The 57254-nt window shown below is 55.4% G+C and carries 53 protein-coding genes, 2 tRNA genes, 1 other RNA gene, 4 pseudogenes and 1 other annotated feature (1 of these 61 running past the window's edge); of the genes and pseudogenes, 40 read left to right on the top strand and 20 right to left on the bottom strand.

What is annotated here, in order from left to right; genetic code table 11:
- The 11 genes and pseudogenes from rplT to GS12_RS13320 form a co-directional block, all read left to right on the top strand.
- On the top strand, window positions 1–207 hold the 3' portion of the coding sequence (gene rplT, locus GS12_RS13365; RefSeq protein WP_016169860.1) for a 50S ribosomal protein L20. The gene continues 150 nt to the left of window position 1, outside the view; 207 of the gene's 357 nt are visible here — the last part of the coding sequence; the start codon falls outside the window, past its left edge; its stop codon occupies window positions 205–207.
- Between the two features lie 69 nt (window positions 208–276).
- Window positions 277–402: a sequence feature (Phe leader region), on the top strand.
- Window positions 286–327, top strand: a pseudogene (locus GS12_RS24825) (hypothetical protein). Its footprint overlaps the feature before it by 42 nt.
- A gap of 79 nt (window positions 403–481) precedes the next feature.
- Entirely contained in the window at window positions 482–1465 is a 984-nt protein-coding gene (gene pheS / locus GS12_RS13360; protein ID WP_034914465.1) for a phenylalanine--tRNA ligase subunit alpha, read from the top strand.
- A 15-nt stretch (window positions 1466–1480) separates the two neighbouring features.
- Window positions 1481–3868, top strand: coding sequence for a phenylalanine--tRNA ligase subunit beta (gene pheT / locus GS12_RS13355; RefSeq protein WP_034947848.1), 2388 nt, complete (start codon window positions 1481–1483; stop codon window positions 3866–3868).
- A gap of 4 nt (window positions 3869–3872) precedes the next feature.
- Window positions 3873–4172, top strand: a complete 300-nt coding sequence (gene ihfA / locus GS12_RS13350; RefSeq protein WP_017802142.1) for an integration host factor subunit alpha — start codon at window positions 3873–3875, stop codon at window positions 4170–4172.
- A gap of 77 nt (window positions 4173–4249) precedes the next feature.
- Window positions 4250–5222, top strand: a pseudogene (btuC, locus tag GS12_RS13345) (vitamin B12 ABC transporter permease BtuC).
- A gap of 26 nt (window positions 5223–5248) precedes the next feature.
- A complete protein-coding gene (locus tag GS12_RS13340; RefSeq protein WP_034914473.1) occupies window positions 5249–5794 on the top strand; it encodes a glutathione peroxidase in 546 nt (181 codons plus the stop codon).
- Window positions 5794–6536 (top strand): annotated as a pseudogene (gene btuD, locus GS12_RS13335) (vitamin B12 ABC transporter ATP-binding protein BtuD). Before GS12_RS13340 ends, btuD begins: the two are co-directional and overlap by 1 nt.
- 64 nt (window positions 6537–6600) lie before the next feature.
- Window positions 6601–7059, top strand: coding sequence for an NlpC/P60 family protein (locus tag GS12_RS13330; RefSeq protein ID WP_034914478.1), 459 nt, complete (start codon window positions 6601–6603; stop codon window positions 7057–7059).
- A 173-nt stretch (window positions 7060–7232) separates the two neighbouring features.
- Window positions 7233–7976 (top strand): EAL domain-containing protein, encoded by a 744-nt coding sequence (locus GS12_RS13325; protein WP_034947845.1) that lies wholly within the window; start codon window positions 7233–7235, stop codon window positions 7974–7976.
- A gap of 81 nt (window positions 7977–8057) precedes the next feature.
- Window positions 8058–9494 carry a protein adenylyltransferase SelO gene (locus tag GS12_RS13320; RefSeq protein ID WP_034947842.1) on the top strand — a complete coding sequence of 479 codons (1437 nt, stop codon included), beginning with the start codon at window positions 8058–8060 and terminating at the stop codon, window positions 9492–9494.
- A gap of 32 nt (window positions 9495–9526) precedes the next feature.
- Here the strand turns inward: GS12_RS13320 and GS12_RS13315 are convergent, their stop codons facing one another.
- Together GS12_RS13315 and ppsR are read right to left on the bottom strand one after the other, a co-directional pair.
- Window positions 9527–10573 (bottom strand): 3-deoxy-7-phosphoheptulonate synthase, encoded by a 1047-nt coding sequence (locus GS12_RS13315; RefSeq protein WP_034947839.1) that lies wholly within the window; start codon window positions 10571–10573, stop codon window positions 9527–9529.
- A gap of 145 nt (window positions 10574–10718) precedes the next feature.
- Window positions 10719–11552: a posphoenolpyruvate synthetase regulatory kinase/phosphorylase PpsR gene (gene ppsR / locus GS12_RS13310; RefSeq protein WP_034914493.1), complete on the bottom strand. Its 834-nt coding sequence runs from the start codon at window positions 11550–11552 to the stop codon at window positions 10719–10721.
- A gap of 437 nt (window positions 11553–11989) precedes the next feature.
- Between ppsR and ppsA the strand changes: the two genes are divergently transcribed.
- Window positions 11990–14371, top strand: coding sequence for a phosphoenolpyruvate synthase (gene ppsA, locus GS12_RS13305; RefSeq protein ID WP_034947837.1), 2382 nt, complete (start codon window positions 11990–11992; stop codon window positions 14369–14371).
- Window positions 14372–14434: 63 nt separating this feature from the next.
- Here ppsA and rprA read toward each other — a convergent pair.
- Both rprA and ydiK read right to left on the bottom strand, forming a co-directional pair.
- An RNA gene (gene rprA, locus GS12_RS23365) (antisense sRNA RprA) lies at window positions 14435–14545 on the bottom strand.
- Between the two features lie 258 nt (window positions 14546–14803).
- Window positions 14804–15916, bottom strand: a complete 1113-nt coding sequence (gene ydiK, locus GS12_RS13300; protein ID WP_034914499.1) for an AI-2E family transporter YdiK — start codon at window positions 15914–15916, stop codon at window positions 14804–14806.
- A 215-nt stretch (window positions 15917–16131) separates the two neighbouring features.
- On the opposite strand from ydiK, the gene ydiJ reads away from it, so the two are divergent.
- Window positions 16132–19185 (top strand): D-2-hydroxyglutarate dehydrogenase YdiJ, encoded by a 3054-nt coding sequence (gene ydiJ, locus GS12_RS13295; protein WP_034947834.1) that lies wholly within the window; start codon window positions 16132–16134, stop codon window positions 19183–19185.
- Window positions 19185–19616, top strand: coding sequence for a hotdog fold thioesterase (locus GS12_RS13290; RefSeq protein WP_034947831.1), 432 nt, complete (start codon window positions 19185–19187; stop codon window positions 19614–19616). Before ydiJ ends, GS12_RS13290 begins: the two co-directional genes overlap by 1 nt.
- A gap of 26 nt (window positions 19617–19642) precedes the next feature.
- On the opposite strand, the gene GS12_RS13285 is transcribed toward GS12_RS13290, so the two are convergent.
- Window positions 19643–20047: a hypothetical protein gene (locus tag GS12_RS13285; protein ID WP_034947828.1), complete on the bottom strand. Its 405-nt coding sequence runs from the start codon at window positions 20045–20047 to the stop codon at window positions 19643–19645.
- A 390-nt stretch (window positions 20048–20437) separates the two neighbouring features.
- On the opposite strand from GS12_RS13285, the gene sufA reads away from it, so the two are divergent.
- The 7 genes from sufA (at window position 20438) to GS12_RS13250 (ending at window position 27104) form a co-directional block, all read left to right on the top strand.
- Window positions 20438–20812: a Fe-S cluster assembly scaffold SufA gene (gene sufA, locus GS12_RS13280; protein WP_034914511.1), complete on the top strand. Its 375-nt coding sequence runs from the start codon at window positions 20438–20440 to the stop codon at window positions 20810–20812.
- Window positions 20813–20817: 5 nt separating this feature from the next.
- Window positions 20818–22308: a Fe-S cluster assembly protein SufB gene (gene sufB, locus GS12_RS13275; RefSeq protein ID WP_034914514.1), complete on the top strand. Its 1491-nt coding sequence runs from the start codon at window positions 20818–20820 to the stop codon at window positions 22306–22308.
- A gap of 56 nt (window positions 22309–22364) precedes the next feature.
- On the top strand, window positions 22365–23111 hold the full coding sequence (gene sufC, locus GS12_RS13270; protein WP_034914516.1) for a Fe-S cluster assembly ATPase SufC: 747 nt from the start codon (window positions 22365–22367) through the stop codon (window positions 23109–23111).
- A complete protein-coding gene (sufD, locus tag GS12_RS13265; RefSeq protein ID WP_034947826.1) occupies window positions 23086–24369 on the top strand; it encodes a Fe-S cluster assembly protein SufD in 1284 nt (427 codons plus the stop codon). The genes sufC and sufD overlap by 26 nt, the downstream gene beginning before the upstream one ends.
- The gene (sufS, locus tag GS12_RS13260) at window positions 24366–25589 is read left to right on the top strand and encodes a cysteine desulfurase SufS (protein WP_034947823.1); all 1224 of its coding nucleotides are present in this window, start codon (window positions 24366–24368) and stop codon (window positions 25587–25589) included. Before sufD ends, sufS begins: the two co-directional genes overlap by 4 nt.
- Before the next feature lie 27 nt (window positions 25590–25616).
- Window positions 25617–26033 carry a cysteine desulfuration protein SufE gene (gene sufE / locus GS12_RS13255; protein WP_034947820.1) on the top strand — a complete coding sequence of 139 codons (417 nt, stop codon included), beginning with the start codon at window positions 25617–25619 and terminating at the stop codon, window positions 26031–26033.
- A gap of 75 nt (window positions 26034–26108) precedes the next feature.
- Window positions 26109–27104 (top strand): L,D-transpeptidase family protein, encoded by a 996-nt coding sequence (locus tag GS12_RS13250; RefSeq protein ID WP_034947817.1) that lies wholly within the window; start codon window positions 26109–26111, stop codon window positions 27102–27104.
- Window positions 27105–27236: 132 nt separating this feature from the next.
- On the opposite strand, the gene GS12_RS13245 is transcribed toward GS12_RS13250, so the two are convergent.
- The 5 genes from GS12_RS13245 to GS12_RS13225 all read right to left on the bottom strand — a co-directional run bounded on the left by GS12_RS13245 (window position 27237) and on the right by GS12_RS13225 (window position 31561).
- Window positions 27237–27473 (bottom strand): major outer membrane lipoprotein, encoded by a 237-nt coding sequence (locus tag GS12_RS13245; RefSeq protein WP_007374746.1) that lies wholly within the window; start codon window positions 27471–27473, stop codon window positions 27237–27239.
- Window positions 27474–27761: 288 nt separating this feature from the next.
- Window positions 27762–29174, bottom strand: coding sequence for a pyruvate kinase PykF (gene pykF, locus GS12_RS13240; RefSeq protein WP_034914528.1), 1413 nt, complete (start codon window positions 29172–29174; stop codon window positions 27762–27764).
- Window positions 29175–29578: 404 nt separating this feature from the next.
- A tRNA-Val gene (locus GS12_RS13235) sits at window positions 29579–29655 on the bottom strand.
- A 2-nt stretch (window positions 29656–29657) separates the two neighbouring features.
- Window positions 29658–29734: transfer RNA gene (locus tag GS12_RS13230), tRNA-Val, on the bottom strand.
- A gap of 453 nt (window positions 29735–30187) precedes the next feature.
- Window positions 30188–31561 (bottom strand): MATE family efflux transporter, encoded by a 1374-nt coding sequence (locus GS12_RS13225; RefSeq protein WP_034947814.1) that lies wholly within the window; start codon window positions 31559–31561, stop codon window positions 30188–30190.
- Window positions 31562–31782: 221 nt separating this feature from the next.
- Between GS12_RS13225 and GS12_RS13220 the strand changes: the two genes are divergently transcribed.
- A complete protein-coding gene (locus tag GS12_RS13220) occupies window positions 31783–32430 on the top strand; it encodes a riboflavin synthase (RefSeq protein WP_034947811.1) in 648 nt (215 codons plus the stop codon).
- A gap of 37 nt (window positions 32431–32467) precedes the next feature.
- On the opposite strand, the gene cfa is transcribed toward GS12_RS13220, so the two are convergent.
- Entirely contained in the window at window positions 32468–33616 is a 1149-nt protein-coding gene (gene cfa / locus GS12_RS13215) for a cyclopropane fatty acyl phospholipid synthase (RefSeq protein WP_034947808.1), read from the bottom strand.
- A 258-nt stretch (window positions 33617–33874) separates the two neighbouring features.
- A complete protein-coding gene (gene punC, locus GS12_RS13210) occupies window positions 33875–35062 on the bottom strand; it encodes a purine nucleoside transporter PunC (RefSeq protein WP_034947805.1) in 1188 nt (395 codons plus the stop codon).
- A 112-nt stretch (window positions 35063–35174) separates the two neighbouring features.
- Here punC and punR point away from each other — a divergent pair, with 112 nt between their 5' ends.
- Window positions 35175–36089, top strand: a complete 915-nt coding sequence (punR, locus tag GS12_RS13205) for a DNA-binding transcriptional activator PunR (protein WP_034947803.1) — start codon at window positions 35175–35177, stop codon at window positions 36087–36089.
- Here the strand turns inward: punR and purR are convergent.
- Window positions 36086–37111 carry an HTH-type transcriptional repressor PurR gene (gene purR, locus GS12_RS13200; RefSeq protein ID WP_034947800.1) on the bottom strand — a complete coding sequence of 342 codons (1026 nt, stop codon included), beginning with the start codon at window positions 37109–37111 and terminating at the stop codon, window positions 36086–36088. The two genes, punR and purR, sit on opposite strands and share 4 nt — an antisense overlap.
- Window positions 37112–37394: 283 nt before the next feature.
- Here purR and cydH point away from each other — a divergent pair, with 283 nt between their 5' ends.
- Window positions 37395–37484, top strand: a complete 90-nt coding sequence (cydH, locus tag GS12_RS24335; protein WP_152601410.1) for a cytochrome bd-I oxidase subunit CydH — start codon at window positions 37395–37397, stop codon at window positions 37482–37484.
- A gap of 43 nt (window positions 37485–37527) precedes the next feature.
- On the opposite strand, the gene GS12_RS13195 is transcribed toward cydH, so the two are convergent.
- Window positions 37528–38343, bottom strand: coding sequence for a C40 family peptidase (locus tag GS12_RS13195; RefSeq protein WP_034914545.1), 816 nt, complete (start codon window positions 38341–38343; stop codon window positions 37528–37530).
- A 316-nt stretch (window positions 38344–38659) separates the two neighbouring features.
- Here GS12_RS13195 and GS12_RS13190 point away from each other — a divergent pair, with 316 nt between their 5' ends.
- Window positions 38660–38998, top strand: a complete 339-nt coding sequence (locus GS12_RS13190) for a Grx4 family monothiol glutaredoxin (protein ID WP_034914546.1) — start codon at window positions 38660–38662, stop codon at window positions 38996–38998.
- 46 nt (window positions 38999–39044) lie between these two features.
- On the opposite strand, the gene rnt is transcribed toward GS12_RS13190, so the two are convergent.
- The 4 genes from rnt to GS12_RS13170 all read right to left on the bottom strand — a co-directional run bounded on the left by rnt (window position 39045) and on the right by GS12_RS13170 (window position 42021).
- On the bottom strand, window positions 39045–39695 hold the full coding sequence (rnt, locus tag GS12_RS13185) for a ribonuclease T (protein WP_034914548.1): 651 nt from the start codon (window positions 39693–39695) through the stop codon (window positions 39045–39047).
- A 95-nt stretch (window positions 39696–39790) separates the two neighbouring features.
- The gene (gloA, locus tag GS12_RS13180) at window positions 39791–40198 is read right to left on the bottom strand and encodes a lactoylglutathione lyase (protein WP_034914551.1); all 408 of its coding nucleotides are present in this window, start codon (window positions 40196–40198) and stop codon (window positions 39791–39793) included.
- Between the two features lie 94 nt (window positions 40199–40292).
- Entirely contained in the window at window positions 40293–41396 is a 1104-nt protein-coding gene (gene nemA / locus GS12_RS13175; RefSeq protein ID WP_034947796.1) for an alkene reductase, read from the bottom strand.
- A gap of 31 nt (window positions 41397–41427) precedes the next feature.
- A complete protein-coding gene (locus GS12_RS13170) occupies window positions 41428–42021 on the bottom strand; it encodes a TetR/AcrR family transcriptional regulator (RefSeq protein WP_034947794.1) in 594 nt (197 codons plus the stop codon).
- Between the two features lie 162 nt (window positions 42022–42183).
- On the opposite strand from GS12_RS13170, the gene GS12_RS23360 reads away from it, so the two are divergent.
- The 3 genes from GS12_RS23360 (at window position 42184) to slyA (ending at window position 43663) form a co-directional block, all read left to right on the top strand.
- Window positions 42184–42423, top strand: coding sequence for a DUF1289 domain-containing protein (locus tag GS12_RS23360; RefSeq protein WP_072016890.1), 240 nt, complete (start codon window positions 42184–42186; stop codon window positions 42421–42423).
- Between the two features lie 125 nt (window positions 42424–42548).
- Window positions 42549–43067 carry a superoxide dismutase family protein gene (gene sodC / locus GS12_RS13160; protein ID WP_034947788.1) on the top strand — a complete coding sequence of 173 codons (519 nt, stop codon included), beginning with the start codon at window positions 42549–42551 and terminating at the stop codon, window positions 43065–43067.
- A 158-nt stretch (window positions 43068–43225) separates the two neighbouring features.
- Entirely contained in the window at window positions 43226–43663 is a 438-nt protein-coding gene (slyA, locus tag GS12_RS13155) for a transcriptional regulator SlyA (RefSeq protein ID WP_034947785.1), read from the top strand.
- Between the two features lie 33 nt (window positions 43664–43696).
- Here the strand turns inward: slyA and slyB are convergent, their stop codons facing one another.
- Window positions 43697–44164, bottom strand: coding sequence for an outer membrane lipoprotein SlyB (slyB, locus tag GS12_RS13150; RefSeq protein WP_034914565.1), 468 nt, complete (start codon window positions 44162–44164; stop codon window positions 43697–43699).
- Window positions 44165–44441: 277 nt separating this feature from the next.
- Here slyB and anmK point away from each other — a divergent pair, with 277 nt between their 5' ends.
- The 5 genes from anmK (at window position 44442) to pdxY (ending at window position 48916) form a co-directional block, all read left to right on the top strand.
- Window positions 44442–45557: an anhydro-N-acetylmuramic acid kinase gene (gene anmK, locus GS12_RS13145; protein ID WP_034947783.1), complete on the top strand. Its 1116-nt coding sequence runs from the start codon at window positions 44442–44444 to the stop codon at window positions 45555–45557.
- A 66-nt stretch (window positions 45558–45623) separates the two neighbouring features.
- Window positions 45624–45926, top strand: coding sequence for an MliC family protein (locus tag GS12_RS13140; protein WP_034947865.1), 303 nt, complete (start codon window positions 45624–45626; stop codon window positions 45924–45926).
- A 23-nt stretch (window positions 45927–45949) separates the two neighbouring features.
- Entirely contained in the window at window positions 45950–46606 is a 657-nt protein-coding gene (gene pdxH, locus GS12_RS13135) for a pyridoxamine 5'-phosphate oxidase (protein WP_034947781.1), read from the top strand.
- 112 nt (window positions 46607–46718) lie between these two features.
- Window positions 46719–47993 carry a tyrosine--tRNA ligase gene (gene tyrS, locus GS12_RS13130; protein WP_034947778.1) on the top strand — a complete coding sequence of 425 codons (1275 nt, stop codon included), beginning with the start codon at window positions 46719–46721 and terminating at the stop codon, window positions 47991–47993.
- 62 nt (window positions 47994–48055) lie between these two features.
- Window positions 48056–48916 (top strand): pyridoxal kinase PdxY, encoded by an 861-nt coding sequence (gene pdxY / locus GS12_RS13125; protein WP_034947775.1) that lies wholly within the window; start codon window positions 48056–48058, stop codon window positions 48914–48916.
- A 54-nt stretch (window positions 48917–48970) separates the two neighbouring features.
- Here the strand turns inward: pdxY and dtpA are convergent, their stop codons facing one another.
- Window positions 48971–50434: a dipeptide/tripeptide permease DtpA gene (gene dtpA, locus GS12_RS13120; protein WP_034947862.1), complete on the bottom strand. Its 1464-nt coding sequence runs from the start codon at window positions 50432–50434 to the stop codon at window positions 48971–48973.
- Between the two features lie 466 nt (window positions 50435–50900).
- Here dtpA and GS12_RS13115 point away from each other — a divergent pair, with 466 nt between their 5' ends.
- The 7 genes and pseudogenes from GS12_RS13115 to GS12_RS13085 form a co-directional block, all read left to right on the top strand.
- Entirely contained in the window at window positions 50901–51920 is a 1020-nt protein-coding gene (locus GS12_RS13115) for a methionine ABC transporter ATP-binding protein (protein ID WP_034947770.1), read from the top strand.
- Complete coding sequence (locus tag GS12_RS13110; protein WP_034947768.1) at window positions 51913–52581, top strand: methionine ABC transporter permease; 669 nt, start codon at window positions 51913–51915, stop codon at window positions 52579–52581. The genes GS12_RS13115 and GS12_RS13110 overlap by 8 nt, the downstream gene beginning before the upstream one ends.
- Window positions 52582–52599: 18 nt before the next feature.
- Window positions 52600–53403: a MetQ/NlpA family ABC transporter substrate-binding protein gene (locus GS12_RS13105; RefSeq protein WP_034947765.1), complete on the top strand. Its 804-nt coding sequence runs from the start codon at window positions 52600–52602 to the stop codon at window positions 53401–53403.
- Window positions 53404–53849: 446 nt separating this feature from the next.
- Window positions 53850–54863 (top strand): quinone oxidoreductase family protein, encoded by a 1014-nt coding sequence (locus GS12_RS13100; protein WP_034914592.1) that lies wholly within the window; start codon window positions 53850–53852, stop codon window positions 54861–54863.
- Entirely contained in the window at window positions 54860–55297 is a 438-nt protein-coding gene (locus tag GS12_RS13095) for a PaaI family thioesterase (RefSeq protein WP_034947762.1), read from the top strand. The genes GS12_RS13100 and GS12_RS13095 overlap by 4 nt, the downstream gene beginning before the upstream one ends.
- Entirely contained in the window at window positions 55294–56934 is a 1641-nt protein-coding gene (locus tag GS12_RS13090) for an ABC transporter substrate-binding protein (protein ID WP_034947758.1), read from the top strand. The genes GS12_RS13095 and GS12_RS13090 overlap by 4 nt, the downstream gene beginning before the upstream one ends.
- Before the next feature lie 2 nt (window positions 56935–56936).
- Window positions 56937–57254, top strand: a pseudogene (locus GS12_RS13085) (ABC transporter permease); the annotation flags it as partial.

Below are 57254 nucleotides of genomic sequence, written 5' to 3'. Positions count from 1 at the left end.
CGTCAACGTAAGCGTCAGTTCCGTCAGCTGTGGATCGCGCGTATCAACGCAGCGGCCCGCACTAACGGTATCTCTTACAGCCGTTTCATTAATGGCCTGAAAAAGGCGTCAATTGAAATCGACCGTAAGATTCTGGCTGACATCGCCGTATTCGACAAAGTGGCATTCACTGCACTGGTAGAAAAAGCGAAATCAGCGCTGGCGTAAGCCAGTTGAAAGAGGGAGCTTGTCTCCCTCTTTTATTATCTGTAGTCTGCACAAATGCCTATCGAAGGTCACAACATTATGAACGCTGCTTTTCGCTTCTTTTTTTACTTTACCACCTGAATCAGGGTGGCTTAAGCGCAAAGAAAAGAAACGAAAAATCGCGCTGAAAGCCTCCCTTGTGGAGGCTTTTTTGTTTTTGGCGCCGTGTAAATTGGACGAGCACTCGTCTCTGGAAAAAACAGACCGGCCATCGCGGCTGGAAGAAGAGGAAAGCATGTCACAGCTTGCAGAACTGGTGGCGAACGCGACAGCGGCCATAAACAACGCTCCGGACGTTGCCGCGTTAGATGCGGTTCGCGTTGAATATCTTGGGAAAAAAGGACACCTCACGCTGCAAATGACCACGCTGCGTGAACTGCCCGCTGAGGAGCGTCCGGCGGCTGGTGCAGTGATCAACGAAGCAAAGCAGCAGGTGCAGGAAACGCTTAACGCGCGCAAAGAGACACTGGAGTCTGCCGCACTGAACGCCCGTCTGGCAGAAGAAACCATTGACGTGTCACTGCCGGGCCGCCGGGTTGAAAACGGCGGTTTACATCCGGTCACCCGTACCATTGACCGCATCGAAGCCTTTTTTGGCGAGCTGGGTTTTGCCGTAGCAACCGGCCCTGAAATTGAAGACGATTATCACAACTTCGACGCGCTGAACATTCCCGGACATCATCCGGCGCGCGCCGACCATGATACCTTCTGGTTTGACGCCACGCGCCTGCTGCGCACGCAGACCTCCGGCGTGCAGATCCGCACCATGAAAAATCAGCAGCCGCCGATCCGCATCATCGCGCCGGGCCGCGTCTATCGTAATGACTATGACCAGACACACACGCCGATGTTTCATCAGATGGAAGGGTTGATTGTTGATAAAAACATCAGCTTTACCAACCTGAAAGGCACGCTGAACGACTTTCTGCGCAACTTCTTTGAAGAAGATCTTCAGATCCGCTTCCGTCCTTCCTACTTTCCGTTTACTGAACCGTCTGCCGAAGTGGACGTCATGGGTAAAAACGGCAAATGGCTGGAAGTGTTGGGCTGCGGCATGGTGCATCCCAACGTTCTGCGCAATGTCGGCATCGATCCGGAAGTTTACTCCGGCTTTGCCTTCGGCATGGGTATGGAGCGCCTGACCATGCTGCGCTATGGCGTGACCGATCTGCGCGCCTTCTTCGAAAACGACTTACGTTTCCTCAAACAGTTTAAATAAGAGCGGGTAACACGAATGAAATTCAGCGAACTCTGGTTACGTGAATGGGTTAACCCGGCCATCGACAGCGCAGCATTGTCTGAACAAATCACCATGGCCGGCCTGGAAGTGGACGGCGTGGACGCCGTTGCAGGCGCATTTCACGGCGTGGTGGTGGGTGAGGTGGTTGAGTGCGGCCAGCACCCCAACGCCGACAAACTGCGCGTAACGAAAATCAACGTGGGCGGTGAACGCCTGCTGGATATCGTCTGCGGCGCGCCAAACTGCCGTCAGGGCCTGAAGGTTGCCGTGGCAACGATTGGCGCCGTGCTGCCGGGCGATTTCAAAATTAAAGCGGCTAAGCTGCGCGGCGAACCGTCTGAGGGCATGCTCTGCTCTTTCTCCGAACTGGGCATTTCCGACGATCACAGCGGTATTATCGAGCTGCCCGCTGACGCGCCGGTCGGGACGGATATCCGTGAATTCCTTCACCTTGACGACAGCACCATCGAGATCAGCGTCACGCCTAACCGTGCCGACTGCCTGGGCATCATTGGCGTGGCGCGCGATGTCGCGGTGCTGAATAAGCTGACGCTGAACGGGCCGCGCATTGAGCCGGTCGCCGCCACCCTTCAGGATACGTTTCCCATTCAGGTTGATGCGCCCGAGGCCTGTCCGCGCTATCTGGGCCGCGTGATTAAAGGCGTAAATGTAAGCGCCGCCACGCCGCTGTGGATGCGCGAGAAGCTGCGCCGCTGCGGTATCCGCTCTATCGATCCGGTGGTGGATGTGACCAACTTTGTTCTGCTGGAGCTGGGCCAGCCGATGCATGCTTTCGACCTGGATCGCATCGACGGCGGCATCATCGTGCGCATGGCGGAAGAGGGTGAAACGCTGACGCTGCTCGACGGCACCGAAGCAAAACTCAATGCGGATACGCTGGTGATTGCTGACCACCAGAAAGCGCTGGCAATGGGCGGCATTTTTGGCGGCGAGCACTCAGGCGTGAATGAAGCGACCTGCAACGTGCTGCTGGAGTGCGCCTTCTTCAGCCCGCTTGCGATCACGGGTCGCGCGCGTCGCCACGGCCTGCATACCGATGCTTCTCACCGCTACGAGCGCGGCGTCGATCCTGAACTGCAATACAACGCCATGGAGCGCGCCACGCGCCTGCTGCTGGAGATCTGCGGCGGCGAGGCCGGCCCGGTAATTGATGTTACGCACAATGAGGCGCTGCCGAAGCGCGCCACCATCACGCTGCGGCGTGAAAAGCTCGATCGCCTGATCGGCCATGTCATTACCGATCAGGAGGTCAGCGATATTCTGCAACGTCTCGGCTGTGACGTGACGGTTACCGACGGCGCGTGGCAGGCCGTGGCGCCATCATGGCGTTTCGATATGGAAATCGAAGAGGATCTCGTTGAAGAGGTCGCGCGGATCTATGGCTATAACAACATTCCCAACGTGCCGGTGAAGGCCAGCCTGGAGATGACGCGCCATCGCGAAGCGAATCTGTCGCTGAAGCGCGTAAAAACTATGCTGGTGGACAAAGGCTATCAGGAAGCCATTACCTACAGCTTTGTCGATCCTAAAGTTCAGGCGCTGCTCCATCCCGGCGAAGCGCCGCTGGTGCTGCCCAGCCCGATCTCCGTCGAGATGTCGGCCATGCGCCTTTCGCTGCTGACCGGCCTGCTGACGGCGGTGGAATATAATCAAAATCGCCAGCAAAGCCGCGTACGTCTGTTTGAAGCCGGGCTGCGCTTTGTGCCTGATACACAGGCAAACCTGGGGATCCGTCAGGACGTTATGCTGGCAGGCGTCATCTGCGGCGCACGCCTTGAAGAACATTGGGATGTGGCGCGTCAGCCAGTTGACTTCTATGATTTAAAAGGCGATTTGGAATCCGTCCTCGATTTAACCGGCCGCCTGGCGGAAATCGAGTTCCGCGCCGAACCGCATCCGGCTCTCCATCCGGGGCAGAGTGCGGCAATTTATTTGCAGGGCGAACACGTCGGGATTATCGGTGTGGTACACCCGGAACTGGAACGAAAACTGGATCTTAACGGTCGCACGGTGGTATTCGAACTGGAGTGGGATAAGGTTTCAGACCGCGTCCTGCCTGATGCGAGCGATATTTCACGCTTCCCGGCAAACCGTCGCGATATCGCTGTTGTGGTAGCGGAAACGGTACCCGCAGCAGATATTATTGCGGAGTGTAAGAAAGTTGGCGTAAATCAGGTAGTTGGCGTAAACTTGTTTGACGTGTACCGTGGTAAGGGCGTAAACGAAGGTTTTAAGAGCCTTGCTATCAGCCTGATTTTACAAGATACCAGTCGGACACTCGAAGAAGAGGAGATCGCTGCAACCGTCGCCAAATGTGTTGCGGCGTTAAAAGAGCGATTCCAGGCAACCTTGAGGGATTGAACCTATGGCGCTTACAAAAGCTGAGATGTCTGAATACCTTTTTGAAAAGCTGGGGCTTAGCAAAAGGGACGCCAAAGAACTGGTGGAGCTGTTTTTTGAAGAGGTGCGTCGTGCTTTAGAAAACGGTGAGCAGGTGAAACTATCAGGATTTGGTAATTTTGACCTTCGCGACAAAAATCAACGTCCGGGACGGAATCCTAAAACCGGTGAAGACATTCCGATTACCGCGCGCAGAGTGGTTACGTTCCGGCCGGGACAGAAACTCAAAAGCCGCGTCGAGAACGCTTCGCCGAAAGAAGACTGATTTTTTTATCCTGAAAAGGCCGCCTGTGCGGCCTTTTTCTTTGCGGTAACGCGCGTTCTCAACTCAATATCGTACGGATGACTCAACTTTCTACCTGCCGCGAACGTGCGCGGCACCATCATCAGCGCTGGCTGGCCGGGCTGGTCGCCCTCACGCTGCTGCTTTTGCTGCTCAGCCTGTGCGCGGGCGAACGGTGGCTGCTGCCCGACCAGTGGCTGAATCAGGATGCCAGACTGTTTGTGTGGCAGCTTCGGCTGCCGCGTGCGCTGGCGGTGCTGCTGACGGGCGCATCGCTGGCCGTCGCGGGCGCGGTGATGCAGGCGCTGTTTGAAAATCCGCTGGCGGAACCTGGCCTGCTGGGCGTGTCTAATGGCGCAGGAGTTGGGCTGGTGCTGGGCATCTTTGCGGGCAGCGGCTCGCTGTGGCAGCTCAGTATCTGTGCGATGGTCGGTGCGCTGACCGTTACGCTCGTGCTGCTTTTTTTCGCACGCCGCCAGCCGCCTGCTGCTGGCGGGCGTCGCGCTCGGCATCATTTGCAGCGCAATCATGACCTGGGCCGTTTACTTCAGCACCAGCCTGGATTTGCGTCAGCTGATGTACTGGATGATGGGCGGCTTTGGCGGTGTCGACTGGCGCCACGGCTGGCTGATGCTGGCACTGTTGCCGGTGCTGATCTGGCTGTGCACGCGCTGGCAAACGCTGAATCTGCTGGCGCTGGGCAGCGTGTCTGCCCGCCAGCTTGGTCTTTCACTGATGTTAACCCGCAGCGGGCTGGTGCTGGCGATTGGCTGGCTGGCCGGCATCAGCGTGGCGCTGGCGGGCGCCATTGGTTTTATCGGACTGGTGGTGCCGCACATTCTGCGGCTGAACCAGCTGGCCGATCACCGCGTGTTGCTACCGGCCAGCGCGCTGGCGGGCGGCAGCGTATTGTTGGCGGCCGACATCGTTGCCCGTCTGGCGATATCCGCCGCTGAACTGCCGGTGGGCGTGGTCACGGCCACGCTCGGCGCGCCGGTCTTTATCTGGCTGTTAGTTAAACATCGTGCTTAACTTTTTCACCTGAACAGGAGAACAGAATGACGCTTTATGATACCGAACTGATCACGATTGATGGCGACCGCACCCGTCTGGCTGAGTGGCGGGATAACGTCCTGCTGGTGGTGAACGTGGCATCAAAATGTGGACTGACGCCGCAGTATGAACAGCTGGAAAACCTGCATAAGAGATGGCAGGCGCAGGGATTCAGCGTGCTGGGCTTTCCCTGCAATGCGTTTTCAGGGCAGGAGCCGGGCAGCGAGGAGGAGATCAAAACCTTTTGCTCAACCACCTGGGGCGTCACCTTCCCGATGTTCAGTAAAATCGAGGTGAACGGGCCGGATCGCCATCCGCTCTATAAGGCGTTAATTGCCGCGAAGCCGGATGCCGTCGCGCCTGAAAACAGCGGTTTTCTGGAACGAATGAGCAGCAAAGGCCGCGCGCCGAAGCAGCATGGCGACATCCTGTGGAACTTCGAAAAATTCCTGATTGGGCGCGACGGCAACGTTCTGGCGCGGTTTTCGCCGGATATGGAGCCTGAAAGTTCCGTCATTGAAGAAAGCATCAGGCAGGCGCTGGCGAAGTAATGCTGCTTTCGTGCCATGATCTGGCGGTGCCGTCGCGGCTGGCGCCTGTTAGTGCGGACGTGACAAAGGGCGAACTGATCCATCTGCTGGGGCCAAACGGCGCCGGTAAGAGCACGTTGCTCGCCGCGCTCGCCGGACTGCTTCCGGCAGAAGGAGAGATGCTGTTCGCCGGCCGGCCGCTTGCGGCATGGTCAGCGGTTGCGCTGTCGCGCCGTCGCGCTTTCCTGCACCAGCAGGCACCGAAGCCGGACATGATGCCGGTCTGGCATTATCTGAGTCTCCATCAACCCGCTGACGCGCCGCAGCGCGACGACATGCTGAGCGCGATCTGTCAGCGTTTTCAGCTTGAGGACAAGCTGGCGCGCCCGCTTTATCAGCTTTCAGGCGGAGAGTGGCAGCGCGTCAGGCTGGCGGCAGTTTTCTGTCAGATTTCACAGCCGGAAGGCCAGCTTCTGCTGCTGGACGAGCCCCTCACCGGGCTTGACCTGGCGCAGCAGGCGGCATTTGACGCACAGCTCGCGGCGCTGGTGGCCACCGGCATTACCGCCATTGTCAGCGGTCATGATATCAACCACACGCTGCACCATGCGCGCAGCGTCTGGCTGATGAAAGAGGGAACGGTGATCGCGCCAGCGGCGCCGCCGACGAGGTGCTCCAGCCTGAACGGCTGAGCGAGGTGTACGCGATCCCGTTCCGTCGTCTGAATGTGGAAGGGCACGCGTTGCTGACCACCTTTTTTTGAGCGCCCGTTGCCTGACGCGCGCTTTTCCGGGTAGAGTAAACCGTCATATTTTCAGGGTTTCCCTATGCGCTGCTGGTTTCTGCTTCTGATTATTATGCTTGCGGGCTGTAGCCATCAGGCACCGCCGCCAAACGGACGCCTGTCTGATTCAATCACCGTCATTGCTCAGCTCAACGATCAGCTTGTGCAGTGGCGTGGCACGCCGTATCGCTATGGCGGTATGGGGCGCGGCGGTGTGGATTGCTCCGGCTTTGTTTTTTTAACCTTCCGCGATCGTTTTGCGCTTCAGCTACCACGAACCACCAGGGCGCAGACGGATATTGGCACGGAGATCGACAAAGACGATCTTCTGCCCGGCGACCTGGTATTTTTTAAAACCGGCGGCGGCGAGAATGGTCTGCACGTTGGCATTTATGACACTGATAACCAGTTTATTCACGCGTCCACCAGCCAGGGCGTTATCCGCTCCTCCCTGGATAACGTTTACTGGAAAAAAGTATTCTGGCAGGCGAGAAGGATCTGATTAAAACTTTTGTCTGCTTATCTGGTTGATGTGTTGGTCAGAAACCATCTTTTTAACGGATAATATGGTAGCGTTGTCATCGGATTGCGGTCGCCCGTTTCATCTCATGAACGTCAGTGATAGCGTGCTGAGAGTGCGGGCGGTGGGAATTGCCACTTTGCCTGGCGATAATAATGAAAATCTATCTGGAAGCAGATTACAAAAGCTATACGGCATTTTATCCCCTCTACAGCTTCGACGGACGGCTGCTCGCTGTCGAACTGCTCACGCATTTTTCCCACAGTACGGCAAATGTCGCCATCCCATACGATATGCTACTGCCGCAGCTCAATGAAGCACAGCGCGTGGCGCTTTTTCAAAATCAAATAAACTGTGTGGAAAAGCACCAGGCTTTTTTTCGGCAGCACAATGTTAACGTGGCAATAAATATTGATGAGCTACTGGCAAAGGCAATACTTGAAAACGAAATGCTGTTGCACAAAATGGCTGCACTCGAAATGATTTTGCTGGAAATCAGCGAAACATTTATCGGCATGAAACAAGCAAAAGGAAATGATTTATTAAGTGGACTGAGTGAAAAATTTGCGTTATCGCTTAAAAACTACGGATCGGGTAAAGCACCCTCAACGGCAATTTACGATAATCTGTTCTGGCAGATTAAGTTTGATAAAGGATTTATCCAACACAATTTTAATCGCCTTTCCTTCAAACCGTTTATTGGCAGCGTGATCGAGAATATTAAGCCGCACTGTCAGCAAATTATTGTGCAGGGTATTGACGATCTGGCCGCGCTGGAGAAAATCCGGCGCTTTGCGTTTAGCGGTATTCAGAGTTCGCTTTTCTCATTTGCCGGTGAAGAGACGCTTGATGCGCTGCTTCAGCCACCTGCCATACTGATCGAGCCGCCGACGCAATAACCCCGCACTCATTCCGTATTAAGCCACGCTCCTTCGGTCTACACTCAGGTCAATGTATTGAGGCAGTCGCAAGGAGTGAATATGCAATTTAACAACACCTGGCATGATGAGCTGGAGGGGTTCTACACCCGCGTCGCGCCCATGCCGCTGAAGGGTGCCCGGCTGCTTTATCACAGCGGCTCGCTGGCGCGCGAGCTGGGAATGGATGACGAGGCGGTGCGTGGCAATAGCGCGGTGCTGAGCGGCGAAGCACTGCTGCCCGGTATGCAGCCGCTGGCACAGGTCTACAGCGGTCATCAGTTCGGCGTCTGGGCCGGGCAGCTGGGCGACGGTCGCGGGATCCTGCTTGGCGAACAGCAGCTCCCGGACGGCAAAAAGTGGGACTGGCATCTGAAAGGCGCAGGACTGACGCCTTATTCACGCATGGGCGACGGGCGTGCCGTACTGCGTTCGACGCTGCGCGAGTTTCTCGCCTCGGAAGCGATGCATCACCTCGGCGTACCCACCTCGCGCGCGCTGAGCGTGATCGCCAGCGACGAACCGGTTTACCGTGAAACGGTCGAGCGTGGCGCAATGCTGCTGCGCGTGGCGGAAAGTCATCTGCGGTTCGGTCATTTTGAGCACGTTTTTTATGCGCGGCAGCCGGATAAGGTGCGCCAGCTTGCCGATTACGCCATCCGCCACCACTGGCCGCAGTGGCAGAAGGAGCAGGATCGCTATTTGCTGTGGTTCAGTGATGTGGTGAAGCGCACCGCGCGAATGATTGCGCGCTGGCAGAGCGTCGGCTTCGCCCATGGCGTGATGAATACCGATAACATGTCAATACTGGGGCTGACGCTGGACTACGGACCTTACGGTTTTCTTGACGACTACCAGCCCGATTTTATCTGCAATCATTCGGACTATGAGGGGCGCTACAGCTTTGAAAATCAGCCGATGATCGGTCTGTGGAACCTGAACCGGCTGGCCCATGCGCTCTCCGATCTGCTTACTACCGAACAGTTAAAGCAGGCGCTGGCGGGATATGAAACTGAACTGATGCGCAGTTGGGGAGAACTGATGCGTGCGAAGCTGGGGCTGGTCACGCAAAGTCAGGAGGATAACGATCTGCTTACCGGTTTACTGTCACTGATGACGCGCGAAGGCAGCGACTATACGCTGACCTTCCGTTTGCTGAGCGCAACCGAACGGCAGCAGGCGCAGTCGCCGCTGCGCGATGAGTTTATCGATCGCGATGCGTTCGATAACTGGTACACGCTTTACCGGCGGCGGCTGGCGCAGGAAGAGATAAGCGATGCGGTGCGCCAGCAGCAGATGAAGCTCGCCAACCCGGCGATTGTTCTGCGAAATTATCTGGCGCAGGCGGCGATTGAAGCGGCGGAAAAAGAGGATATCAGCGTGCTGACGCGGCTGCATCAGGCGCTGAGCAATCCGTTTGAGGATGCGCCAGCCTTTGCCGATCTGACGCGGCGACCACCGGACTGGGGTAAAAAGCTGGAGGTAAGCTGCTCAAGTTGAACAGCGCGCGGGAAACCCGTCCCGCGCGGCGATCAAAAACGTGTATCCACCGCCCTGGCGAGGGTGTCCAGCACCGCTTCGCTGTCCTTCCAGCCGAGGCAGGGATCGGTAATGGACTGACCGTAAACCAGCGGCGTGCCGGGCTGCACTTTCTGCGTACCTTCCTCAAGAAAGCTTTCAATCATTACGCCGGCGATCGCGCGGGAACCGCCACGGATCTGCTCAGCGATGTCATCGGCCACGGTTTTCTGACGTTGATGCTGCTTCAGGCAGTTGCCATGGCTGAAATCCACCACCAGCTGTTCCGGCAGAGAAAAATCACGCAGCCTCGCCGCTGCCGCTGCAATATCTTCCGCATGATAGTTCGGCTGACGGCCACCGCGCATGATCACGTGCCCTGAGGGATTGCCGCTGGTCTGATAAATGGTCATCTGCCCGTGCTTATCAGGTGAAAGGAACATATGGCTGACGCGCGCGGCGCGGATCGCATCCACCGCAATCTGGATGTTGCCATCGGTTCCGTTTTTAAAACCTACCGGACAGGAGAGCGCCGAGGCCATTTCGCGATGGATCTGACTCTCGGTGGTGCGCGCGCCAATGGCGCCCCAGCTAATCAGATCGGCGATGAACTGGCCAATCACCATATCCAGAAACTCAGTCGCCGTTGGCATGCCGAGCGCATTGATATCCAGCAGAAGCTTGCGCGCCACGCCAAGCCCGTGGTTGATGCGAAAGCTGCCGTCCAGATCGGGATCGGAAATCAGTCCTTTCCAGCCGACGACGGTGCGCGGCTTTTCGAAGTAGGTGCGCATCACGATTTCAAGGCGCGAATGATATTTGTCGCGCAGCGCGGTCAGCCTGGCGGCATACTCCAGCGCCGCTTTAGGATCATGCAGCGAGCAGGGGCCAATGACGACCAGCAGACGCGCATCGTCACCGGAAAGGATACGGGCGATACGTTGTCGTGACGCTGTCACGTTTTCTGCAATGGCAGGGGTAACAGGGTGCCGTTTAATCAGCTCATCGGGCGTAATAAGGCTTTCGATGCGCGCGGTCCGCAGTTCATCCGTTTTGTTCATAGCAATCTCTGAATTTTTGTCTTCGCAGCGGTGGTAGTACCGGGAAGTGATGGCGATCACAATAAACCAAACTGCGGCGATTTCAACTGAAAGTACGCTCAGATAAAAAGGGTCATTATTCTCGCCCTCTTCGCGGGCAAAACCGTCAGTACATGCGACGGGTCAGACCGGTGATGTCAAGGATGCGTGTGGCAATCTCCTCAACTGAATAGTTGGTACTGTTAAGGTAGGGAATTTGATGCGTGCGGAACAGCGCTTCCACTTCACCCACTTCCAGCCGACACTGACGCATTGAGGCGTAACGTGTATTTTCGGCGCGCTCCTGACGAATAGCGGCAAGACGTTCCGGATCGATGGTCAGACCAAACAGCTTGTTCTGAAAGGTTTTCAACGCGGGCGGCAGCTTCAGATTATCCATATCATCGGCAATAAAAGGATAGTTGGCGGCGCGAATACCAAACTGCATCGCCAGATAGAGGCTGGTAGGCGTTTTTCCGCAGCGTGATACGCCAAGCAGGATCACCTGCGCTTCTTCCAGTCCGCGAAGAGAGATGCCGTCGTCGTGCGCCAGCGTGTAATCAATGGCCGCGATGCGCGCATCATATTTGCCGAGGTTGCTGGCCGTCAGGCCATGCGTGCGGTTGGCGACCGGCGCTGGCGCAATGCCCAATTCCTGCTGGAGCGGCGCCACCAGCGACTGCATGATATCCTGACAAAAGCCGTCGCTTTGCAAAATGATTTCGCGGATCTCCGGCGCGATAATGGAAATAAACACCAGCGGCCGCACGCCGCTGTGCTGATAAAGCGCATTGATCTGTCCCTTTACCGCCTGAGCGCGCTGAACATTTTCCACAAAAGGCAGCGTGACGCTGTTGATACCCACGGGAAACTGCGACAGCACGGCATGACCGAGCACCTCTGCGGTGATCGCCGTGCCGTCAGAAATATAAAAAACGCTGCGTTCGCTGCCAGTGTCCATCTTTTCTCCCGTTATGAAATGTGGTGTTAACCGCAAAACATGATGCCGTATTCGCAGTAAATTAAGAATAGCGACTCTGTGAGAAGAAGACATTCTTTTGCTGATGTTTCCCGTCATAACATTTATGAAATGTCGTTTCTGTAAACTATGCGTAAAAATAGCCCTTTCCCAAAAAAACATTCTTAATGGCTATCAAAAAAAGCGATGCGCAAATCCTTTTTCCTGAAAATGACGCTGCAAGTCTATTTCGTTAATTTTTAAGGATTTGTCTTATTTATACTGTTGCGCAACGGAATAAAACCGCGCGGAGTTTTCTTAAAAGTCGTTTTTTTTTCTGCTTGAACGATTCAATAGTTTCTTTCCTGTACGTGAATGTGCCAGGCTCAAAACGCATTATTAATCCCTTATAGTTAATAAATTTTAAAAGGATTGCTTCAATGTCCAATATAGGCGAGTTGCCGCTTGTGCTTTGGTATAACCAACTTGGCATGAACGATGTTGATCGTGTGGGAGGCAAAAATGCCTCCCTGGGTGAAATGATTACCAATCTGTCCTCGCTCGGCGTTTCCGTTCCGAACGGCTTTGCGACGACCTCCGATGCTTTTAATCAGTTCCTCGATCAAAGCGGCGTGAATCAGCGTATCTATGATTTGCTGGATAAGACCGATATTGATGATGTTGACGAGCTGGCTAAGGCGGGCAAACAAATTCGTCAGTGGATCGTGGAGACGCCTTTTCAGCCCGCGCTGGAGGAGGCGATCCGCGAGGCGTATCAGCAGCTCTCGTCTGACGACGCAGAGGCCTCGTTTGCCGTGCGCTCCTCCGCCACCGCAGAGGATATGCCTGACGCCTCCTTTGCGGGTCAACAGGAAACGTTTCTTAACGTGCAGGGTTTTGACGCCGTACTCATCGCGGTGAAGCATGTTTACGCCTCATTATTTAACGATCGCGCTATCTCTTATCGCGTGCATCAGGGCTATGACCACCGTGGCGTGGCGCTCTCTGCGGGCGTGCAGCGGATGGTACGTTCAGATCTGGCCTCAGCGGGCGTAATGTTCACCATTGATACCGAATCCGGTTTCGACCAGGTGGTCTTTATTACTGCGGCCCTCGGCCTTGGCGAGATGGTGGTGCAGGGGGCGGTCAACCCTGATGAATTCTACGTGCACAAGCCTACCCTTGAGGCCAAACGCCCGGCCATTGTCCGTCGTACCATGGGCTCGAAAAAAATCCGCATGGTTTATGCCGATTCGCAGGCCCACGGCGAGCAGGTCAGGATTGAAGACGTGCCGCAGGCGGATCGCGATCGTTTCTGCCTGACCGATGACGAAGTACATGCGCTGGCCGCGCAGGCTGTGCAGATTGAAAAGCATTATCAGCGCCCGATGGATATTGAGTGGGCGAAAGACGGTCACACCGGCAAGCTGTTTATCGTGCAGGCGCGGCCCGAAACCGTGCGTTCAAACGGTCAGGTCATGGAGCGTTATACGCTTCAGGGCAAAGGCGATGTGGTGATTGAAGGCCGCGCTATCGGTCATCGTATCGGTGCGGGAGAAGTAAAAGTCATTCATGATATCAGCGAAATGAATCGCATCCAGAAAGGCGACGTGCTGGTGACCGATATGACCGATCCCGACTGGGAGCCGATCATGAAGAAGGCCTCCGCCATTGTCACCAACCGCGGTGGACGTACCTGCCACGCAGCGATTATCGCGCGTGAACTTGGTATTCCTGCGGTGGTGGGCTGCGGCCACGCCACGGACGTGCTGAAAGACGGACAGAGCGTGACGGTTTCCTGCGCGGAAGGCGATACCGGTTACGTCTACAAAGAACTGCTCGACTTTGAGGTGAAAAGTTCGCAGGTGGATGAGATGCCGCCGCTGCCGTTAAAAATCATGATGAACGTCGGCAACCCGGATCGCGCCTTTGACTTTGCCTGTCTGCCGAATGAAGGGGTGGGTCTGGCGCGTCTGGAGTTCATTATCAACCGCATGATTGGCGTGCACCCGAAAGCGCTGCTGGAGTTCGACCAGCAAACCCCGGCGATTCAGGCGCAGATCCGCGACATGATGAAAGGTTTTGACGATCCGGTTGAGTTCTATATTGCGCGACTGACGGAAGGGATCGCCACGCTTGGCGCGGCGTTCTCGCCAAAACGCGTTATCGTGCGTCTCTCCGACTTTAAGAGCAACGAGTACGCCAACCTGGTCGGCGGCGAGCGTTACGAACCGGAAGAAGAGAACCCCATGCTGGGCTTCCGTGGTGCGGGACGCTACGTGGCTGACAGCTTCCGCGACTGCTTTGCGCTGGAGTGCGCCGCGGTAAAACGCGTGCGCAACGACATGGGGCTGACCAATGTCGAAATTATGGTGCCGTTTGTTCGCACCGTGGCGCAGGCGAAGGCGGTGGTGGAAGAGCTGGGCCGTCAGGGCCTGACGCGTGGCGAAAATGGCCTTAAGCTCATTATGATGTGTGAAATTCCTTCGAATGCGCTGCTGGCCGAGCAGTTCCTGGAGTACTTCGACGGCTTCTCCATCGGCTCCAACGATATGACCCAGCTGGCGCTTGGTCTTGACCGGGACTCCGGCGTGGTTTCAGAGCTGTTTGACGAGCGCAATGACGCGGTGAAAGCGCTGTTGTCGATGGCGATCCGCGCCGCGAAGAAACAGGGCAAATACGTCGGTATCTGCGGTCAGGGGCCATCGGATCATGAGGATTTTGCCGCATGGCTGATGGAAGAGGGCATTGACAGCCTGTCGCTTAACCCGGACACCGTGGTGCAAACGTGGCTGAGCCTGGCGGAGATGCCTGCGAAATAATTAGCATCGCTAAGTAATAAACCCAAAAGGCCAGATTTTCTGGCCTTTTTTTACGGATTTTTTTTAAAAAAAAGCCCATCACATGGGATGGGCAAAGACTACACACAGCAATTCGTTAATTTTTTTCAAGGGTAAACCGTTGATCAAATATCATCGATTTAGTCGTGAACATGTGACTTATCTTATTAAGGTGGGAAGGATGAGTCTTTAAGAATCCTCTTATTAGTTTACCGATGGTAATCTTTTTTAATGCTTAGCGCTGATGAATACCTTAAAAGCTGTATTAAAGTTAATCAATTAACGCGCAACGTTTCTACAGCGCTCAAATAAGCGTCCATTATGATAAAAATAACTAATCAAAGTAACTTAACGGGAAAGGAGAAACGCTCAGGAAACAGAGAAGCGGCCATGATAATGGCCGCAAAAGGTTAATTATTTTAATTCATGCTCAATTTCAGCAAGTTCTTCAACCACCTCCAGCGGATCGTCGTGCGGCGCTGGCGCATCGTGCATCCAGACCAGCATCAGGCGATAAGAGACGGCCAGCACCACCGGCCCGATAAACAGGCCAATCATGCCAAAGGCGACCAGTCCGCCGATCACCCCGGAGAGGATCAGGATCATCGGCAAATCTGCGCCCATTCTGATCAGCATCGGGCGCAGCACGTTATCCAGCGTGCCCACCACACAGCTCCAGATCAGCAGCACCGTTCCCCAGGTGGTGTCACCGCTCCAGTAAAGCCAGATGATAGCGGGGATCAGCACCAGCAGCGGGCCGAGCTGAACCAGGCAGGAGAGGATCATCAGCACGGTAAGAATGGTGGCGTAAGGAATGCCGCAAATCGCGAGACCGATGCCGCCCAGCACACCCTGTACCAGCGCGGTGACCACCACGCCGAGCGCAACGGCGCGGATCGCCTGTCCGGCCAGCAGCACGGCTGCATCACCGCGACGCGATGCGAGACGGAATGCAAAGTGACGAATGCCCTGCGCCACCTGTTCGCCACGCCAGAAAAGCAGCACGCTGAACAGCAGCATCAGCCCAAGGTGCAGCATAAAGCGGCCAAAGTGACCGGCCTGGGCAAACAGAAACCCGCTGGTGCGCCCGATATAAGGCTGGATTTGCGTCAGCATCGCGCTGCCGCCGCCCTGGACAAGGTGATGCCAGCCCGAATATAGCTTCCTGCCGACCAGCGGAATGCTCCTCATCCAGTGCATATCCGGCAGTTGAAACTGCTTTGAGGTTACCCATGCCACCACCGGCCCGCTGTTTTCAATCAGACTGTTGACCAGGATCGCCACCGGAATAATGAACAGGAGGATCAGAATCAGCGTCATGGCGATCACCGCCAGCGAGCGTCGTCCCCACAGCCAGCTCTGGAATTTGATCATCAGCGGCCAGCTGGCGATCACCACCATACTGGCCCAGGCGAAACCGAGAATAAACGGCTGAACCACCCAGACGCAGGCAACAATCAGCAGGGTGATAAACAGCAGGGAGAAGATGATTTGTGGGAAATCCCATCCTTTTTGTGCGATCTTCATGCGTAAACGTAACCTCAATAAAATAAGAACGATGTCGCTTTTCCTTGAAGCGTTCCCGGCTTCATCTTAATGATGCGGCATTAATCGCTTTTAAAACAGATCCGGCACGTTATTCTTTTCGCTGATGATTTTGAAATGGCGACAGGCCATAAAAAAGTGTGATAAAACCCTTAAAGCGACAGTTTTTTTCACCTCAATTTTTTGGTCACCCGACAATGATCCCACAGATTTCTCAGGCGCCAGGCCTGGTTCAACTGGTGCTGAACTTTTTGCAGGCGTTAGAGCAGCAGGGCTTCACCGGCGATACCGCCACCAGTTATGCCGATCGCCTGGCGCTTTCAACGGATAACAGCATCTACCAGCTTCTGCCCGACGCGGCGCTTTTTCCCCGCTCAACCGCCGACGTTGCGCTGATCGCCCGACTGGCCGGGGAGCCACGCTTTGAGAGCCTGGTGTTCACCCCGCGCGGCGGCGGCACCGGCACCAACGGTCAGTCCCTGAACCAGGGGATCGTTGTGGATATGTCGCGTTATATGAACCGTATTCTCGACCTTAACGTCGAACAGGGATGGGTAAAAGTGGAAGCGGGGGTGATCAAGGACCAGCTCAACGCCTTCCTGAAGCCGTATGGCTACTTCTTCTCGCCGGAGCTTTCAACCAGTAACCGCGCCACGCTCGGCGGCATGATCAACACCGACGCATCCGGACAGGGATCGCTGGTGTACGGTAAAACCTCCGATCACGTACTCGGACTGCGCGCGGTACTGCTGGGCGGCGAGATACTTGATACGCGCCGGGTACCGGTATCGCTGGCTGAAGCCCTGGCGGCGGAGAAAACGCCGGAAGGGAAAATTTATCGTACGGTGCTGGAAAGCTGCCGCGACGGCAGGGCGTTGATCCTTGAGAAGTTCCCCAAACTGAACCGCTTCCTGACCGGTTACGACCTGCGTCATGCCGTCAGCGACGATCTACAGCATGTCGATCTCACGCGCATTCTCTGCGGTGCCGAAGGCTCGCTGGCGTTCATTGCGGAAGCGCGCCTTAATATCACCCCCATCCCGAAGGTTCGCCGCCTGGTGAATATTAAGTATGACTCCTTCGACTCGGCGCTGCGCAACGCGCCGTTTCTGGTGGAGGCGAAGGCGCTGTCGGTGGAAACTATCGATTCGAAAGTGCTGAACCTGGCACGGGAAGACATTGTCTGGCACTCGGTGAGCGAACTGATCGCCGACGTGCCCAACCGTGACATGCTGGGGCTGAATATTGTCGAATTTGCAGGTGATGATGAAGAGACAATCAGTGAGCAGGTGACTTCGCTCTGCGCCCGGCTGGAAACATTAATGGCGGCGGGTGAAGCGGGCCTGATTGGTTTTCAACTGTGCGACGACCTGAGCGGCATTGAGCGCATCTACGCCATGCGTAAAAAAGCGGTTGGGCTGCTCGGCAACGCAAAGGGGCGCGCCAAGCCCATTCCCTTTGTGGAGGACACCTGCGTGCCGCCGCAGCATCTGGCGGACTATATTACCGAATTCCGTGCGCTGCTTGATGATCATCATCTCAGCTACGGCATGTTCGGCCACGTTGACGCAGGCGTACTGCACGTGCGGCCCGCGCTGGATATGTGCGATCCGCAGCAGGAGATGCTGATGAAACGGATTTCCGATGAGGTGGTGGCGCTGACGGCGCGCTATGGCGGCCTGCTGTGGGGCGAACACGGTAAAGGCTTTCGCGCGGCGTACAGCCCCGCCTTCTTTGGTGAGGCGCTGTTTACCGAACTGCGGCGAATCAAGGCGGCGTTCGATCCGGAAAACCGGCTCAATCCGGGCAAAATTTGCGCGCCGCTCGGCGTCGATGAGCCGATGATGGCGGTGGATGCGGTGAATCGCGGTACCTTCGACAGGCAGATCCCGGTCAGCGTCCGCACCGACTGGCGCGGCGCCATGGAGTGCAACGGCAACGGGCTGTGCTTCAATTTTGACGTTAAAAGCCCGATGTGTCCGTCCATGAAGATCACCGGCGACCGCATCCATTCGCCCAAAGGGCGCGCGGCGCTGACGCGCGAGTGGCTGCGTCTGCTGGCCGGGCAGGGCGTCGATCCGCTGGCGCTGGAAAAGAGCCTGCCCGAGGAGAAGGTGAGCCTGCGCGGAATGATTGCCCGCACGCGCAACAGCTGGCATGCGAAGCGCGGCGAGTATGATTTTTCCCATGAGGTGAAAGAGGCCATGTCCGGCTGTCTCGCCTGCAAAGCGTGCTCAACCCAGTGCCCGATTAAAATTGACGTACCGAACTTTCGCGCCCGTTTCCTTCAGCTTTACCACACGCGCTATTTGCGCCCCGTCAGCGACCATCTGGTGGCCGGTGTCGAAAGCTATGCACCGCTGATGGCGAAAGCGCCAAAGGTCTTTAACTTTTTCCTGCGTCAGCCGCTGATGCGCGAAATGAGCAGGAAGCATGTCGGGATGGTGGATCTGCCGCTGCTCTCGTCGCCGAATCTTAAACAGCGGCTGGCCGGACAACCGGCGATGCGCACCACGCTTGAACAGCTTGAAAAAATGAGCGAGGAGGCGCGTGCGCGCCACGTGCTGGTGGTGCAGGATCCCTTTACCAGCTATTACGAAGCCCAACTGATTGCCGACTTTGTCGCCCTGATCGAAAAGTTAGGATTTAAGCCCGTGGTGCTGCCGTTTTCGCCAAACGGTAAAGCGCAGCATATTAAAGGATTTCTGCAACGCTTTGCCCGCACCGCACGCAAGACCTCCGACTTTCTCAACCGTGTGGCGGCGCTGAGGCTGCCGATGGTTGGCGTCGATCCGGCGCTGGTGCTCTGTTATCGCGACGAGTATCGTGAAGCGCTGGGCGACGAGCGCGGTGACTTCCACGTGCAACTGGTGCATGAATGGCTGCAACAGGCGATGCCGCAAAGCGAGACAAAGGCGCAAAGCGGCGAAGCCTGGTATCTGTTCGGACACTGTACCGAGGTCACCGCGTTGCCATCGTCTTCAGCGCAGTGGACATCGATTTTTTCCCGTGTTGGCGCACGGCTGGAGAGCGTCAGCGTGGGCTGCTGCGGCATGGCCGGCACCTACGGACACGAAAGTAAGAACCTGAAAAACTCGCTCGGCATCTACGAGCTTTCCTGGCATCCCGCACTGCAACAATTTCCTCGCCAGCGCTGCCTGGCAACCGGCTACTCCTGCCGCAGCCAGGTGAAGCGCATTGAAGGAAACGGAATGCGTCATCCGCTACAGGCGCTGCTGGAGATTATTTGATGGCTATCTGGAAACGAGCGGCCACGCTGGAGACGTTGAACCAGCGCGGGGAGCAGACGCTGGCCGGACACCTCGGCATCGTCTTCACCGCCATGACTGACGACACGCTGGAAGCGACTCTGCCGGTTGATGCAAGAACGCGTCAGCCTTTCGGCCTGCTGCACGGCGGCGCCTCGGCAGCGCTGGCCGAAACGCTCGGTTCAATGGCGGGTTACCTGTGTACCGAAGGCAGCGACGTGGTAGTCGGTCTGGATATCAGCGCCAGCCACGTTCGTTCTGCCAGAGAGGGACGCGTTAAAGGCCTCTGTCGCGCGGCGCATCTGGGCCGCACGCATCAGGTATGGCTTATCGACGTATTCGATGCAGAAGGGCGGTTGTGCTGCGTCTCAAGGCTGACCACGGCGATTTTGTCAGGCAGGCCAGAAGAGTGATATAATATGCATCTTTAAGACGGTTGCTACATGATCCATGAAGCCTGCTTAACAAAGTCGCTTTGCAGCCGGGTGGCCTGCTCCCAGTCGCCGTCTAACGCCAGTTGATGACATAAACGCGTCAGCGTATGGCGGCCGAGCTGCCAGGCCTGCATGCGAAACAGACGTTCGCGCCCGGCATTGCCTAATTCAAGCAGCAGACGATGATGCAGCTTGCCCAGCGCGTGCAGATAGCTACGATCGTCGCCGTTAAGCTGGCAAAGCTCCGCCATATCGAGGCAGGTATCATTATATTTACGCAATTGTTCAAGGGTGCATTCAGGACGGTTAATTTTTGCCTGGGCCATATAAAAATCGATGGTAATATCGCGTACCGAAAATTTATATTCATCAATTTTATGCTGCAACCAGGCATTGACCGACAGCGTCATAAGACAAACTCCCTGTTAAATGATAATCATTATCATATATTACCCGCAGCATTATTCAATATCACCAAAAAAAATTTTATCCATAAATGCTGCCGTTCAGAAAAATTGGTAATAACGATGTAACTTCTCTCTTTATTGCCTGAAACCATGCTTAATTAAAATCGGTCAGGAAGATTTTTTATTTTTTTGTAATTTATCAATGGGTTATTAGTTAATACATTATCGCACATTGAATATACTAAACCTCGTGACAGGGTCTAAACTCTATAGAGACGGCGAAAAAAAGCGCTGTAAGCCTTAATCCCTGCAAAACAAGAGGTTGAAGCGATATTCAATATCACTAACATAGAGGCATTAGCCCACAGGGCTATCGACTCGTGAGGTAAATATATGCCATCAGCCACTACCACTTCTTTTTCTCCGGATGACTTCGTCTGGAAAGGCCTGACGCTGACTGACAGCGCTGCGCAGCAAATTATTGCGCTGGCCGGAAACGATCCGCACGTCAAGGGGCTGCGCCTGGGTGTTAAAACGTCCGGTTGCGCGGGCTTCGGCTATACGATGGATCTGGTTAAAGAGCCCGCCGATGACGATCTGGTTTTCGTTAACAACGGCGCGCACCTCTATGTGCCTCTTCAGGCCATGCCCTTTATTGACGGTACGGAAGTCGATTTCGTTCGCGAAGGCCTGAATCAGATATTCAAATTTAATAATCCTAAAGCTCAACACGCCTGCGGCTGTGGTGAGAGCTTTGGCGTTGAGTAAACCTTATGTCTCGTCCTACTGAAGCATCAGATGATGTGCAGATCTGGGAAGGAAACCAGCAGAAATATAAAGAAGGCTTCTTCACGCAACTGCAAACCGAAGAGTTTGAAAACGGTATCAGTGAAGAGGTGGTGCGCGCCATTTCTGCCAAACGCAATGAGCCGGAATGGATGCTCGACTTCCGCCTGAAGGCTTACGCGGCCTGGCTGGAGATGGAAGAGCCGCACTGGCTGAAGGCGAATTACAAATCGCTGGACTATCAGGATTACAGCTACTATTCGGCACCCTCGTGCGGCAACTGCGATGACAGCTGCGCGTCTGAGCCCGGCGCGAAACAGGGCGGTGGCGCACAGCCGAGCTACCTGACCGAAGAGGTGGAAAACGCCTTTAACCAGCTTGGCGTGCCGGTGCGCGAAGGGAAAGAGGTGGCGGTAGACGCCATTTTTGACTCGGTTTCCGTTTCCACCACCTATCGCCACAAACTGGCGGAGCAGGGCATTATTTTCTGCTCGTTCGGTGAAGCGATCCACGATCATCCTGAACTGGTGAAAGAGTACCTCGGCACCGTTGTTCCGGCGAACGACAACTTTTTTGCCGCGCTCAACTCGGCCGTAGCCTCGGACGGCACTTTCGTTTACATCCCGAAAGGCGTGCGCTGCCCGATGGAGCTCTCCACCTATTTCCGCATTAACGCGGCGAAAACCGGTCAGTTCGAGCGTACCATTCTGATTGCCGATGAAGGCAGCTACGTCAGCTACATCGAGGGCTGTTCTGCGCCGGTGCGCGACAGCTATCAGCTTCATGCGGCGGTGGTTGAAGTTATCATTCATAAAGACGCGGAAGTGAAGTACTCCACGGTACAGAACTGGTTTGCCGGCGGCGAAGCGGAAGGTGGCATTCTCAACTTTGTTACCAAACGCGCGCTCTGTGAAGGCGAGAACAGCAAGATGTCGTGGACGCAATCGGAAACGGGTTCCGCCATCACCTGGAAATACCCCAGCGTGATTTTGCGCGGCGACAACTCAATCGGTGAATTCTTCTCCGTGGCGCTGACCAGCGGACATCAGCAGGCCGATACCGGCACTAAGATGATTCACATCGGTAAAAACACCAAATCGACCATCATCTCGAAAGGTATTTCTGCCGGAAAGAGTCAGAACACCTATCGCGGCCTGGTGAAAATCATGCCCACCGCGACCAACGCGCGTAATTTTACCCAGTGCGATTCGATGCTGATTGGCGCCGACTGTGGCGCGCATACCTTCCCGTATGTGGAAGCGCGTAACAACACCGCTCAGTTGGAGCACGAAGCAACAACGTCACGTATCGGCGAGGATCAGCTTTTTTACTGCCTACAGCGCGGTATCAGCGAGGACGACGCGATTTCGATGATTGTTAACGGCTTCTGTAAAGACGTTTTCTCCGAACTGCCGCTGGAATTTGCGGTTGAAGCTCAAAAATTGCTGGCGATAAGCCTTGAACACAGCGTGGGCTGAGTCCTGACGTTTACGGTCATTGCGTGCAGTGCTGATGGCACTGCCAGGGAAACACTATGTTAAGTATCAAAGATTTACAGGTTAGCATTGAAGACAAAGCGATCCTGCGCGGGTTGGATCTGGAAGTGAAGCCCGGTGAAGTCCATGCCATTATGGGCCCGAACGGCTCAGGGAAAAGTACGCTTTCCGCCACGCTGGCGGGCCGCGAAGAGTATGAGGTTGTGGGCGGTTCCATCAACTTTAAAGGCAAGGATCTGCTTGAGCTGTCTCCGGAAGATCGCGCCGGTGAGGGCATCTTTATGGCCTTCCAGTATCCGGTTGAGATCCCTGGCGTCAGCAATCAGTTCTTCCTGCAAACGGCGGTTAACGCCGTACGCAAATACCGCGAGCAGTCTTCGCTGGATCGCTTCGATTTTCAGGACTTTATTGAAGACAAAATCCATTTGCTGGAGATGCCTGAAGATTTGCTGACCCGTTCGGTCAACGTCGGCTTCTCCGGCGGCGAGAAAAAACGCAACGATATCCTGCAAATGGCGGCGCTGGAGCCTGAACTGTGCATCCTTGATGAAACCGACTCCGGTCTGGACATCGATGCGCTGCGCATTGTCGCAAACGGCGTTAACACGCTGCGCGACGGCAAGCGCTCGTTTATTATTGTTACGCACTATCAGCGCATCCTTGATTACATCAAGCCGGATTTTGTGCACGTACTTTACCAGGGCAAAATCGTCAAGTCCGGCGACTTCTCGCTGGTGAAACAACTGGAGGAGCAAGGCTATGGCTGGCTTACCGACCAGGAGTAGTGACAACGCCCTGCAACAGTGGCACCACCTGTTTGAAAGCCGCGGCGCCAGCCGCTCGTTGCAGGCGCAGCAGCACTGGCAGCAGGTTTTGCGCCTTGGACTGCCCACGCGTAAGCAGGAAAACTGGAAATATACCCCGCTCGACGGTCTGTTTTCCCAAAACTTCGTTCTGCCCGCCGCCGTCGCGCTTAATGCAGATGAGGCGGCCGCGCACGCGCTCAATATTGATGCAGTTAAAATGGTGTTTGTTGACGGGCGCTTCCAGCAGGCGCTGAGCGACACGGAATTCGATCGGTTTGATATTCAGGTGACCGCGGCCGGCGAGCGTCGTGAACTGAACGCACCAGTGCAGCCTGATGTGTTCCTTCATCTGACCGAGAGCCTGGCGGAAGAGGTGACGACTATCCATCTGCCGCGCGGTCAGTCCGCTGCGCGCCCGCTCTATCTGCTGCATATCAGCAGCGGCAGCGGCGAGGCAGAGATGAGCACCTCACACTATCGTCACCATCTTCAGCTTGATGATGGCGCAGAGGCGACCATCATTGAACATTACGTCAGCCTGAGTGAGACAACGCACTTCACCGGCGGGCGTTTTACCGCCAGCGTGGGCGACAACGCTGCGCTGACGCACTACAAGCTGAGTTTCGAGCACAGCAGCAGCTATCACTTTGCTCATAACGATCTGGTTATCGGTCGTGATGCGCGTGTACAGAGCCACAGCTTCCTGCTGGGTGCCGGTCTGTCGCGTCACAACACCAGCGTGCAACTCAACGGCGAAGGGTGCGAGTTGGGCATCAACAGCCTGATGCTGCCGGTGGAAAAAGAAGTGAATGACAGCCGTACTTACCTGGAGCATAACAAAGGTTACTGCCAGAGCCGTCAACTGCACAAAACCATCGTTCGCGACAAAGGCCGCGCGGTGTTCAACGGCATGATCAAAGTGGCGAAGCACGCGCTGAAAACGGACGGACAGATGACCAACAACAATCTGTTGCTGGGCCGTCTGGCGGAAGTGGACACCAAGCCGCAGCTGGAAATTTATGCTGATGATGTAAAGTGCAGCCACGGCGCGACCATTGGTCGCATCGACGAAGAGCAGATGTTCTATCTGCGCGCGCGCGGTATCAGCGAAGAGTCAGCGCAGCGCATGATTATCTATGCGTTTGCCGCTGAATTAACCGAAGCCATTACGGATGACGTGCTGAAAGAGGCGGTGATGCAACGCATTGCGCAGCGTTTTCCCGGAGGCATTAAATGAGTTTTGATCTCGCCCGCATCAGAGCCGAGTTTCCTGTCCTGACCAGAGAAGTGAACGGTCAGCCGCTGGCCTATCTCGACAGTGCCGCCAGCGCGCAGAAGCCGCAGGCGGTAATCGATGCGGAGAGCCGCTTCTATGAGTATGGCTACGCCGCAGTGCATCGCGGTATCCATACGCTGAGCGCCGAAGCGACAACCGAAATGGAGAACGTGCGCACGCAGGCGGCGCGCTTTCTCAACGCCGCCTCGACGGAAGAGATTGTGTTCGTGAAGGGCACTACCGAAGGGATCAACCTTGTCGCCAGCAGTTGGGGCGGCAGCCAGCTTCAGGCGGGCGATAACATCATTCTCACCGAGATGGAGCATCACGCGAACATCGTTCCCTGGCAGATGGTGGCGAAGCGCGTGGGCGCTGAAGTTCGCTTTATTCCCCTGAATGAAAACGGCGAGCTGGATCTGTCGGTACTGCCGACGCTGATCGACAGCCGCACGCGTTTGCTGGCTTTAACGCACGTTTCAAACGTGTTGGGTACGGTTAACCCGGTCAAAGAAATTATTGCGCAGGCCAAATCCGCAGGCGTGGTGACGCTGATAGACGGCGCGCAGGCGGTAATGCACCAGAAGGTCGACGTGCAGGATCTGGACTGCGATTTTTATCTTTTTTCAGGCCATAAAATCTATGGCCCTTCCGGCATCGGCATTCTGTACGGACGTAAAGCGCTGCTGGACATCATGCCGCCATGGGAAGGCGGCGGTTCGATGATCGCCACCGTCAGTCTGACCGAAGGCACCACCTATGCCGCAGCGCCATGGCGCTTCGAAGCCGGTTCGCCGAATACCGGCGGCATCATTGGCCTGGGCGCCGCACTGACGTGGGTCAGCGCGCTGGATCTGGATGTTATCCATCAGCGTGAACAGGCGCTGATGCGCTATGCGATGGATAAGCTCGCCACCGTGCCGGATCTGACGATTTATGGCCCGCAGTCGCGTTCCGGCGTGATCGCCTTCAATCTGGGTAAGCATCATGCTTACGATGTGGGCAGCTTTCTCGATCAGTATGGGATAGCCATCCGTACCGGCCATCACTGCGCCATGCCGCTGATGACGCATTACGGCGTTCCGGCGATGTGCCGCGCCTCCTTCGTTCTGTATAATAGCGAAGAAGAGGCCGACCGCCTGGCGGCTGGTCTGATACGTATACACCGTTTGCTGGGCGGCTGAGGCCGTCCACAGACAAGGGAGGAAGGAATGGCCACGCTGCCGGACAAAGAAAAACTGGTGCGCAATTTTTCGCGCTGCGCTAACTGGGAAGAGAAGTATCTCTACATTATCGAGCTGGGCGCCACGCTGCCAGAATCCTCTGAATCCTTACATAAGCCGGAGAACGCGATTTCCGGTTGTCAGAGCCAGGTATGGATACTGATGCATACCGATGAGGCCGGGCGGGTGGTGCTGTATGGTGACAGCGACACGGCTATCGTTAAGGGACTGATTGCCATTGTTTTTATTCTTTATCAGCAGTTGACGCCCGCCGAAATCATGGCCTTTGACGTTCGCCCCTGGTTCGGGCAACTGGCGCTGACGCAGCATCTGACGCCAACACGTTCGCAGGGGATGGAAGCGATGATCCGCGCCATTCGCCACAAAGCACAGGTACTTTCATAACGCCAGATTGCTACACTTCTCCACAGGCCTCCCGTTTCGACGGGAGGTTTCTTTATGTTGAACGGGGAAATTTGCATGAGACCGCTGTTACATCTTGCCACGTTACTCTTTACGTTTACCGCCTCGCAGTATGCTCTCGCCACAGACTATCCATTACCTGCTGAAGACAGTCGCCTGATTGGCGAAAACGCGACTTACACCGTCCCTGCGGATGGCCGTTCACTGGAAGCGATTGCCTCGAAGTGGAAGATTGGTCTGCTGGGCATGCTTGAGGCCAATCCCGGCACCGATCCCTGGCTTCCAAAAGCAGGAACCACCCTGACCATTCCGCAGCAAATGCTGCTGCCGGACACGAAACGGGAAGGCATTGTGGTCAACGTCGCCGAACTGCGGCTCTACTATTATCCAAAGGATGAAAACAGGGTCATCGTCTACCCGATAGGTATCGGACAGCTTGGCGCGAATACGCCTGCGATGGTGACCAGCATCAGCCAGAAGATCCCGAATCCTACCTGGACACCGACGCCGAATATCCGAAAACGCTACGCCGCAGAAGGTAAAACGCTGCCGGTAACCGTGCCCGCCGGGCCGGACAATCCGATGGGGCTGTTTGCCATGCGTCTGGCGTATGGCAAAGGACACTATCTGATCCACGGCACCAATGCCGACTTCGGAATAGGGATGCGCGTCAGTTCAGGCTGCATACGCCTGCGGCCCGATGACATCGAAGCGTTATTTAACAGCGTACCGAAGGGCACACGGGTACAGATTATTAACCAGCCCGTGAAGTATGCTGTTGAACCGGACGGTAAACGTTATATAGAAGTGCATCAGCCTCTTTCCCATAACGAGAAAGACGATCCGCAGACAATGCCGTTGACGCTGAGTCCGGCAGCGAAAAAATTTGTTAAAAGTTCGCTAAGCGATCACGCAGTGATTAAGCAGGCGATGGAACGTCGCGCAGGGATGCCAATTCTGGTGAGCGCAGGTGAGCCGGTTAGCGAGGCATCGGTAAATCCTCAGCAAAACGCCGTTGAAGCGCCGAAGAACAGTGAGTCTGGCCATGAGTAGGGTCGATGGCTGAACACACGTAGAAAGGGGCCTGAGGCGTTTTAACGCGCTGTACACAAGGAAGTGTCTGGCAGGTTGAAAAAAGGCAAAAAAAATGGCGCACACTGTGCGCCATTTTCAGTACCAGAACTCTTACTTACGGTAAGAGTGAGCCTGGTTATCCAGACGCTGGTTAGCACGAGCTGCGTCATCTTTAGCAGCCTGAACGTCAGAACGGATTGCGTTCACGTCGTTGCTCAGCTGGTCAACTTTAGCGTTCAGAGTCTGAACATCAGAAGACAGTTGGTCGATTTTAGCGTTGCTTGAACAACCGGCCAGCAGAGTTGAACCCAGAATTACCGCGCCCAGTACCAGTTTAGTACGATTCATTATTTATACCCTCTAGATTGAGTTAATCTCCATGTAGCGTTACAAGTATTACACAAACTTTTTTCTAATGAGAATAATTTTTTAATGAGAACGTGCTTAAATTTGATCGTTCGCTCAAAGAAGCATCGTCTTTGACTTTTAATGTAAAAAAAAGAGGGAAAACAGGTGAGTTTAATCGGATATGTCTTAGGTTTGGTGAAAAATCATACACCTCATTTCAGACAAATTTCCTGCCTGAGCTGTAAAAAAAGCGCCACTGAGGGCGCTTTTTTACTCCTCACGTCATAATTACAGAACGTGAACGGACGACGTGTTGGTCGTACCGCTTGGTACCAGCGCGCCGGAAACCATTACGACGACGTCGCCTTTCTGAGCATAGCCGCTTGCAACCGCCGCTTCTTTGCCAAGACGATAGAAATCGTCAGTCGAGGCAATCTCTTTCACTACGCTGGTGATAACCCCTTTGCTGAGCAGCAGCTGACGCGCGGTCTGCTCGTTAGTGGTTAATGCAAGGATGGTGGCGTTAGGGAAGTATTTACGTACGGATTTTGCAGACTTACCGCCCTCGGTCGCTACCACGATCAGCGGCGCTTCAAGATTTTCAGCCGTTTCTACCGCGCCGCGGCACACCGCTTCGGTGATGCGCATTTTGCGATTCTCCTGCTGAGAATCAATGCGGCTTTTCATGACGCGATCGGTACGTTCGCAAATGGTCGCCATGATGGTGACCGACTCAAGCGGATATTTGCCTTTCGCACTTTCACCAGAAAGCATAACAGCATCGGTGCCGTCCAGAATGGCGTTAGCCACGTCGCCTGCTTCAGCGCGGGTCGGGCGCGGATTCTTAATCATGGAATCCAGCATCTGGGTGGCGGTGATCACCACTTTGCGTGCTTTATTACATTTTTTGATCATCATCTTCTGCGCGAAGATCACTTCTTCCACCGGAATTTCAACGCCAAGGTCGCCACGCGCAACCATGATGCCGTCGGAAGCTTCCAGGATCTCGTCGAAATTGTTCAGGCCTTCCTGGTTTTCAATTTTAGAGATGATCTGAATGTGCTCGCCGCCGTGCTGCTTAAGGTGCTCACGGATCTCAAGCACATCTGAACGCTTACGAATAAAGGAAGCGGCAACGAAGTCAACGCCCTGTTCGCAGCCGAAAATCAGATCGCGTTTGTCTTTTTCAGCCAGCGCAGGCAGTTGGATAGAAACGCCTGGCAGGTTAACGCCTTTGTTTTCACCCAGGTCGCCGTTGTTCAACACGCGGCAGACCACGCTGTTTTCCGTCACGTCGGTTACGGTCATGCCGATCAAACCATCATCAACCAGCACGGTGTTGCCCACTTTCAGATCGCTGGTGAAACCGGCGTAGGTCACCGCCACGCGATCGCTGTTGCCAATCACCGCTTGATCGGTGGTGAACGTAAAGGTCTGACCCGCTTTCAGCGAAACGTCACTGCCGCCTTCCAGCTTCATGGTGCGAATTTCCGGGCCTTTGGTATCCAGCAGGATAGCCGCCTGGTGGCCGGTATTCTTCATCACGGCGCGCAGGTTAGTAATACGTTGACCGTGCTCTTCGTAGTCGCCGTGGGAGAAGTTGAGACGCATGACGTTCATGCCTGCTTCGAGCAGGTTAGTTAATACTTCTTCAGATTCAGTTTTTGGGCCGATAGTACAAACAATTTTTGTCTTTTTCATGACGAATTATCTATTAAGTTGTGATGGATGAGAAAGTGACGATCCCGGTACTGATAGTGTATTGCGAAGGACCGGAGAAGAATTTGTGCCTGGATAAGAAAAGACGATACAGACTAAGAATAGGTGACAGTAATGAGACGTGCAGAAGAAGTTGGCTGAAGGGTTCAGCGGGCGTATTGCCAGAGGCTATCGTTTTAAAAAAAGGGTCTACCATACGCTGGAACCATTCAGGTGAAACAACGTTTCGTATTATAGCGATTCAACTGCGTGAAAACCAATTAAAAAACGTGGTCTCATCAAGGAATTAGCGAATTCTTCAGGAAAGTAGCGTGAAAAAAGGGAGGGGATTTCCAGGAATTTATGGAGAACAAGCGCTGCCGTCTGCAATGAGAGGCGAAAGATAATGGTGCGTCCGAGTGGGCTCGAACCACCGACCCCCACCATGTCAAGGTGGTGCTCTAACCAACTGAGCTACGGACGCACTGGTGCGTTCTAGAGGACTCGAACCTCCGACCCCCACCATGTCAAGGTGGTGCTCTAACCAACTGAGCTAAGAACGCTTTTTTTACTTCATCTTTCACACTGCGGCTTTGTTGGCTGCACTCGCTCACCCCAGTCACATACGGATGTATGCTCCTGCGGAATCGACGCGTTTGCCGCCGCGCCTCAGCGCGAAATCTTTCGTAAAAGCTTCATCCTTCACACTGCGGCTTTGTTGGCTGCACTCGCTCATCCCAGTCACATACTGATGTATGCTCCTGCGGATTCGACGCGTTTGCCGCCGCGCCTCAGCGCGAAATCTTTCGTAAAAGCTTCATCCTTCACACTGCGGCTTTGTTGGCTGCTTCCACACCACAGTGAAATACTTACGCTGTCCTGACGACAGCGGGGACGAATATTAACGACAGCGCCTGCGGCTGGCAAGCGGAAATCCGCATTTTTCTGCACGACTGCTGCGCAACTGTGCGAAGCGCAGCAATTTTAAACACACTGCTGACAAAACGATCGACAGCTTAGTGCGCTGCCCGCGTCAGAATTGTGCTGGCAGGCTGCCTCTGTAGATAGCGCATGCGGAAAACCATCATCGCCGCAGCAGAGGTAAGACCCACAATAAAGCCTGTCCAGAAGCCTGCCGGGCCCATTGGCTCAACCACCCAGTCGGTCAGCGCCAGCAAATAGCCCGTCGGTAAACCCAGCACCCAATAAGCGACAAAGGTAATAAAGAAGATGGAACGGGTATCTTTATAACCACGCAAAATGCCACTGCCAATCACCTGAATGGAGTCTGAAAACTGATAAATTGCGGCCAGCAGCATCAGATGCGAGGCCAGCGTCACCACTTCCGGGTTGTTGGTATAAAGCAGCGCAATGTGCTCGCGAAAAGTGACGGTGAATATCGCGGTCATTAAGGCAAGCGTGACGCCCACGCCCTGGGCCGTCCACGCCGAGATGCGCGCCGCCTCAGCAGAGCCCTGGCCCAGCCGGAAGCCCACGCGGATCGTCGTTGCCACGCCCAGCGACAAAGGCAGCACAAACATCAGCGAGCTGAAATTAAGCGCGATCTGATGCCCGGCGACGTTAACAATGCCCAACGGCGAAACCAGAATCGCTACCACGGCAAACAGCGTGACTTCAAAAAACAGCGCCAGCGCAACCGGCAGACCGAGCTTAAGCAGCCGCCAGAGCGTGGCGGTGTCGGGGGCGCTGAAACGTGTGGTCAGCCGGATATCGCGCATGGAACGCGCGCGGCGTACCCAAATGCTCATGGCGATAAACATGACCCAATACACCGATGCCGTCGCCACACCGCAGCCAACTCCGCCCAGCGCGGGCATGCCAAAATGACCATAAATAAAGACAAAGTTAACCGGAATATTTACCAGCAGGCCCAGAAATCCCATCACCATACCGGGTTTGGTTTTTGACAGTCCTTCGCACTGATTACGCGCAACCTGAAAAAACAGATAGCCCGGCGCGCCCCACAGCAGCGCATGCAGATAGCCGACGGCCTTACTGGCAAGTTCAGGATCGATATCATGCATTGAACGGATCATAAAACCGGCGTTATAGAGCACCAGCATAATGAAAACGGCGACCAGTGCCGCCAGCCAGTATGCCTGACGTACCTGATGCGCCACGCGATCGCGGCGGCCGGAACCGTTGTATTGCGCCACCACGGGCGTCAGCGACAACAGCAAACCATGACCGAAAAGAATGGCGGGCAGCCAGATGGACGTTCCGACCGCAACGGCGGCCATATCGGTGGCGCTGACATCGCCAGCCATAATCGTATCGACAAATCCCATCGCGGTTTGCGCAATCTGCGCCAGCATAACCGGAATGGCCAGCGCGAGCAGTTGACGCGCCTCTGTGAGGTACTTCTGCACGTTTACACCTGCTTATAATTTAAAATGAAAGGCAACGCTGCACCGTAAAAAAGCGATTTCTTAACGGAAGGCAGGGCAGGCGGCATAGTGTAATGCGCCAGCCGTAAATAGCCAATCAACGAACAGAAAGTCATGTATTTTATTGTGCTGTGGGTCAGAATTTGGATTCGGGCGTAATAAAGGGCAAACTACGCGCAGAAAATGAATAAAGAGGGCTGATTATGTTTACCGGTATTGTGCAGGGCACCGCCGAGGTGTTGTCGATTGAAGAGAAACCGAATTTTCGCACGCATGTTATCAGGCTGCCGACCGATATGCTGCCCGGACTTGAACTGGGCGCGTCCGTTTCTCACAACGGCTGCTGCCTGACGGTAACGCGGGTGGAAGGCGATCGCGTCAGCTTCGATCTGGTGAAAGAAACGTTGCGCATCACTAACCTTGGCGATCTGAAGCCGGGCGACTTTATCAACGTTGAACGCGCGGCAAAATTCAGTGATGAAATAGGCGGGCATCTGATGTCGGGTCATATTATGACCACGGCAGAGATCGCTAAAGTTCTTATTTCTGAAAATAACCGCGAGATCTGGTTCAGGCCGCAGGACGCATTGCAGATGAAATACATTCTGCATAAAGGATTCATTGGCATCGATGGCATCAGCCTGACGGTGGGTGAAGTGACAAAGAGCAAATTTTGCGTGCACCTGATCCCCGAAACCCTGGCGCGCACCACGCTGGGCAATAAGCGGTTAAGGGATAAGGTCAATATTGAGATCGATCCGCACACCCAGGCGATAGTGGAGACCGTGGAGCGCGTGCTGGCTCGCCGCGAGCAGCAACTGAAGGATGCAGCAACGCTTGCAGAGCAGTAAATAAAAAGGGCCATAGCGGCCCTTTTTAACGTTGATGTCAGTGAGGAACGCGCATCCCGTCGGCCACGCCGTGACTGAACACCACCTGCCAGAGCTGGAGATCGCGCGCCCGAAAGGCACCCGCACAGGCGTTGAGGTAGTAGGTGAACATGCGTTTGAAGCGTTCGCCGTATTTTTCCGCGAGCTGCGGCCAGGCGGTCAGAAAACGTTCATTCCAGGCCATCAGGGTGCGGTCGTAGTCTGCCCCGAAGTTGTGCCAGTCTTCCATCACGAAATAGGGCTCGTGCGCCTCGGCAATATGGCGCACGGAGGGCAGGCAGCCGTTCGGGAAGATATATTTATCTATCCACGGATCGACATGGTCGCTGGTTTTATTCGCGCCGATGCAGTGCAGCAGAAAGAGTCCGTCAGGTTTGAGGTTTCGTTCCACCACGTTGAAATAGGTGGCATAGTTTTTCGGGCCAACGTGCTCGAACATTCCCACTGACACAATGCGATCGAACTGCTCATTCAAATCGCGGTAGTCTTCAAGCAGGATAGTGACATCCAGATCCGCGCAGCGTTCGATAGCCAGCTTCTGCTGTTCCGCCGAAATGGTCACGCCGGTCACGCGGACGCCATAGCGCTGCGCGGCAAACTGCGCCAGCCCGCCCCAGCCGCAGCCGATATCCAGGAGCGTCATGCCGGGCGCTAATTGCAGTTTGTCACAAATCAGCTTCAGCTTCGCTTCCTGCGCCGACGCCAGCGTGTCGGCTGTTTTCCACCAGCCGCAGGAGTATTGCATAAAGGGATCGAGCATCAGGGAGAAGAGGTCGTTGCCGAGATCGTAGTGCTCTTTGCCCACCAGCCAGGCGCGCTTGCGGGATTGCAAATTGGTCAGGCGCGCGGCGGCCACGCGCAGCGTATCTTTCAGATGATGAGGGAGTTGCTGGTCAAGTTTCGCCAGCAGGGCGCGATGAAAAAACATATCCAGCCGCTCGCACTCCCACCAGCCGTCCATATAACTTTCACCCAGCCCCAGCGAACCTTCCTGCATCACGCGCTTGAAAAAATCCGGATTTTTTATCTGAATATCCCACGGCTGGCCGCCGTTAATTTTTATACCGGCCTTATCCAGCATTTCGCGGGTGATGCGATACCAGTGATTTTCTTCAAAGCTCACTTCTTCTATAAACGATGAACTCATAGCTTCTCCATCACATCTGTGATTGAAACCTGAGAAAAAGAATAGTCAATTTCTACAGGAGTGTGAGAAAGAGCACGGCGCGGCCGTGCCTGTTGTTCGGCGTTACAGAGGATTAAGAATAAAAGCAGTACGCCGGGAAACCGGCGTATAAAATCGAAGTCAGGCCGTAAAACATATTATTATTATGGCCGGAAAAAAGTATATGCTCACCTTGTACAATATTCAAATGTTCATTGTTAGCTCGCTAAGCAATAAAAGTTATTGCCGATGGCTGGCCGTGCTCAACGCCATTTCTTGCTTTTTACGCGCCTGCAATACGTAGCCCATTATGACCAGCACCACGGTAGCTAGCATCACCACGGCGGTACCGGAAAGCGGTGTAGTGATGAAACGTGAAACCAGCAGACTGGCTACGCAGCACAGACCGAGCTGGAGCGTATTTTGCAATGCCGCCGCCTTGCCGCTTGCCTGCGGAAAAGGCGTTAATGCGGCCGATACCACGATGGGATAGATGGCGCCGTTGGCGGCGGCCATGCCACAGAAAGGCGTCAGCAGAGCGAAAATTGACGGCGCGGCCTGCTGTGAAATGAAAAAGAAGGCCACAATGCTCAGACTGTAGAGCGCCAGCAGCCAGGGAAGCAGCGCGCGACCTTGTACTTTTTTCAATATCATGCGGCAGCCGTAACCGCCCATCAGAAATGCCAGCGTCTGCGGGAAATAGCTCAACCCGATGTCGCCCGGCGTCATTCCCAGTGCGGACAGAATAAAAGGCGACCCGGTAAGCCAGGCGAAAAAACTGGCGGAGCAGGCGGCGTAGATCAGCACGTTACCCACATAAACCGGTGACCTCAGTAAGGTAAAAAAGCGCGTTGGCTCGCCGTTACCCGCCGACGCACGGCGTACCGGCGAAAGGAACAGCGTGCAGATTAGCAGCACCACAGCGATCGCCATCAGCACAATAAAAATGCCGCGCCAGGTAAAGTGATTCAGAACCCATGCGCCAGCCAGCGGTGCCAGCGCGGGCGAAAGCGCCACCAGCGGCATAATGGTGGCAAACACCTTGTTTGCCTGGGTGGCAGAATAACGGTCAATAACCAGCGCCTGCCAGGTCACGGCGGCTGCGCAGATGCCCACGGCCTGAAGAAAACGCAGCCCCAACAGCGCCCATGCGGAATTCGCCCACCACATCATCGTGCAGCTCAGCGCAAAAATTCCCAGCCCCATCAGTAATACCGGACGTCGCCCGATGCGGTCTGAAAGCGGCCCCCAGATAAGTTGGGCGCTGGCAAAGCCTGCCAGAAACAGGCTCAGGCTGGCGCCGATCACGCCGGGTTGTGTGTGCAGATCCTGCTGCATGTCAGCAAAGGCGGGCAGGTACATATCAGTGGCGAGAAAGCCCACCACGCTTAAAAGCGCGAGGTAAAGGGTAAATCCGGGTGAAGGCATTTTATGCTCTTTATGGCAGATGAATGAAATGGCGCAAAGTGTAAACACGTGCCACGCGCGCTGTGAAACGCTAATATTTGCATATTGCGTTCAAAAAATTTGCAGGCAGATTATGTGGTCAGAATATTCACTTGAAGTCATTGATGCTGTCGCCAGAAACGGCAGCTTCAGCGCGGCGGCAGCGGAGCTACATCGTGTGCCTTCTGCGGTCAGCTATACTGTTCGTCAGCTTGAAGAGTGGCTGGCTGTGCCGCTGTTTGAGCGCCGCCATCGCGACGTGGTGCTTACCGAGGCGGGAAAGGTTTTCATTCTGGAAGGTCGCACTGTTATCAAAAAAATGCTCGCAACGCGTCGTCAGTGTCAGCAGGTGGCGAACGGCTGGCGAGGCCAGATCAATATCGCCGTTGACCGCATCGTGCGGCCGCAGCGAACGCGACAAATGGTGGTGGATTTTTACCGGCATTTTCCTGATATCGAACTGCATCTGACCGCCGAGGTCTTCAACGGTGTCTGGGACGCGCTGGCGGACGGCAGGGTGGATATTGCCATCGGCGCGACGCAGGCGATTCCGGTCGGAGGACGTTACGCCTTCCGTGACATGGGCGCGCTGAACTGGCGCTGTGTGGTACAAGCCCGTCATCCGCTGGCGCAGCGCGCAGGAGACATTGATGACGAGACGGTGCGGGAGTGGCCTTCGCTGGTGCTGGAGGATACGTCGCGTTCTCTGCCGAAGCGCACCACCTGGACACTGGATAATCAGCGTCGGCTGGTGGTGCCGGACTGGGAAAGCGCTGCTGATTGCCTGCTGGCGGGGCTGTGCGTCGGCATGGTGCCGGGGCATTTTGCACGCCCGCTGCTGCAAAGTGGCGCGCTACGTGAGTTGACGCTTGGCGCGCCATTCCCTGACAGCCCCTGCTGCGTAAGCTGGTCGCGGGCGGCGGACGCCTCGCCGGCAATGCGCTGGCTGCTGGATTATCTGGGCGATACCGATACGCTGAACCATGAATGGCTCAGCGAAAAACATTAGCGTCGATAGTCAAGGAACGGCCCGTCAGCGACCGAGCGGCGCTCAATCAGGGTGGGATGCACCTCAATGGTTTGTGGGTCTTCGCGCTTGCTGGTGATCCTGTCAAGCAGCATCTCGAATGCGGTTTCGCCCAACTGTTGTTTAGGCTGGTGAACCGTGGTCAGCGCCGGGGTGAAGTAGCGGGCATTGCGCACATTATCATACCCGATCACCGATATGTCCTGCGGCACGCGCAGCCCCATTTCATCGGCCGCGCAGATTGCGCCCATCGCCATGACGTCGCCACCGCAAAATACGGCGGTAGGGCGCTGCTTCTGCGACAGGATCTGCTGCATGGCGCGGTAGCCAGATTCCGGCTCAAAGTCGCCCTGCACCAGCCACTCGTTGCGTAGCGTGATGCCCGCTTCGGAAAGCGCCTTCAGAAATCCCGCATGGCGACCGCCGCCGGTATTGCGCTCCATCTGGCCGGGGATCACGCCGATATCACGATGGCCGCGTTCAATCAGATAGCGCCCCACCAGGTAGCCGCCTTCAAAAGCGTTATCAAGCACCGTATCGGTAAAATCGCCGCGCGATTCGCCCCAATCCATCACTACCATCGGAATGTTGCGGCTGCTTTCAAGCAGTTCGATCAGCGCATCGGGGTATTCAGAACACATCACCAGCAGCCCGTCGACGCGCTTTTGCGCCATCATCGACAGATACGCTTCCTGCTTTTGCAGATCGTTGTGGGCGTTACCTAAAATCAGCGTGTAGCCTTTGGCAAAGCAGCTGTTTTCGATGGCTTCGATAATCTCGGCGAAATAGGGCGCTTCGCTTGAGGTGGCCAGCAGCCCGATGGTACGGGTGTGATTGACTTTAAGACTGCGGGCAACCGCACTGGGTGAATAGTGAAGTTCTTTGATGGCGGCCCATACCGCGTCTCGCGTATCTTCAGCGACGAAGCGGGTTTTATTGATAACGTGTGAAACGGTAGTGGTGGACACCCCGGCACGCCTGGCCACATCTTTAATGGTTGCCATGAAATAATGACTCCTGCACTTATCGCAACTTATTGATAAGTCATTTGTTAAACGATTGCGTAAAGCGAAATTTCCCCGCCGCCTCTGAGACTGTGCTGCGTGCATGTCGGTGACGTCAGGAAGGAATAAGCGTTGGTGTTTGCGCAACAGCACAGCATTTTATTACGGGTTGCGCAACGAGGCCCGGATTCTAACAAGCTCTGCCAAAGAAAACGAGATTTTTACCGCCAGATATGGGAAAATTGATACCGGTACAACTATCAGGGTTATTAAGAGGGTGTAAATGGATACCGATCTGAAGTTCTCGCTGTTGACGACCTGCGCTGCGCTGTTGATGATTATCGCATTCAGCTTTACCGCCGTGATGCACTAAAAAAAAGGCCGATTAAGATCGGCCTTTTTTATTCTTTTTACACTCAGCGAATGGTTTTGGGCGTCATCACACGGCGCGCGCCAACATAATGACCCTGCCAGTAATCATCCGACAGCGCGCTTATCTGAATATCTTTTCCGGTACGCGGAGACTGAATAAATTTACCGCCGCCAAGGTACACGCCCACATGATCGGCCGTGCCGCGCCCGTTTATGCGGAAAAAGACCAGGTCGCCTTTTTCCAGCTCACCGCGGTCAATCTGCGCCGCGTCGCGCAAATGGTACATCTCGTTGGCGGTACGCGGGATCTTAAACTTTACCAGGTCTTTGTAGGCATACCAGACCAGTCCGCTACAGTCGAAGCCGGTCTCAGGTGAGGTGCCGCCCCACTGGTAAGGTTTACCCAACTGGCCCATCAGCTTGTTCATCGCTGTTTCACGTGCTTTCTGATAGCGCGCGCGGTGCGCTTTGCTGAGTTTGAGCGGTGAGGAGGTTGCGTTATCGGTAAGCGCTTCACGCTCTTTCAGCGTTTTAATCCCCTGGCGACCGTAGCGTTTTTTTGAAGCATTGTTTTTTGCTGCCGCGAGGATTTGGGATTTGGTGACCTTGTGCGAGGCTGCCAGCTTTTTGTTAAGTTTGGCTTTTGCAGAAGAGGCAGTGCGGGGTTTGCGGGCGACGTCTTTTACTTTTTTCGTTGTTGTACTCTTCACCGTTTTGCGCTTGCGGCGATCGTCATCGCGTTCGTTTTTGGCATTCGCCTTTTGGTGTTTTGCATTAACAGGCGTGCCGGGCGATGCGTGCGCCACAGTGACGAAAAGCTGAACAAAAGCCAGCATGATTATCGTGATAAATAGACGCATCGTTACCATTAACAGTTCGTGCTTTCGCCAGCGGCAAAAGCAGGGCAATAAGATTTATCTGCCTGTTGAGCAGACGGGCCAGGCAATTCTAATCTAACTTTTTGCCAAAAGGTAAGGTCTTTTTTGTTTCAATGACTCAGCGCAAGAAAGCGTTGGCAAAAAAGCATGTGTTTTATTTAACCTGCCGTGGAAACAATGACCCTACGAGCAAGGTAACGCGTCAGGAGAAATAACCCTGCTGAAAATGTCGTTTTCATCACGACGGCAGAGCCGCTACAATAAAAAGACACGACATATCCGTTTGAGGAAGGCATTTATGAGCACTGTTGAAAAAATTGAGCGCCAAATCGCAGAAAACCCGATTCTGCTGTATATGAAAGGCTCCCCGAAGCTGCCAAGCTGCGGTTTCTCGGCCCAGGCCGTCCAGGCGCTTTCCGCCTGCGGTGAACGCTTTGCCTATGTCGATATTCTGCAAAATCCTGAAGTACGCGCTGAACTGCCTAAATACGCTAACTGGCCAACGTTCCCGCAGCTGTGGGTGGATGGCGAGCTGGTCGGCGGCTGCGATATCATTATCGAAATGTATCAGCGCGGCGAACTGCAACAGCTGATCAAAGAAACCGCGCAGAAGTATCCTTCAGACGCGGCGCAGTAAGTTGTTTCGAACGACAAATATATAAGGCGGGATATCCCGCCTTTTTTTATGCCTCGTTTTCCATTGCCGGCAGCGGCCAGCCGCCCAGGCGCTTCCAGCGGTTAACCAGTTCACAGAACAGCTCGGCCGTCTGCTCGGTATCGTACAGCGCCGAGTGCGCCTGGCTGCTGTCAAAAGGAATGCGTGCCGCCGCGCAGGCTTTGGCCAGCACGGTTTGCCCCAGCACCAGTCCGCTCAGCGCGGCGGTATCAAAAGTCACAAAAGGATGAAAAGGGTTGCGCTTCAGGCTGGCGCGCTCGGCCGCCGCGTTGACGAAACTGAGATCGAAGGTGGCGTTGTGCGCCACCATGATTGCGCGATTGCAGCCCTGGTCCTTAATCCCTTTGCGCACCAGCTTGAAGATTTCATGCAGCGCATGATATTCGCTCACCGCGCCGCGCAGCGGATTGGTTGGATCGATGCCGTTAAACGCCAGCGCTTCTGGTTGCAGAACGGAGCCGACAAACGGCTCGACGTGAAAGTGCAGCGTGGCATCTTTTTCCATCCAGCCATCCTGATTCATTTTCAGCGTTACCGCAGCGATCTCCAGCAGGGCGTTGCTTCTGGCGTCAAACCCTGCCGTCTCCACATCAATCACTACCGGGTAAAAACCGCGAAAACGGCCGCTAAGAACATTCATTTCGTTTGTTTCAGACATCAGGATCTCACTGGGGGAAAAAAGCAGCGCGCATTATGGCAAATTTCAGCGAGGGATGCAGCAGGGGAAACGGGTGCCGGACGGCACCCGTTGCGTCAGGCGCCGAGGCCGTGACCCGCGTGTTTGTTTTCAATCAGCTCGATTTTGTAACCATCGGGATCTTCAACAAAGGCGATAATCGTTGTGCCGCCTTTCACCGGGCCGGCTTCGCGGGTGACATTACCGCCCGCCTGACGAATGCTGTCGCAGGTGGCGGCGACATCGTCCACGCCCAGCGCGATGTGCCCGTAGGCGTCGCCGAGGTTGTAACTGTCCACGCCCCAGTTCCAGGTCAGCTCAATGACAGCGCCTTCGCTCTCGTCGGTATAGCCCACAAACGCCAGCGTATACTTGTACTCGCTGTTTTCGCTGGTGCGAAGAACGCGCATACCGAGCACATTAGTATAAAAATCGATGGAGCGTTGCAGATCGCCAACGCGCAGCATGGTGTGAAGTAAGCGCATAACATCCTCTTTATAAGCGTCATCATCCGATAACGGTAAAAAAACAAGTATAGCGAAATTACCGCGCCGCTTCCGTAAAGAAGCGGGCGCAGAGTTAATCGGCGAGGGTGGGATAATCGGTATAGCCTTCGGTACCGCCGCCGTAAAAAGACTCGGGTTTGGGTTCATTCAGCGGCGCGTTTATACGCAGGCGTTCGACAAGATCCGGGTTAGCGATATAGACGCGGCCAAACGCGGCGGCATCAATCAGGCCCTGTTCAATCAGCGTTTCTGCTTTTTCGGCGGTATAGGCGCCTGCCCCGACAATCACGCCAGGGTACGCCTGACGTATCGCTTTGCGGAAGGCATCGCTGTAAGGCTTGCCGCCCGCCCAGTCGGGTTCAGAGAGGTGCAGATAAGCCAGATTACGCTTCGCCAGTTCAGCGATGTAATAAAGAGCGGCCTGCTCCTGATCTTCGCCGTTGTCCAGCCCGTTGAACGGGCCGAGCGGCGAGATACGGATACCAATACGGTCGGCGCTCCAGCCATCGATGGCGGCATCGACCACTTCCAGCGCGAAGCGGGTACGGTTTTCAACGCTGCCGCCGTAAATGTCGTCGCGCTGGTTAGAGGCCGGAGAGAGAAACTGATGAATGAGGTAACCGTGCGCAGAGTGCAGCTCCACCAAATCGAAGTCGGCCTCACGGGCGTTGATTACCGCCTGACGGAAGTCATTAACCACGCCGGGGATCTCATCCAGCGTCAGCGCACGCGGCGTGGAGGTTGCTTCACGAATCGCCTGGCCATTTTCATCACGCAGCGAGGTGCGCGTTTCGGCGTTGATTGCAGAAGATGACACCGGCGCCTTACCATCGGGCTGCACGCTGTTATGCGAAATCCGGCCGGTATGCCACAGCTGTACGGCGCTGTGGCCGCCATCCTGATGAATACCTGCGTTGATCGCTTTCCACGCGGCGATTTGTTCGGCTGAGTGCAGGCCAGGCGCGCCCGCGTAGCCTTTTGCCTGCGCAGAAATTTGCGTGGCTTCGGTAATGATCAAACCGGCGCTGGCGCGCTGACGATAGTATTCGCCCATCAGCGGCGTGGGGATGTCGCCTGGCTCAATGCTGCGCAGACGCGTCAGCGGCGCCATAAAAATGCGGTTCGGTACGGTAATTGCGCCTGTTTTTAATGGCGTAAACAGCTTATTCAATGGCATAGGTACTCCTGATAGACCGGTTAACGGTTTTTTAATGTGATCCTGAAAGAAGGCATTCGATATGCGCCAGCGCGTTCTCCAGCGCGGTCGATTCTCTGGCAATTTTGCTTTGCAAACTGGCCCCAAGCCACAGGGTATAAATGGTCTGTGCCAGCGCTGTCGCTGGCGTTTTCAGCATCAGGCTTCCTTCCTGCTCCCCCTGCGCAAGGGCATCGGCAAGAGTGGCAACCAGCGCTTTTGAACCGGTATCAAGCGCCATGCGCATGGGCTCAGAGAGATCGCACACCTCCGCAGAGAGCTTCACGGAGAGGCAACCGGCAACGTTGTTCTCATAACGCCAGGCGTCAAGTGACTGTCGGTAATAGGCAACAAGGCAACTGCGCCGATCGCCATTGTCGGCATTAAGGGCATTGAGCAGGCACTGATGATAGTGTGCGAAATAGCGTTCAAGCATCGCGACGCCGAACGCCTCTTTGGAGGGGAAATAGTGATAAAACGATCCCTTCGGCACCTCTGCCACCTTTAGCAGCTCAATCAGTCCCATGCCATTGAAGCCGTGCCGTGTACAGAGCGTCTGGCCGATGGTGAGAAGATGTTCACGGGTATTAAATCGTGTTGTTTTCATGAGCGTCACCGTAACAGACCGGTCGGTCTGTTACAAATAGCGGCTGGCCGGACGGCACGAAGTGCTCATCATGAGAAAGCGCTCTCACTGAAATACCGTGGAAACTTGCGGTGACGGCTGATTCGATCTTCAATTAAAGAAAGTGCTAAGTCAGGAGCGTCAGTGGCTGAACAGTTAGAGTTTTTTCCCGTTCCCAGTCCCTGCCGGGGAATTTGCCAGTCAGATGACCGGGGCTACTGCCGTGGCTGTTTACGCAGTCGCGATGAGCGTTTTCACTGGATGCAGTTCAGTGACGCGCAAAAGCGTGAGGTACTCAGGCTCTGTCATCAGCGCTTCCTGCGTCTGCGGCGCAGCGGAAAAACCGAGGCGCCCGATCTGCCTGAGCAGCCTTCGCTGTTTTAATGCGCCTGCATTTTCCGCGCGCCTTCGCATCATGTCGTAAAGAATCGTCAGCATGACGGGTTTAACGGGCATTTTTTTGCGCAGAAACCAGGCTTAAAGCTCCGGTAACAGAGACAGGTGAACTTATGAAAAGATTGACGTTAATCGCGGCGCTCATAGCAGGCTGTAGCACAGCGTATGCCGCCAGTGAAAAAGTAGAAATCAAACTGGCTACGACGCAGGGCGCGGGCGAGAGTATTGGCTCGGTCACCATTGATGAAACAGAATATGGTCTGACCTTCACGCCCGATCTGAAATCCTTGCCTGCGGGTATTCACGGTTTTCACGTTCATGCGAACGGTAGCTGCGATCCGCAATCGAAAGACGGCAAGACGGTGCCGGCAGGCGCGGCAGGCGGACATCTGGATCCGCAAAAAACAGGTAAGCACCTTGGCCCATGGCAGCAGGGGCATTTGGGCGATCTGCCGGCGCTTTACGTGACTCCCGATGGTAAAGCGACCTATCCGGTCCTGGCGCCGCGCCTGAAAAAACTGTCAGAGGTGAAAGGCCATGCGCTGATGGTACACGTGGGCGGCGATAACCATGCGGATCATCCTGCGCCTTTAGGCGGTGGCGGCGACCGCTTTGCCTGTGGCGTAATTTAAGCTGTCGGCTTGCCGATGCTTAACATATAAATGATTGAGCATCGGCGTGACAATAATGCGAGGCGAACATAAGACGAATTTGTATTTTGTCTGGTAAACTCGCAGAATGACCTTTGATGAGGCATAATACATAGCAAGCTAATTATAAGGAGATTGAATTGGACACACCATTGGGAACAGACCTTGCAAGATTGGTACGCATTTGGCGCGCCCTCATTGATCAGCGTCTAAAGCCGCTTGAACTCACACAAACGCATTGGGTTACACTGCACAATATTCATCAACTGCCGCCTGAGCAGTCGCAAATACAGCTTGCCAAAGCCATTGGCATTGAGCAGCCGTCGCTGGTTCGCACCCTGGATCAGCTGGAAGAAAAAGGGTTAATTACCCGCACCACGTGCGTCAGCGACCGCCGCGCCAAACGCATCAAGCTTACGCCGGAAGCCGCGCCGATTATCAGCGAGGTTGAGCACGTTATTGATGCGACGCGGGACGACATTCTTGCGGGTATTTCCCAGCAGGACGTGGATAAAATGGTAATACTGATAGCGCACTTAGAAAAAAATATACTTGAACTTCAGCAGCGAAATGATTGAAAAAAAACCGGCGGTAGCCGGTTTTTTTATGACTTAACGAGGCGAAACGGTAACCTGGCTGCCGTTTGAAGCCAGCATCACGCGCTGTCCAACGGAGAAACGGCTGGCGGCCTGCTTTTGCACCACCAGAATGGTGTTGCCGTCGTCCTTGCGAACTTCCAGCTCTACGCCATTTGTTTTATTAACGGCACCCTGCACGCCCTGGCCGGCAACGCCGCCTGCCACGGCTCCCGCCGCAGTCGCCAGACTCCGGCCTGCGCCGCCGCCGATGGTATTACCCAGGAATCCACCCAGAACGGCACCGCCAATCGCGCCAATAACATTGCTGTCATCACCGCCCTGAATCTGAATTGGCCGGACATGAACCAGCGTCCCGTAGGAAACGCTTTGCACCTGTTTTGCTTCAGATGCGCTATAAACATCCCCGGAAAGCGTATCTGAATTGGTGCATCCTGCTAATGTCACTCCGGTAAGTGCCACGATTAATAAACGTTTTATCATCGTTAAAACTCCATTCTTATGTGCGCGCTGTGAAAAAATACAGCAGTAACTTCATTATATGGCACGGGCTGCGCCCTGGTAACGTTTTAAATAAAAAAACCGTCTCAGAGCGTAACGCAGGCGGATTAAACCAGAAATAAATCAAATCGTAAAATCGCGCCGCGCTGCGAAAGGTCACAGCCAGTTTAAAAATGCACAGTTAATCATAGAATTGACGCGCTAATTTTGCGAATCTGTAGGGCGGATGCTTTGAATACCGTTACCCTGAAGGCAAATAATGAAATCGGGACGTTATATAGGCGTTATGTCAGGCACCAGCCTGGACGGCGTCGATGTGGTGCTGGCCGCCATTGATGAACGGATGGTGGCGCAGCAGGCCAGCTACTGCCATCCTTTTCCTCCGGCGCTGAGGGAAGACGTCCTGGCGATCTGCCAGGGGCAGTCGCTGACGCTGTCGCAAATGGGGCAGCTCGACTGCCGACTGGGTCGGCTGTTCGCTGAAGCGGTACAGATCCTGTTGCACCAGCAGGGATTAGGTAAAGAGGACATCACGGCCATCGGCTGCCACGGACAGACGGTGTGGCATGAGCCTCAGGGCGAAGCGCCGAATACGCTGCAAATCGGCGATAACAATCAGATCGTCGCCCTCACCGGCATTACCGTCGTCGGTGATTTTCGCCGCCGTGATATGGCGCTTGGCGGACAGGGCGCGCCGCTGGTTCCCGCTTTTCATCAGGCGGTTCTGATGCATCCTGGCGAGCGGAGAATGGTGCTGAACATTGGCGGCATCGCTAACCTGTCGTTGCTGATACCGGGAAAAGTCGCGGGTGGCTATGATACCGGCCCCGGCAATATGCTGATGGACGCCTGGATCTGGCGTCATCAGGGTGTCGGCTACGATAAAGACGGCGCATGGGGAAGCGGCGGCACCGTGGTCTGGCCGCTGCTTCAGCAGATGCAGGCCGATCCCTGGTTTGCGCTTCCGGCCCCCAAATCCACCGGCAGAGAGTATTTTAATCTGGCATGGATCGCGCGACAGCTGGCCCATTTTCCCGGCCTTGCGCCGCAGGATGTGCAGGCGACGCTGGCCGAACTGACCGCATCCACCATTGCGGAGCAGGTGAGTTTAAACGGCGGCTGCGAGCGACTGCTGGTATGCGGCGGCGGCAGCCGTAATCCGCTGCTGATGACGCGACTGGCAGCGCATTTATCGGGCACCCAGGTCATGACCACCGACGAAGCGGGCATCAGCGGCGATGATATGGAAGCGCTGGCCTTCGCGTGGCTTGCCTGGCGTACGCTTTCAGGCCTGCCCGGCAATTTGCCCTCGGTGACCGGCGCGCGCGAAGCATCGGTCATTGGCGCAATTTTCCCCGCCAACCGTTCGCGCTAAATACCGTTTTGTCCGCTGCGCAGGTGACGGGCAACGTTGACACAACATGGAGAATTTATGAAATTGCTGCTTCCGGGCCTCGCCCTGATTTTACTGTCGGGCTGTAGCTACTTCCAGCACGAGCAACAGACGCCGCAAACGCTGCATTATACCTGCGGCACGCTGCCGCTGACCGTGGTGCAGGACAATGTGCGTCAGGAGGTCAGTATGATCCTCGACGGCACGCCGCTGACGCTTAAGCAGCAGATTGCCGCGTCAGGTACGCGCTACAGTGACGGAAACTATGTTTTCTGGTCAAAAGGGGACGAGGCGTTTATCGAACGCAACGACAAAGTCATCATCAACGATTGCCGCCTGAACCACGGCTGATTTTCTGAGCAGAAGGCATTGCGATGAACGAGAGCGATAATTTACAACTGATTGCGCACATGCGCCGCCAATACATTCGCGGTGGTCTGCGGCGCGGCGATCTGCCTGCCGATCCCCTGGCGTTATTTGAAAAATGGCTGAACCAGGCGGTAGAAGCACAGCTTCCCGATGCCACCGCAATGAGCGTGGCAACGGTGGATGCCTCCGGCCAGCCCTGGCAGCGTATCGTGCTGCTGAAGCATGTCGATGCACGCGGCATGGTATTTTATACCAATCTCGGCAGCCGCAAGGCACACCATCTGGAGCACAACCCGCGCATCAGCCTGCTTTTTCCGTGGCACATGCTGGAGCGTCAGGTCATGGTGGTGGGACGGGCCGAAAAATTGTCGATGCTGGAGGTGATGAAATACTTTCACAGCCGCCCGCGCGACAGCCAGATCGGCGCATGGGTATCAAAGCAGTCGAGCCGCATCTCCGCGCGCGGCGTGCTTGAAAGTAAGTTTCTTGAGCTGAAGCAAAAGTTTCAGCAGGGCGAGATCCCACTGCCCAGTTTCTGGGGTGGTTTTCGCATCACCATCGACTCCATGGAATTCTGGCAGGGCGGCGAACATCGCCTGCATGACCGCTTTTTTTATCAGCGCGAAGAGGACGGCTGGAAAATCGACCGTCTTGCACCGTGAAACCATGAAATAATCCCCTTAAGCGCTGGCACAGAGCGAGCCGGCGCTTTATTCTGTACGCCTTATTTTTCCCGAACACGCAACGGGTCGATGTATCAACATGGAGTCTCAGATGGCCAGCAGTAACCTGATTAAACAATTGCAAGAGCGAGGGCTTGTCGCCCAGGTAACGGACGAAGACGCGTTAGCAGTACGACTGGCGCAGGGGCCAATCGCACTCTATTGCGGTTTCGATCCGACAGCCGACAGCCTGCATCTGGGACATCTGGTGCCGCTGCTCTGCCTGAAACGTTTCCAGGATGCCGGTCACCGCCCGGTGGCGCTGGTGGGCGGCGCAACGGGGTTGATCGGCGATCCAAGTTTCAAGGCAGCCGAACGCAAGCTGAACACCGCAGAGACGGTCAACGAATGGGTTGATAAAATCCGTCATCAGGTGGCGCCTTTCCTGAATTTTGACTGCGGTGAAAACAGCGCCGTCGCCGCCAACAACTACGACTGGTTTGGCAGCATGAACGTGCTGACTTTCCTGCGCGATATCGGTAAGCACTTCTCCGTGAACCAGATGATCAACAAAGAAGCGGTGAAGCAGCGTCTGAACCGCGACGATCAGGGCATTTCTTTTACCGAGTTCTCCTACAATCTGCTTCAGGGTTACGACTTTGCCTGCCTGAATGAACGCTATGGCGTGGCGCTGCAAATCGGCGGTTCCGATCAGTGGGGCAATATCACCTCCGGCATCGATCTGACGCGGCGTCTGCATCAGAACCAGGTCTTTGGTCTGACCGTGCCGTTGATCACCAAAGCGGACGGCACCAAATTTGGCAAAACCGAAGGTGGCGCGGTCTGGCTCGACGCGAAGAAAACCAGCCCGTACAAGTTCTACCAGTTCTGGATCAACACCGCCGATGCGGACGTTTACCGCTTCCTCAAATTCTTCACCTTTATGAGCACGGAAGAGATTGCCGCGCTGGAAGAAGACGATAAAAACAGCGGCCGTGCGCCGCGCGCCCAGTACGTGCTGGCCGAACAGGTTACCCGTCTGGTACACGGCGAAGCAGGGCTGGCGGCCGCGCAGCGCATCACCAACAGCCTCTTTGCAGGCAGCCTGAGCGAGATGACCGAAGCGGACTTCGAACAGCTGGCGCAGGACGGCATGCCGATTGTTAAGCTGGCGCAGGGGCAGGATCTGCAACAGGCGATGGTCGATGGCGAGCTTGCGCCGTCGCGCGGCCAGGCGCGCAAGCTGATTGACTCTAAAGCGGTCAGCATCAACGGCGAGGTGCAGCTTAATGCGGACTATACGTTTGAGCAGGACGACCGTTTGTTTAACCGCTTCACGCTGCTGCGTCGCGGCAAGAAAAACTACACGTTGATCGTCTGGCAGTAACGGACGTTTTTTCGGGCCGGTTCGTCCGGCCTCTCTTCAGGGCAGGTTGTTCGGATTTACCCATGAAAAATATACTTTCGATTCAGTCTCACACCGTTTTCGGCCATGCCGGCAACAGCGCCTCCGAATTTCCTATGCGGCGCATGGGCGCAAACGTTTGGCCGCTCAATACCGTGCAGTTTTCCAACCATACGCAGTACGGCCACTGGACCGGCGTGGTGATGCCGGCAACGCATCTGACCGACATTGTGAAAGGCATTGCCGATATCGACCGGCTCAGGACCTGCGATGCGGTGCTCAGCGGTTATCTGGGGTCGGCGGAGCAGGGCGAGCAGATCCTGGAAATCGTGCGTCAGGTTAAGGCGGCCAATCCCGACGCGTGGTACTTCTGCGATCCGGTGATGGGCCATCCTGAAAAAGGCTGCATTGTGGCGCCGGGCGTGGCGGAATTTCACGTCAGCGCCGCGCTGCCCGCCAGCGACATTATCGCGCCAAATCTGCTTGAGCTGGAGATGCTCAGCGGTGAGACGGTGGCCGATGTCGACCAGGCGATTTCCGCCGCGCGCGCGCTGATCGCGAAGGGGCCCAACGTGGTGCTGGTAAAACATCTGGCGCGCGCAGGACGTCGCAGCGATCGCTTTGAAATGCTGCTGGTGACCGCAGACGAGGCGTGGCATATCGACCGTCCCCTGGTGGACTTTGGCGTGCGTCAGCCCGTGGGCGTGGGCGATCTGACCAGCGGTCTGCTGCTGGTGGATTTGCTGCACGGTAAAACGCTGCGCGATGCGCTGGAGCACGTCACGGCGGCGGTATATGAAGTGATGTTAAAGACGCATGAGATGGGCGAATATGAGCTTCAGCTGGTGGCGGCGCAGGATCTGATTGCCAACCCGCAGCAGCATTTCACCGCGGTTCAACTGTAGTTTTCGTTTTCCCCGCACCATAAGAAAAGGCGACCTGCGGTCGCCTTTTTTCGATTAACCTTGCGTCATCCGATTAAGCTTAGGCGCGGCCAACAGCATCAGCAGCGCTATCACGCCGGTGACGATACCGATTTGCAGAAAGACGTCGCCGTAAACGTGCAGCGACTGAAGCGGATCGGTAATGTTTTCCGGCACCGCCATCAGGTTCGCCACTTTTCCGGCAATCATCGCCGCGCCTGCGGTAGTCAGGAACCACGATCCCATGATAAAGCCCATCAGGCGCTGCGGCACCAGTTGCGCAACCATTGCCAGACCCAGCCCGGAGATCATCAGTTCGCCCGCACTCTGCAACGCATAGCTGAGGATCAGCCAGCTCACAGACACAATACCCAGCTGATTCGCGAATTTCGCGCCCACCGGCAGCACCAGAAACGCGACAGCGCAGAGGATCATACCCACCGCAAATTTATGCGGCATGGGCAGGCGATCGCCCATTTTGTTGTACGCCGCCGCCAGCAGCGGACTGAAAATCATAATCCAGAACGGGTTCAGCGCCTGAAACTGTTCTGGCTCAAAAGTCAGCCCGAAAATGCTGTGCTCAACGTTACGAATGGCAAAAAAGTTCAGTGAGGTGGGCATCTGCATATAGAGCACGAAGAATACAATTGCTTCAACCATCAACAGGAAGGCGACGATCATCTTACGTCGCGCGGCGCCGTGAAGCGTAAAGGCTTCTTTGGCGAACACCAGCACGATGCCCAGCGCAATCACCCCCAGTACCATACGCGCGATGGTCTGATTATGCAGCAGCCAGGTGGAAAGCGTAATCAGCACCACGATGCCCACCAGCGTAGCCAGCAGCTTGCCGATGCGCAGCGGGGCGAAGTCGGGTTTGGAGCCGTACTGGTGTACCCACCTGCGGCAGATCATAAAGTTAACCAGCGTGATAAGCATGCCGACAAAAGACAGCGAGAAAGCCACGCTCCAGCCGAATTTTGCCGCCAGCCAGGGCGTGGCCAGCATGGAGAAGAAGGAGCCGATGTTGATCGCCATGTAATACATGGTGAAAGCGCCGTCGAGGCGCGGATCGTTCTTGTCATAACAGGTGGAAAGCAGGGAAGAGGGATTGGCCTTGAACAGACCGTTACCCACGGCAATGGTGGCCATGCCGACGTAGACCAGCGTGACGTCATGCCCTGACCAGGCGACCAGCCCGTAGCCAACCGCCAGCACCAGCGTGCCCAGGACGATAACGCGCTTGGTGCCCAGCACTTTGTCGCCGAGCCAGCCGCCAATGGCGACCATGCCATAAACCAGCGCACTGAAGGAGGTGAAAAGCGAAATGGACTGACCTTCGGACATCCCCAGCATTTTCACCAGGTAGACTGCCATAATGCCTTGCAGTCCGTAAAATCCGAAGCGTTCCCAGAGTTCGATCGAGAAAATCAGATAGAACGCTTTAGGTTGTTTAAAAGCATTGAGGCTAGGCGCCTCGGTATGTTTGTTTGCAGTTGACACTGATACCTCTGTATTACGTAGCCTGATGCGACCAAAAAAAGCGTCGTCTTCGTACAAGGTGGGCATTCGCCGCATGATTATAAGATGGGAAAAACGGCGGTTAATTTCGCCGATCGCGCGGCGGCAGGCAAGTGTTTTTTCATATATCGTCAAAGGCGCCGCGCATAGCGTTAACAGGAGGTGTTGGGTTTGTTATTCAGATATAAATTTCAGGGTGCAAAAATAAAACAGAATTATTTGTGATGACCTTATGACCACATTTCGCCTGTTTTCGCACCGTTTTTCCGCCGCCGTCACGGCAGGAACAATTTTGTGACGGCTTCAATTCCTTTTGGCTATATCTCATTTCTTTAAAGTCTTTTTCAGGACTTTCATCGCTCCCTACTATCGCGGCAATGCAGAATGCTAATAATGCAGCAAAAATAATCAGTTCAATGAATCTCCATATAATTTCAACAGGCTACAAATGATCGTTCTACGTCATGTATCGAAATCATTCGCCACCCGCACCGGCACCATTGCCGCCGTTGACGATGTCAGTTTGCAGGTTGATGAAGGACAAATATACGGCATCGTCGGCTACAGCGGCGCGGGTAAAAGCACGCTGATCAGGCTGTTAAACGGGCTGGAAAAACCCACCAGCGGCAGCGTGATGATTTCCGGACAGGACATTGCGCAGGCAAAAGGCGAAGCGCTGCGTACCGCCAGGCTGAAAATCAGCATGGTTTTTCAGCACTTCAACCTGCTATGGTCACGAACCGTCAGCGAAAACATCGCTTTTTCGCTGCAAATTGCCGGCGCGCCAAAAGCGGCTATCCGGGCGCGGGTAAAAGAGCTGATTGCGCTGGTCGGGCTGACCGGTAAAGAAGACGCTTATCCCTCAAAACTCAGCGGCGGCCAGAAGCAGCGCGTCGGCATCGCGCGGGCACTGGCGAATAACCCGGAAGTCCTGCTCTGCGATGAAGCCACCTCGGCGCTGGATCCGCAAACCACCGACGCCATTCTTGATCTGCTGCTGGACATTAATCGTCAGCTTAATTTAACCATCGTGCTCATCACTCATGAGATGTACGTGGTGCGGAAAATCTGCCATCGCGTGGCGGTGATGGAAAACGGACGCATTGTGGAAGAGGGCGAGGTACTGTCGGTGTTCACGCATCCTCGCGAGGCGGTAACGCGTCAGTTCGTGCGGCAGACCGGGGAGTCCGGCCACGCGCCGTTCAATCCGCATCTGGTCGATCGGGCCAGCGGCGCGGTACTCAAACTGACCTTCGTCGGCCAGACCACGCAGCGACCGGTGGTGGGTGAGCTGACGCTCAAGTATGGCCTGACGTTTAACATTCTGCACGGCACTATGACGCAGACCGCACAGGGCACCTTTGGCGAGCTGTGGCTCCAGGTGGCCGCACGCGGCGCGCAGCTTGATGCCATTCTCACCGATCTTCATGCTTACGCGATCGCGACCGAGGTGGTGACCCATGATTGAAACATTATTTCCCCACCTGCGGCCTGAACAGCTGTGGGACGCCACCCTTGAGACGCTTTATATGACGGCGCTCTCTGGCCTGGCCACCTTTGTATTGGGCATTCTGCTGGGGCTGGCGCTGTTTTTGACCGCGCGCAACGGCATGTTCCAGAACCGTCTGATCTATTCAACCATCTCAGTGGTGGTCAATGTTTTTCGCTCCATCCCTTTTATCATTTTGATTGTGCTGCTGATCCCGTTCACCAAAACGCTGATCGGTACCATTCTCGGCGCAGACGCAGCGCTACCGGCGCTGATTGTCGGCGCGGCGCCTTTCTATGCGCGGCTGGTGGAGATTGGCCTGCGCGAGGTGGATAAAGGGGTGATTGAAGCGTCGCGATCGATGGGTGCGCGTATCGGCACGCTGATTTTCCGCGTGCTGCTGCCGGAATCCTCGCCGGCACTGGTGTCGGGCATTACGGTGACGCTGATTGCGCTGGTGAGCTACAGCGCCATGGCGGGCGTCATCGGCGCGGGCGGATTGGGGAACCTGGCCTACCTGGAAGGGTTTCAGCGTAACCACAGTGACGTCACGCTGGTGGCAACGCTGATGATCCTGGTGATCGTTTTTATCATTCAGTTTTTAGGTGATGTTGTTACAACACGGCTCGATAAACGTTAACTTCTGAGGGAATGCAACATGAAAAGAACACTGACACTGCTGGCGGCGGCGACGCTCAGCCTGAGCGCATGGGCAGATACGCTGACCGTTGGCGCGTCGAACGTGCCGCATGCCGAAATACTTGAACAGGCGAAGCCGATTCTGGCAAAACAGGGTATCGATCTGGAAGTCAAACCGTTCCAGGACTACATCCTGCCGAACACCGCGCTGGCCAGTCGCGACATCGATGCGAACTACTTCCAGCACATTCCCTATCTGAACAGCGTGCTGAAAGATCACGCGGGTGATAAGAGCTACGATTTTGTCAGCGCGGGCGCGATCCATATTGAGCCGATTGGTATCTACTCCAAAAAGTATAAGTCCCTGAAAGATCTGCCGCAGAATGGCCGCGTGATCATGCGTGATGCGGTGGCGGAAGAGGGACGCATCCTCTCAATCTTTGAAAAAGCGGGCGTGATTAAACTGAAACCGGGCGTCAGTAAAGTTGACGCGCGCATCAGCGACGTCGTCGAAAACCCTAAACACCTTAAGTTCCTGGCCAACGTTGAAGGCGCACTGCTGCCGCAGATGTATAACAATGACGAAGGAGATGCGGTGGTGATCAACGCCAATTACGCGATTGATGCCGGGCTTGATCCGGTTCACGATCCGATTGCGGTGGAAAGCGGTGAAAACAACCCGTATGCAAACATCATTACCGTGCATCGCGGCGATGAGAATAAGCCGGATATCAAAGCGCTGGTGAGCGTGCTGCATTCGAAACAGATTCAGGACTGGATCCGCACCAAATACAAAGGCGCGGTGATCCCGGTGAATAATTGATAAAACAGGCCGGGAAACCGGCCTTTTTTTATTTTACAGGCAGTATGGCAATAACGGCATTGAGCATTTTATCGGACAGCATTCCGCCTCAGATCAACTCTCTTCAGTAAACTCTCGCTTATTTTTACAGAGTTCAATAACGCGGCAAAACAACAAAACTGCATTTATTAAGGCGTAAATGACTTATTCATTTTTCACGTTAGGTTTGCCGTTATTCTTTATTTACCTTTTCCGGTGATGGCGGAATAGTGATGTCATTATATTAAAAGACAACGGGGGTAATGCCCTCAAGCGCTGACATGGCCGCGTCGGCACGACGTCCCGCCATTGTTTAACCTGCGAACAGTGATAAATAAATAAGACAGACGCAGGATGGCGTGTTGATATTTTTTGTCCGTCGCAACGGTGGCGACGCCAGAACTTTTTAATTTAATGACGGGGAAATAATGAAAGCTATTGTGTTGAGAGAGCACGGCACCAATGACGTTTTGCGCCTTGAGAAAAACTTTCCCGATCCGCAACCCGGCCCACAGGATGTTATTATTCAGGTTAAGGCCTCCTCGCTTAACTATCACGATATATTTACCCGCCGCGGCATGCCCGGCATTAATTTACCCTTGCCGGTAATTATTGGCCTCGACGTCGCCGGCGAAGTTATTGCCGTGGGCAGCGAGGTGACGCAGTGGCGTCCGGGCGACCGCGTGCTGGCCGATCCGATCAATCGCGTGGACGGCGGACTGCTGGGTGAAACCACGCACGGCGGCCTTGCCGAGCGCTGTCGGATACCTGCCCACCAGCTTATCGCGCTTCCGGATACGGTGTCGTTCGCCGAAGCGGCCGCGCTGCCGGTCGCTTATGGCACCGCGATGCGAATGATGCAAACCATCGGCAACGTGCGTGCCGGGGAGAAAGTACTGATCCTCGGCGCCAGCGGCGGCGTCGGCGTATGCTGCGTACAGCTGGCTAAACTGGCGGGCGCCTGGGTTATCGCCTGCGCGGGCAGTGAAGAAAAAGCGCAGCGGCTGCGTGAGCTCGGGGCGGATGAAACCATCCTCTATCGTGAAGAAGACTTTATGAAAACGATCTTTGCCCGCCACGGCAAACCGTCGCGCCGACGCAGTGCGGACGAACCGGGCGGGGTGGACGTGGTGGTGAATTTTACCGGCGGCGATAGCTGGGTGAAGTCTTTGCGGGTACTGCGCGTTGGCGGCAGATTGCTGACCTGCGGGGCGACGGCGGGCTTCGCGCCGCAGGAGGATATTCGTTATATCTGGACGTATGAACTGCGCATTCTCGGCTCAAACGGCTGGGAACGTGAAGATCTGACGACCCTGCTGGCACTGGTTGCCAGCAAAAAATTGCGCGTGGTGATCGACAGGCAGTGGCCGCTTGAGCAGGGCGCGGAGGCGCTGGCCTCACTTGAAGCGCGCCGCGTGTTCGGCAAGGTGGTGGTGGGATGACGCGACAACTCTCTCACGCGGAACTTGAGACCGCCTTCAGAAACTCACCCTTTATTCATTTCCTTAACCTTCAGATTGAAAAAATCGACTATCAGCATGAAACGCTGATCGTCCATGTGCCGATGCGTGCCGAATTTGAACGCAAGGCGGGCAGCGGACAGTGGCACGGTGGGCCGCTGGCATCGGTCATTGATACCGTTGGCGACTTTGCGCTGGGCATGCTGCTCGGCCAGGGACTGCCCACCATTAACTTTCGCGTTGATTACCTCCGTCCAGCCATTCATACCGATCTGCGCGTTGTCGCCTGCGTGAGACGCAGCGGCCGCAGCGTGGGCGTGGCGGATGTTGATGTTTTTAACCAGCAGGGGCAACTGCTGGCGATTGGCCGGGCGAGCTATGCCACATCGGTCATTGTTAACGAGGGGAAAATATGATTATCGATCGTCAACGTCGCCGCCTGCTCACTCTGACGGGCGCAGGCGCAGTGCTCGCAACCGTGGGGAAAATCAAAGGTTTCTCCCTGGTCGGTAATGCGGTAGCGGCAGACTTAGCAGTCAAGACGCCGAGGCGCGGCGGTACGCTGGTTATCTCGTGGGGCGGGCTTGAGCCACAGGCGCTTTACGTGCCGGGCGGCGGCGGTTCTGCCCCTTTTCAGACCTCAACCAAAATTCTTGAGCGGCTGCTGAAACTGGATAACAACCTCGTCTTTCAGCCTGCGCTGGCCGAATCAATAACGCCTTCCGACGATTTCAAAACCTGGACGCTCACGCTGCGTCAGGGGGTGAAATGGCACGACGGTCAGGACTTTACCGCCGACGATGTGGTGTTCAACGCTATCGAACACTGGAAGGCGCTCTCGGCGGGGATCGCGCTTAAATCGCTGGAAAAAGCCGAAGCGGTAGATCCGCATACCGTTAAGCTTTACTTCTCCGTGCCGGTGCCGGCCTTCTTCCTGAAATCAACGCTGGCCGGACAATATCAGCTGGTGCTGCCCAAACATCTCTACGCCGGGCGGGATATCCTCACCAACCCGGCGAACAATCGCCCCATCGGCACCGGCCCATGGCGCTATGGCAACTGGGTTCGGGGCAGCTATGTTGAGTACGCGCGCAATGAGCACTATTGGGGGGCCGGGCAACCGTGGCTGGACAAATTAATCGTTCGTTGGTGGGGCGATGCGGCCTCACGTACCGCCGCGCTGGAAACCGGCGAGCTTTCCGTAGGCTATTCAAACCCGGTGCCGGCGCGTGAAATTGATCGGCTGGTGAAAAGCGGTGATGTCGTGCTGGATACGCGCGGGTATGAGAACTCCGCCTGGACCGTGACGGCGGAATTCAACCAGCGGCGCGAAAACGTGAAGCGCCGCGAGGTGCGTCAGGCGATTCTGCATGCCATCGATCGCCAGTTTATTATCAACACTATTTACTTTGGTCGTGGCAAAGCCGCCGTCTCGCCGATATTCAGCAGCAACAGCCTGTTTTTCACTGCCGATGTCCCGCAGTATCCGTTCGATCCCGAAAAAGCAAAACAGCTTCTTGACGCGGCGGGTTTACCAGAGAAAAACGGCACGCGCTTCACCGTTAACCTGCTTGCGGCGGCCTGGTTCGAAGAGAACGCCAGACTGGGACAGTATCTTAAGCAGGCGCTGGAAGATATCGGCATTGCCGTGCGACTCGACTCGGTCGATCGCGCCACGGCGCTGAAACGGATCTACAGTGATTATGACTACGATATCGCCCTCTCTAACTTCACCGCGCCCATTGAGCCTGTCCCCACCGTCACGCAATTTTTTACCACCGACGGCATTGTCAAAGGCGCGGCGTTTCGCAACGCCACCGGCTACAGCAGCCCTGAAATGGATAAGCTGGTCGGGGAGATCACCATCGAAACCGACGAGACAAAGCGAAAAACGCTGATCCACCAGTTTGCGCATCTCGCCAGTACCGATGTTCCTATTGTGCCGCTGATAGAAATGCAGTCATTTACCCTGGCGCGCAAAAACGTTCGTCAGTTCACCACCGATGCGAACGTGCAGGGCACCTCCCTTAACGACGTCTGGCTGGCGGAGTAGTTATGTTGCGTCTCATTCTGCGTCGCCTCGTCCAGGGAATACCGCTGCTCTTTGGCGTGGTTATTCTTAATTTTGCGCTGATGAAGCTGGTGCCCGGCAGCCTGCTTGATGTGATGACGGCAGAACAGCAGGTTACCGATCCGGCGATGATCGCGCGGCTTCGTCACCTCTACGGCCTTGATCAGTCGGCGTGGGCGCAGCTGCTGCACTACCTTGGCGCCGTTCTTCAGTTCGATCTCGGTTATTCGTATCGGCAAAACATGCCGGTGGCGGCGGTGATCTTTGCGCATCTGCCCGCCACGTTAATTCTGATGCTGGCC

Source organism: Erwinia oleae (assembly GCF_000770305.1).
GTDB classification, from domain to species: domain Bacteria; phylum Pseudomonadota; class Gammaproteobacteria; order Enterobacterales; family Enterobacteriaceae; genus Erwinia; species Erwinia oleae.
This window is presented reverse-complemented; position numbering and strand designations above follow the sequence as displayed.

Coding starts and splice junctions, on each gene's coding strand:
- pheS (WP_034914465.1), top strand. CDS start 482: ATGTCACAGCTTGCAGAACTGGTGGCGAACGCGACAGCGGCCATAAAC.
- pheT (WP_034947848.1), top strand. CDS start 1,481: ATGAAATTCAGCGAACTCTGGTTACGTGAATGGGTTAACCCGGCCATC.
- ihfA (WP_017802142.1), top strand. CDS start 3,873: ATGGCGCTTACAAAAGCTGAGATGTCTGAATACCTTTTTGAAAAGCTG.
- GS12_RS13340 (WP_034914473.1), top strand. CDS start 5,249: ATGACGCTTTATGATACCGAACTGATCACGATTGATGGCGACCGCACC.
- GS12_RS13330 (WP_034914478.1), top strand. CDS start 6,601: ATGCGCTGCTGGTTTCTGCTTCTGATTATTATGCTTGCGGGCTGTAGC.
- GS12_RS13325 (WP_034947845.1), top strand. CDS start 7,233: ATGAAAATCTATCTGGAAGCAGATTACAAAAGCTATACGGCATTTTAT.
- GS12_RS13320 (WP_034947842.1), top strand. CDS start 8,058: ATGCAATTTAACAACACCTGGCATGATGAGCTGGAGGGGTTCTACACC.
- GS12_RS13315 (WP_034947839.1), bottom strand. CDS start 10,573: ATGAACAAAACGGATGAACTGCGGACCGCGCGCATCGAAAGCCTTATT.
- ppsR (WP_034914493.1), bottom strand. CDS start 11,552: ATGGACACTGGCAGCGAACGCAGCGTTTTTTATATTTCTGACGGCACG.
- ppsA (WP_034947837.1), top strand. CDS start 11,990: ATGTCCAATATAGGCGAGTTGCCGCTTGTGCTTTGGTATAACCAACTT.
- ydiK (WP_034914499.1), bottom strand. CDS start 15,916: ATGAAGATCGCACAAAAAGGATGGGATTTCCCACAAATCATCTTCTCC.
- ydiJ (WP_034947834.1), top strand. CDS start 16,132: ATGATCCCACAGATTTCTCAGGCGCCAGGCCTGGTTCAACTGGTGCTG.
- GS12_RS13290 (WP_034947831.1), top strand. CDS start 19,185: ATGGCTATCTGGAAACGAGCGGCCACGCTGGAGACGTTGAACCAGCGC.
- GS12_RS13285 (WP_034947828.1), bottom strand. CDS start 20,047: ATGACGCTGTCGGTCAATGCCTGGTTGCAGCATAAAATTGATGAATAT.
- sufA (WP_034914511.1), top strand. CDS start 20,438: ATGCCATCAGCCACTACCACTTCTTTTTCTCCGGATGACTTCGTCTGG.
- sufB (WP_034914514.1), top strand. CDS start 20,818: ATGTCTCGTCCTACTGAAGCATCAGATGATGTGCAGATCTGGGAAGGA.
- sufC (WP_034914516.1), top strand. CDS start 22,365: ATGTTAAGTATCAAAGATTTACAGGTTAGCATTGAAGACAAAGCGATC.
- sufD (WP_034947826.1), top strand. CDS start 23,086: ATGGCTGGCTTACCGACCAGGAGTAGTGACAACGCCCTGCAACAGTGG.
- sufS (WP_034947823.1), top strand. CDS start 24,366: ATGAGTTTTGATCTCGCCCGCATCAGAGCCGAGTTTCCTGTCCTGACC.
- sufE (WP_034947820.1), top strand. CDS start 25,617: ATGGCCACGCTGCCGGACAAAGAAAAACTGGTGCGCAATTTTTCGCGC.
- GS12_RS13250 (WP_034947817.1), top strand. CDS start 26,109: ATGAGACCGCTGTTACATCTTGCCACGTTACTCTTTACGTTTACCGCC.
- GS12_RS13245 (WP_007374746.1), bottom strand. CDS start 27,473: ATGAATCGTACTAAACTGGTACTGGGCGCGGTAATTCTGGGTTCAACT.
- pykF (WP_034914528.1), bottom strand. CDS start 29,174: ATGAAAAAGACAAAAATTGTTTGTACTATCGGCCCAAAAACTGAATCT.
- GS12_RS13220 (WP_034947811.1), top strand. CDS start 31,783: ATGTTTACCGGTATTGTGCAGGGCACCGCCGAGGTGTTGTCGATTGAA.
- cfa (WP_034947808.1), bottom strand. CDS start 33,616: ATGAGTTCATCGTTTATAGAAGAAGTGAGCTTTGAAGAAAATCACTGG.
- punC (WP_034947805.1), bottom strand. CDS start 35,062: ATGCCTTCACCCGGATTTACCCTTTACCTCGCGCTTTTAAGCGTGGTG.
- punR (WP_034947803.1), top strand. CDS start 35,175: ATGTGGTCAGAATATTCACTTGAAGTCATTGATGCTGTCGCCAGAAAC.
- purR (WP_034947800.1), bottom strand. CDS start 37,111: ATGGCAACCATTAAAGATGTGGCCAGGCGTGCCGGGGTGTCCACCACT.
- cydH (WP_152601410.1), top strand. CDS start 37,395: ATGGATACCGATCTGAAGTTCTCGCTGTTGACGACCTGCGCTGCGCTG.
- GS12_RS13195 (WP_034914545.1), bottom strand. CDS start 38,343: ATGCGTCTATTTATCACGATAATCATGCTGGCTTTTGTTCAGCTTTTC.
- GS12_RS13190 (WP_034914546.1), top strand. CDS start 38,660: ATGAGCACTGTTGAAAAAATTGAGCGCCAAATCGCAGAAAACCCGATT.
- rnt (WP_034914548.1), bottom strand. CDS start 39,695: ATGTCTGAAACAAACGAAATGAATGTTCTTAGCGGCCGTTTTCGCGGT.
- gloA (WP_034914551.1), bottom strand. CDS start 40,198: ATGCGCTTACTTCACACCATGCTGCGCGTTGGCGATCTGCAACGCTCC.
- nemA (WP_034947796.1), bottom strand. CDS start 41,396: ATGCCATTGAATAAGCTGTTTACGCCATTAAAAACAGGCGCAATTACC.
- GS12_RS13170 (WP_034947794.1), bottom strand. CDS start 42,021: ATGAAAACAACACGATTTAATACCCGTGAACATCTTCTCACCATCGGC.
- sodC (WP_034947788.1), top strand. CDS start 42,549: ATGAAAAGATTGACGTTAATCGCGGCGCTCATAGCAGGCTGTAGCACA.
- slyB (WP_034914565.1), bottom strand. CDS start 44,164: ATGATAAAACGTTTATTAATCGTGGCACTTACCGGAGTGACATTAGCA.
- anmK (WP_034947783.1), top strand. CDS start 44,442: ATGAAATCGGGACGTTATATAGGCGTTATGTCAGGCACCAGCCTGGAC.
- pdxH (WP_034947781.1), top strand. CDS start 45,950: ATGAACGAGAGCGATAATTTACAACTGATTGCGCACATGCGCCGCCAA.
- tyrS (WP_034947778.1), top strand. CDS start 46,719: ATGGCCAGCAGTAACCTGATTAAACAATTGCAAGAGCGAGGGCTTGTC.
- pdxY (WP_034947775.1), top strand. CDS start 48,056: ATGAAAAATATACTTTCGATTCAGTCTCACACCGTTTTCGGCCATGCC.
- GS12_RS13115 (WP_034947770.1), top strand. CDS start 50,901: ATGATCGTTCTACGTCATGTATCGAAATCATTCGCCACCCGCACCGGC.
- GS12_RS13110 (WP_034947768.1), top strand. CDS start 51,913: ATGATTGAAACATTATTTCCCCACCTGCGGCCTGAACAGCTGTGGGAC.
- GS12_RS13105 (WP_034947765.1), top strand. CDS start 52,600: ATGAAAAGAACACTGACACTGCTGGCGGCGGCGACGCTCAGCCTGAGC.
- GS12_RS13100 (WP_034914592.1), top strand. CDS start 53,850: ATGAAAGCTATTGTGTTGAGAGAGCACGGCACCAATGACGTTTTGCGC.
- GS12_RS13095 (WP_034947762.1), top strand. CDS start 54,860: ATGACGCGACAACTCTCTCACGCGGAACTTGAGACCGCCTTCAGAAAC.
- GS12_RS13090 (WP_034947758.1), top strand. CDS start 55,294: ATGATTATCGATCGTCAACGTCGCCGCCTGCTCACTCTGACGGGCGCA.